Origin of the sequence: Brevibacterium sp. FAM 27836 (assembly GCF_051351055.1) — a bacterium.
Taxonomy (GTDB): Bacteria; Actinomycetota; Actinomycetes; order Actinomycetales; family Brevibacteriaceae; genus Brevibacterium.
In genome coordinates, this window is the sequence record NZ_CP195711.1 from 2748514 (window position 1) to 2806184 (window position 57671).

52 protein-coding genes and 1 pseudogene (2 of these 53 only partly in view) are annotated in these 57671 nt (G+C 62.6%); 29 read left to right on the forward strand and 24 right to left on the reverse strand.

The window, feature by feature from the left end; all coding sequences use genetic code 11:
• Both ACSE4D_RS12335 and ftsW read right to left on the reverse strand, forming a co-directional pair.
• Positions 1-422, reverse strand: the 5' portion of a protein-coding gene (locus ACSE4D_RS12335; protein ID WP_135538982.1) for a hypothetical protein. 97 nt of this gene lie to the left of the window's left edge; the window shows 422 of its 519 coding nt (coding positions 1-422); its start codon is at positions 420-422; its stop codon lies off the left edge, out of view.
• Between the two features lie 78 nt (positions 423-500).
• Positions 501-1676: a putative lipid II flippase FtsW gene (ftsW, locus tag ACSE4D_RS12340; RefSeq protein ID WP_426937166.1), complete on the reverse strand. Its 1176-nt coding sequence runs from the start codon at positions 1674-1676 to the stop codon at positions 501-503.
• Positions 1677-1910: 234 nt separating this feature from the next.
• On the opposite strand from ftsW, the gene ACSE4D_RS12345 reads away from it, so the two are divergent.
• The 3 genes from ACSE4D_RS12345 (at position 1911) to ACSE4D_RS12355 (ending at position 4744) form a co-directional block, all read left to right on the forward strand.
• A complete protein-coding gene (locus ACSE4D_RS12345) occupies positions 1911-2477 on the forward strand; it encodes a MogA/MoaB family molybdenum cofactor biosynthesis protein (RefSeq protein WP_240689699.1) in 567 nt (188 codons plus the stop codon).
• Between the two features lie 4 nt (positions 2478-2481).
• A complete protein-coding gene (fdhD, locus tag ACSE4D_RS12350) occupies positions 2482-3363 on the forward strand; it encodes a formate dehydrogenase accessory sulfurtransferase FdhD (RefSeq protein WP_135538979.1) in 882 nt (293 codons plus the stop codon).
• Between the two features lie 97 nt (positions 3364-3460).
• Positions 3461-4744: an MFS transporter gene (locus ACSE4D_RS12355; RefSeq protein WP_135538977.1), complete on the forward strand. Its 1284-nt coding sequence runs from the start codon at positions 3461-3463 to the stop codon at positions 4742-4744.
• Between the two features lie 34 nt (positions 4745-4778).
• On the opposite strand, the gene ACSE4D_RS12360 is transcribed toward ACSE4D_RS12355, so the two are convergent.
• Positions 4779-5846 (reverse strand): enoyl-CoA hydratase-related protein, encoded by a 1068-nt coding sequence (locus tag ACSE4D_RS12360; RefSeq protein ID WP_135538975.1) that lies wholly within the window; start codon positions 5844-5846, stop codon positions 4779-4781.
• On the opposite strand from ACSE4D_RS12360, the gene ACSE4D_RS12365 reads away from it, so the two are divergent.
• Positions 5814-6191 carry an IclR family transcriptional regulator gene (locus tag ACSE4D_RS12365; RefSeq protein WP_167854389.1) on the forward strand — a complete coding sequence of 126 codons (378 nt, stop codon included), beginning with the start codon at positions 5814-5816 and terminating at the stop codon, positions 6189-6191. The genes ACSE4D_RS12360 and ACSE4D_RS12365 overlap by 33 nt on opposite strands.
• Positions 6192-6287: 96 nt before the next feature.
• On the opposite strand, the gene ACSE4D_RS12370 is transcribed toward ACSE4D_RS12365, so the two are convergent.
• The 5 genes from ACSE4D_RS12370 to ACSE4D_RS12390 all read right to left on the reverse strand — a co-directional run bounded on the left by ACSE4D_RS12370 (position 6288) and on the right by ACSE4D_RS12390 (position 11147).
• Positions 6288-7445, reverse strand: coding sequence for a hypothetical protein (locus ACSE4D_RS12370; protein ID WP_436326016.1), 1158 nt, complete (start codon positions 7443-7445; stop codon positions 6288-6290).
• A 3-nt stretch (positions 7446-7448) separates the two neighbouring features.
• Positions 7449-8405 carry a cytochrome c biogenesis CcdA family protein gene (locus ACSE4D_RS12375; RefSeq protein WP_436326017.1) on the reverse strand — a complete coding sequence of 319 codons (957 nt, stop codon included), beginning with the start codon at positions 8403-8405 and terminating at the stop codon, positions 7449-7451.
• Positions 8405-9151: a DsbA family protein gene (locus ACSE4D_RS12380; RefSeq protein ID WP_436326018.1), complete on the reverse strand. Its 747-nt coding sequence runs from the start codon at positions 9149-9151 to the stop codon at positions 8405-8407. The genes ACSE4D_RS12375 and ACSE4D_RS12380 overlap by 1 nt, the downstream gene beginning before the upstream one ends.
• A gap of 79 nt (positions 9152-9230) precedes the next feature.
• Positions 9231-10424: a hypothetical protein gene (locus ACSE4D_RS12385; RefSeq protein ID WP_426937168.1), complete on the reverse strand. Its 1194-nt coding sequence runs from the start codon at positions 10422-10424 to the stop codon at positions 9231-9233.
• Positions 10425-10427: 3 nt separating this feature from the next.
• Entirely contained in the window at positions 10428-11147 is a 720-nt protein-coding gene (locus ACSE4D_RS12390) for a DsbA family protein (protein ID WP_426937169.1), read from the reverse strand.
• Between the two features lie 117 nt (positions 11148-11264).
• On the opposite strand from ACSE4D_RS12390, the gene ACSE4D_RS12395 reads away from it, so the two are divergent.
• Genes ACSE4D_RS12395 through ACSE4D_RS12405 form a run of 3 tightly spaced genes read left to right on the forward strand, consistent with a single transcriptional unit; the run spans position 11265 to position 13191 of the window.
• Positions 11265-11825 carry a hypothetical protein gene (locus tag ACSE4D_RS12395; RefSeq protein WP_425120119.1) on the forward strand — a complete coding sequence of 187 codons (561 nt, stop codon included), beginning with the start codon at positions 11265-11267 and terminating at the stop codon, positions 11823-11825.
• Positions 11822-12211, forward strand: coding sequence for a BlaI/MecI/CopY family transcriptional regulator (locus tag ACSE4D_RS12400; RefSeq protein WP_425120120.1), 390 nt, complete (start codon positions 11822-11824; stop codon positions 12209-12211). The genes ACSE4D_RS12395 and ACSE4D_RS12400 overlap by 4 nt, the downstream gene beginning before the upstream one ends.
• The gene (locus tag ACSE4D_RS12405; protein WP_426937171.1) at positions 12208-13191 is read left to right on the forward strand and encodes a M56 family metallopeptidase; all 984 of its coding nucleotides are present in this window, start codon (positions 12208-12210) and stop codon (positions 13189-13191) included. The genes ACSE4D_RS12400 and ACSE4D_RS12405 overlap by 4 nt, the downstream gene beginning before the upstream one ends.
• Positions 13192-13241: 50 nt before the next feature.
• On the opposite strand, the gene ACSE4D_RS12410 is transcribed toward ACSE4D_RS12405, so the two are convergent.
• Positions 13242-13676, reverse strand: a complete 435-nt coding sequence (locus ACSE4D_RS12410; RefSeq protein ID WP_167854387.1) for a hypothetical protein — start codon at positions 13674-13676, stop codon at positions 13242-13244.
• Between the two features lie 79 nt (positions 13677-13755).
• On the opposite strand from ACSE4D_RS12410, the gene ACSE4D_RS12415 reads away from it, so the two are divergent.
• Together ACSE4D_RS12415 and ACSE4D_RS12420 are read left to right on the forward strand one after the other, a co-directional pair.
• Positions 13756-14115, forward strand: a complete 360-nt coding sequence (locus ACSE4D_RS12415; protein WP_135538955.1) for a hypothetical protein — start codon at positions 13756-13758, stop codon at positions 14113-14115.
• A gap of 103 nt (positions 14116-14218) precedes the next feature.
• Positions 14219-14629, forward strand: a complete 411-nt coding sequence (locus ACSE4D_RS12420; RefSeq protein ID WP_135538953.1) for a hypothetical protein — start codon at positions 14219-14221, stop codon at positions 14627-14629.
• Positions 14630-14888: 259 nt separating this feature from the next.
• Here the strand turns inward: ACSE4D_RS12420 and ACSE4D_RS12425 are convergent, their stop codons facing one another.
• Positions 14889-15737 (reverse strand): hypothetical protein, encoded by an 849-nt coding sequence (locus ACSE4D_RS12425; RefSeq protein WP_240689720.1) that lies wholly within the window; start codon positions 15735-15737, stop codon positions 14889-14891.
• 46 nt (positions 15738-15783) lie between these two features.
• Here ACSE4D_RS12425 and ACSE4D_RS12430 point away from each other — a divergent pair, with 46 nt between their 5' ends.
• Complete coding sequence (locus tag ACSE4D_RS12430; RefSeq protein WP_240689697.1) at positions 15784-17040, forward strand: phospholipase D-like domain-containing protein; 1257 nt, start codon at positions 15784-15786, stop codon at positions 17038-17040.
• Between the two features lie 41 nt (positions 17041-17081).
• Here the strand turns inward: ACSE4D_RS12430 and ACSE4D_RS12435 are convergent.
• Positions 17082-17705 (reverse strand): annotated as a pseudogene (locus tag ACSE4D_RS12435) (Ku protein); the annotation flags it as partial.
• 196 nt (positions 17706-17901) lie between these two features.
• Complete coding sequence (locus tag ACSE4D_RS12440) at positions 17902-19332, reverse strand: MFS transporter (protein ID WP_205683328.1); 1431 nt, start codon at positions 19330-19332, stop codon at positions 17902-17904.
• Positions 19333-19548: 216 nt separating this feature from the next.
• On the opposite strand from ACSE4D_RS12440, the gene ACSE4D_RS12445 reads away from it, so the two are divergent.
• From ACSE4D_RS12445 to ACSE4D_RS12455, 3 genes are all read left to right on the forward strand, one after another.
• Positions 19549-22017, forward strand: coding sequence for an ATP-dependent DNA ligase (locus tag ACSE4D_RS12445; protein ID WP_436326019.1), 2469 nt, complete (start codon positions 19549-19551; stop codon positions 22015-22017).
• Positions 22018-22118: 101 nt separating this feature from the next.
• On the forward strand, positions 22119-22535 hold the full coding sequence (locus ACSE4D_RS12450; protein ID WP_135538951.1) for a ChaB family protein: 417 nt from the start codon (positions 22119-22121) through the stop codon (positions 22533-22535).
• Positions 22536-22596: 61 nt separating this feature from the next.
• Entirely contained in the window at positions 22597-23019 is a 423-nt protein-coding gene (locus ACSE4D_RS12455) for an organic hydroperoxide resistance protein (protein ID WP_135538949.1), read from the forward strand.
• Between the two features lie 18 nt (positions 23020-23037).
• Here ACSE4D_RS12455 and ACSE4D_RS12460 read toward each other — a convergent pair whose 3' ends face one another.
• The 7 genes from ACSE4D_RS12460 to ACSE4D_RS12490 all read right to left on the reverse strand — a co-directional run bounded on the left by ACSE4D_RS12460 (position 23038) and on the right by ACSE4D_RS12490 (position 28130).
• Positions 23038-23250: a TrkA C-terminal domain-containing protein gene (locus ACSE4D_RS12460; protein ID WP_240689693.1), complete on the reverse strand. Its 213-nt coding sequence runs from the start codon at positions 23248-23250 to the stop codon at positions 23038-23040.
• Between the two features lie 329 nt (positions 23251-23579).
• On the reverse strand, positions 23580-24089 hold the full coding sequence (locus ACSE4D_RS12465) for a flavin reductase family protein (protein WP_425120129.1): 510 nt from the start codon (positions 24087-24089) through the stop codon (positions 23580-23582).
• On the reverse strand, positions 24086-24865 hold the full coding sequence (locus ACSE4D_RS12470; RefSeq protein ID WP_425120130.1) for a dihydrofolate reductase family protein: 780 nt from the start codon (positions 24863-24865) through the stop codon (positions 24086-24088). Before ACSE4D_RS12470 ends, ACSE4D_RS12465 begins: the two co-directional genes overlap by 4 nt.
• A gap of 13 nt (positions 24866-24878) precedes the next feature.
• Positions 24879-25760 (reverse strand): glycerophosphodiester phosphodiesterase, encoded by an 882-nt coding sequence (locus ACSE4D_RS12475; RefSeq protein ID WP_436326020.1) that lies wholly within the window; start codon positions 25758-25760, stop codon positions 24879-24881.
• 167 nt (positions 25761-25927) lie between these two features.
• Positions 25928-26425 carry a hypothetical protein gene (locus ACSE4D_RS12480; RefSeq protein ID WP_436326021.1) on the reverse strand — a complete coding sequence of 166 codons (498 nt, stop codon included), beginning with the start codon at positions 26423-26425 and terminating at the stop codon, positions 25928-25930.
• Positions 26422-26943, reverse strand: coding sequence for a hypothetical protein (locus tag ACSE4D_RS12485; protein ID WP_436326022.1), 522 nt, complete (start codon positions 26941-26943; stop codon positions 26422-26424). The genes ACSE4D_RS12480 and ACSE4D_RS12485 overlap by 4 nt, the downstream gene beginning before the upstream one ends.
• 158 nt (positions 26944-27101) lie before the next feature.
• Entirely contained in the window at positions 27102-28130 is a 1029-nt protein-coding gene (locus tag ACSE4D_RS12490; protein ID WP_436326023.1) for a helix-turn-helix transcriptional regulator, read from the reverse strand.
• Positions 28131-28258: 128 nt separating this feature from the next.
• Between ACSE4D_RS12490 and ACSE4D_RS12495 the strand changes: the two genes are divergently transcribed.
• Complete coding sequence (locus ACSE4D_RS12495; RefSeq protein ID WP_436326024.1) at positions 28259-29506, forward strand: hypothetical protein; 1248 nt, start codon at positions 28259-28261, stop codon at positions 29504-29506.
• Between the two features lie 82 nt (positions 29507-29588).
• Entirely contained in the window at positions 29589-30467 is an 879-nt protein-coding gene (locus ACSE4D_RS12500) for a CPBP family intramembrane glutamic endopeptidase (protein ID WP_436326025.1), read from the forward strand.
• 12 nt (positions 30468-30479) lie between these two features.
• Here the strand turns inward: ACSE4D_RS12500 and ACSE4D_RS12505 are convergent, their stop codons facing one another.
• Positions 30480-31085 carry a TetR/AcrR family transcriptional regulator gene (locus tag ACSE4D_RS12505; RefSeq protein ID WP_436326026.1) on the reverse strand — a complete coding sequence of 202 codons (606 nt, stop codon included), beginning with the start codon at positions 31083-31085 and terminating at the stop codon, positions 30480-30482.
• 69 nt (positions 31086-31154) lie between these two features.
• On the opposite strand from ACSE4D_RS12505, the gene ACSE4D_RS12510 reads away from it, so the two are divergent.
• The 3 genes from ACSE4D_RS12510 to ACSE4D_RS12520 all read left to right on the forward strand — a co-directional run bounded on the left by ACSE4D_RS12510 (position 31155) and on the right by ACSE4D_RS12520 (position 34584).
• A complete protein-coding gene (locus ACSE4D_RS12510) occupies positions 31155-32567 on the forward strand; it encodes an MDR family MFS transporter (RefSeq protein ID WP_135538930.1) in 1413 nt (470 codons plus the stop codon).
• 125 nt (positions 32568-32692) lie between these two features.
• Positions 32693-33733 carry an ATP-binding cassette domain-containing protein gene (locus tag ACSE4D_RS12515; RefSeq protein ID WP_436326027.1) on the forward strand — a complete coding sequence of 347 codons (1041 nt, stop codon included), beginning with the start codon at positions 32693-32695 and terminating at the stop codon, positions 33731-33733.
• Positions 33730-34584 carry an ABC transporter permease gene (locus ACSE4D_RS12520; RefSeq protein ID WP_135538899.1) on the forward strand — a complete coding sequence of 285 codons (855 nt, stop codon included), beginning with the start codon at positions 33730-33732 and terminating at the stop codon, positions 34582-34584. The genes ACSE4D_RS12515 and ACSE4D_RS12520 overlap by 4 nt, the downstream gene beginning before the upstream one ends.
• Here ACSE4D_RS12520 and ACSE4D_RS12525 read toward each other — a convergent pair.
• Positions 34532-37663 (reverse strand): ATP-binding protein, encoded by a 3132-nt coding sequence (locus ACSE4D_RS12525; RefSeq protein WP_436326028.1) that lies wholly within the window; start codon positions 37661-37663, stop codon positions 34532-34534. The genes ACSE4D_RS12520 and ACSE4D_RS12525 overlap by 53 nt on opposite strands.
• Positions 37664-37799: 136 nt before the next feature.
• Here ACSE4D_RS12525 and ACSE4D_RS12530 point away from each other — a divergent pair, with 136 nt between their 5' ends.
• The 7 genes from ACSE4D_RS12530 (at position 37800) to ACSE4D_RS12560 (ending at position 48344) form a co-directional block, all read left to right on the forward strand.
• On the forward strand, positions 37800-39068 hold the full coding sequence (locus tag ACSE4D_RS12530) for a CDP-glycerol glycerophosphotransferase family protein (protein WP_135538894.1): 1269 nt from the start codon (positions 37800-37802) through the stop codon (positions 39066-39068).
• 103 nt (positions 39069-39171) lie between these two features.
• Positions 39172-39561 (forward strand): glycerol-3-phosphate cytidylyltransferase, encoded by a 390-nt coding sequence (tagD, locus tag ACSE4D_RS12535; RefSeq protein ID WP_135538892.1) that lies wholly within the window; start codon positions 39172-39174, stop codon positions 39559-39561.
• 65 nt (positions 39562-39626) lie between these two features.
• A complete protein-coding gene (locus tag ACSE4D_RS12540) occupies positions 39627-40457 on the forward strand; it encodes a CDP-alcohol phosphatidyltransferase family protein (RefSeq protein ID WP_135538888.1) in 831 nt (276 codons plus the stop codon).
• Positions 40454-41377 (forward strand): glycosyltransferase family 2 protein, encoded by a 924-nt coding sequence (locus ACSE4D_RS12545; RefSeq protein WP_436326029.1) that lies wholly within the window; start codon positions 40454-40456, stop codon positions 41375-41377. Before ACSE4D_RS12540 ends, ACSE4D_RS12545 begins: the two co-directional genes overlap by 4 nt.
• A 143-nt stretch (positions 41378-41520) precedes the next feature.
• Complete coding sequence (locus ACSE4D_RS12550) at positions 41521-43641, forward strand: acyltransferase family protein (RefSeq protein WP_436327135.1); 2121 nt, start codon at positions 41521-41523, stop codon at positions 43639-43641.
• Positions 43642-43803: 162 nt separating this feature from the next.
• Positions 43804-46401 (forward strand): hypothetical protein, encoded by a 2598-nt coding sequence (locus ACSE4D_RS12555; protein ID WP_436326030.1) that lies wholly within the window; start codon positions 43804-43806, stop codon positions 46399-46401.
• Between the two features lie 53 nt (positions 46402-46454).
• On the forward strand, positions 46455-48344 hold the full coding sequence (locus ACSE4D_RS12560) for a glycosyltransferase (RefSeq protein WP_436326031.1): 1890 nt from the start codon (positions 46455-46457) through the stop codon (positions 48342-48344).
• Positions 48345-48362: 18 nt separating this feature from the next.
• Here the strand turns inward: ACSE4D_RS12560 and ACSE4D_RS12565 are convergent, their stop codons facing one another.
• Positions 48363-49643: a CDP-glycerol glycerophosphotransferase family protein gene (locus ACSE4D_RS12565; RefSeq protein ID WP_436326032.1), complete on the reverse strand. Its 1281-nt coding sequence runs from the start codon at positions 49641-49643 to the stop codon at positions 48363-48365.
• Between the two features lie 156 nt (positions 49644-49799).
• On the opposite strand from ACSE4D_RS12565, the gene ACSE4D_RS12570 reads away from it, so the two are divergent.
• The 4 genes from ACSE4D_RS12570 to ACSE4D_RS12585 all read left to right on the forward strand — a co-directional run bounded on the left by ACSE4D_RS12570 (position 49800) and on the right by ACSE4D_RS12585 (position 54557).
• Complete coding sequence (locus ACSE4D_RS12570; protein WP_436326033.1) at positions 49800-50870, forward strand: acyltransferase family protein; 1071 nt, start codon at positions 49800-49802, stop codon at positions 50868-50870.
• Between the two features lie 189 nt (positions 50871-51059).
• Positions 51060-52793, forward strand: a complete 1734-nt coding sequence (locus ACSE4D_RS12575) for a CDP-glycerol glycerophosphotransferase family protein (protein WP_436326034.1) — start codon at positions 51060-51062, stop codon at positions 52791-52793.
• Positions 52775-53497, forward strand: a complete 723-nt coding sequence (locus ACSE4D_RS12580; protein WP_425120149.1) for an IspD/TarI family cytidylyltransferase — start codon at positions 52775-52777, stop codon at positions 53495-53497. Before ACSE4D_RS12575 ends, ACSE4D_RS12580 begins: the two co-directional genes overlap by 19 nt.
• Positions 53487-54557 (forward strand): NAD-dependent epimerase/dehydratase family protein, encoded by a 1071-nt coding sequence (locus tag ACSE4D_RS12585; RefSeq protein WP_425120150.1) that lies wholly within the window; start codon positions 53487-53489, stop codon positions 54555-54557. The genes ACSE4D_RS12580 and ACSE4D_RS12585 overlap by 11 nt, the downstream gene beginning before the upstream one ends.
• Positions 54558-54716: 159 nt before the next feature.
• On the opposite strand, the gene ACSE4D_RS12590 is transcribed toward ACSE4D_RS12585, so the two are convergent.
• Together ACSE4D_RS12590 and ACSE4D_RS12595 are read right to left on the reverse strand one after the other, a co-directional pair.
• A complete protein-coding gene (locus ACSE4D_RS12590; RefSeq protein WP_425120151.1) occupies positions 54717-56195 on the reverse strand; it encodes a glycerophosphodiester phosphodiesterase family protein in 1479 nt (492 codons plus the stop codon).
• A gap of 533 nt (positions 56196-56728) precedes the next feature.
• A protein-coding gene (locus ACSE4D_RS12595) for a glycosyltransferase (RefSeq protein WP_436326035.1) crosses the window boundary here: on the reverse strand, positions 56729-57671 show its 3' end. It continues 989 nt past the right edge of the window; 943 of the gene's 1932 nt are visible here — the last part of the coding sequence; its start codon lies beyond the right edge, outside the window; its stop codon occupies positions 56729-56731.

The following is a 57671-nucleotide window of genomic DNA, read 5'->3' on the forward strand; positions in this document are numbered from 1 at the left end:
ACGGCGGCGCTGAGGAAGCTCAATGCGACGTCGAGGATCCCTGCCTCGGTGAGTGAGGGCTTGCGCTGGAAACCAGGAGTCGTCAGCAGCATCGAGCCGATGACGACCGCCCCGGTGGCACAGGCGATCAGCCCAGCGGGACCGAGCTTCTCGAGCGCTGCCACGGCCAGGAGCACGATGACGGCGAGGAATACGAGCACGGCCGCGACATCGAAGCTGTGACCGGTCCGCGCGACTTCCTGCCAGAGGTTGCCATATCGAACCGAGCTGTCGGGCTCGGATGCGTAATAGGCGAAGAAGGTCAGCGCGAAGGTCACGACGCTCAAAGGTGCATAGAAGCGGGCACAGCCGCCATCGAGGCGGTGCTTCCACGAGTCGATATCGGCGCCCCGGCCAGTGGTGATCGCATTCGGAGTCGCCATCGGGTCCTCTCTCACGTGTACGGCTCTTCGAACACCATCGTCCGCATCCGGCAGTGAGAGGGCAACGGTGGACGAGACTCACGTTGATGTCCGCGAAACCCGGCGCTCGCCTCGGCGGTGGTCGGTCTTGCTCACATCGGTCGTCGAACCGTGTGCAGGCGGGCGTTCCGCACCCGGGTCAGAGGCGCGAGCGAAGGCCAGCACGATGCCGACGCCGGTCAGCGTGGCCACCAGCGATGATCCGCCATAGGACACCAGCGGCAGGGGCACTCCGATGACCGGCAGCAGGGTCGTCACCACTCCCATATTGATGAGAGCCTGCCCGACGATCCAGGCGAGGACGCACGCACCCAGGATCTTCGTCAGCCTGTTCCGACTCATCAGTGAGGCGCGTATGAGCCCCACGGCGATGAGACCGAACAGAGCCACGACTGCCAGTGTTCCGAAGAGTCCGATCTCCTCGCCGATGATGGCGAAGATGTAGTCGTTGTGGGCCTCGGCCAGCCAGAACCACTTCTCGCGGCTGGCTCCGAGACCGACTCCCGTCCATCCTCCGGAGGCGAGAGCGAACAGGCCGTGGTTGGACTGCCAGTGCTGGCCCAGGGCGTCGGCCTCGCTCTGGGCGTCGCTGGCGAACATCGCACGCACTCGCGCCATCCGATACGGGCTCGAGATGACCAGGAGCGTGACGCCCGCTGCGATGACCCCGAAGGCGATGGCGAAGTACCGCTTCGGCACTCCGGACACGAACAGCGCTGCCAATGCCATGAGCATGAGCACCAGGGTCGTGCCGAGATCGCCTCCGAGGAGGATGAACCCGGCCGCGACGATGACGGGAGTGAGGGTGAGCAGGAGCTTGCGGGGGCGGTAGTGCTGGGAGGTCAGATGCGCCAGAGCCACGGCGAACCAGACCGCGAGGATGGGTTTGAACAGCTCCGAAGGCTGTGCCTGCAGGCTTCCGATCCGCAGCCAGTTCGTGCTTCCGTTGACCGTGGTGCCCAACCCCGGCACCAGTGGCAGCGCGAGGAGCAGCAGACCGCCGCCCATGAGAGGCCAGGCGATCCGCTGCCAGACCCGGACGGGAGTGAGCGCGGCCAGGACCATCATTGTCAGTCCGGCCACTGCGAAGACCCCCTGCCGTGCGAAAACGGAGAAGGACGAGGCGCTCGAGCCGTCATAGGAGGTGATCGATGTTGCGGACAGCACCATGAGCAGGCCGAGACCGACCAGGCACAGGCAGGATACGACCAGCATCGTCGTTCCCGGCAGGAGGCGGGGAGGTCTCCTGAACTTCTCGCGCAGAGAGCGCCCCTTCGCCGATGACTCGGAGTGTGCCGAGCCCATGCTACTTTCCCGACTCACCATGAATCCTCACTGATCTCGTCCCGCTGTGACCGACCACCATTTCAGGAGTCCGCCCACGCTGCAAGTCCAGCTGTAGTCAGGTTCGGCCGGACTGTGCAGGAGTGTGGGACGTACGATGGAGACGTGAGCACTGCAACGAACGTGACCGACTCCGCCGCCGATGGTCAGGGCGATGCCCTCCTGGGCGCCGGACGGTCCGCCGCCGTCATCATCGCCTCCACCTCGGCGGCCAGGGGAGAGGCCGCCGACACCACGGGCCCGATCCTCGTCGACTGGCTGCGCTGCCGCGGATACGAGACCCCCGATGCCGTCGTCGTCCGCGACGGCGAACCCGTCGGTCAGGCGCTGCGCGCGCTCCTCGTCGACACCCCGGAGGGTGAACGTCCCCGCGTCATCGTCACCAGCGGCGGCACCGGGCTCGCCCCCGACGATCGCACCCCGGAGTTCACCGCCGAACTTCTCGAGCGCCAATCGCCGGGGCTCATCTATGCGATGTGGCGCAAGGGCCTGGAATCGACCTCCACGGCGGTGATGAGTCGCGGCGTCGCGGGTGTGCGCGGTCGCAGCTTCGTCATCAATTTCCCCGGTTCGAAGGGCGGGGTCAAGGACGGCATCACGGTCATCGACGACCTCCTCGAGCACATCCAGACGTCGGTCGAGGACACCACCGATCACGGACCGAGGGTCTGAAGCCATGCAGATGCGCAAGGCCGTCCGCGCCCGAGTCCACAAGTTCGACGCCACCGGCGAGATCTCCGCGGGACCTGATTCCCTGGCAGGAGAGGAGCCGTTGGAGATCCAGCTCAACGGTGAGCAGTACACCGTGACCATGCGCACCGCCGGGAACGATGTCGAGCTCATCTCCGGATACCTGCTCTCCGAGGCGGTCGTGACCGCGATGGATGACATCGAGGAGATCAACTTCTCTGCCGGAATCGCCCCCGACGGAACCCGGAACTACAACGTCGCCCGCGTGCGACTGCGACCGGGGGTGTGGAACCCCGAGTCGGCCCCGGCCCGCAATGTCTACACCTCCTCCTCGTGCGGAATCTGCGGAACCGCAGCCGCCGATGCGGTCACGAAGACCTCGGCGTTCCCGCTCATCCCCGCCTCCTGCCATCTCGAAGACGAGGAAGACTATGAGTTCCCGCGGCTGATCTCGGCCGCCCGGATCGGTGAGCTTCCCGACCGGCTGCGCGAGACCCAGGAGATCTTCGACAAGACCGGGGGAGTCCACGCCGCAGCACTCTTCGCTGTCGGTGAAGATCCCCGAGAAGAACCCGAACTGCTCGTCGGACGTGAAGACGTCGGTCGGCACAACGCCGTGGACAAGGTCATCGGCTGGGCCATGGCCAACCGGGGTCTGCCGCTGCGATCGACCGTTCTGCAGGTCTCGGCCAGGGCGTCGTTCGAACTCGTGCAGAAATGTGCGATGGCCGGCATTCCGATGATGTCGGCGGTCAGCGCCCCCTCGGCGATGGCCGTCGAATACGGCCGCGAGGTCGGCGTGACCGTCATCGGATTCAACCGCAGGGGCAGGTTCAACGTGTATTCGTATCCCGAGCGCGTGGACTGATCTGACCGGCTCTGCCTCCTACCGGATACCATGCTCATTTGGAGCAAGACGAACAGAACAGCGATGGGAAGCTTCGGATGAGCGGCAGAGGTCGGCGATGACCGGCAGTGACCGGAAAGCCCCGGGAATTGGGCTGCTCACCGTCCTCCTCGGTGCCGTGGCCGCCGGGCCCATCCTGCTCTACGGCCTCAGCGCCACCAGCGATTCGATCATTGCCGAGCTCGGCATCTCCGAAGCCCAATTCGGTCTCCTGGCCACCACTTGCTTTGGCACCGCGGCCATCGGCAACGCGACCTTGGGCAGGCTCGCCGACCGGCACTCCGACCTCTCGCTCATGGCGTTCATCTTCGTCCTCGCCACGCTCGCTCTGCTGCTGGTGGCCGTGCCCGACGGGTTCTGGATGCTGCTCCTCGCCGCAGGCCTGTCCGGCATCGCCCAATCCTTCCCCAACGGGGTGACCAACCGGATCCTCCTCGAGCGCGTCCCCGTCGCCAAGCGGATCGGCTGGGTCGGCATCAAACAGTCCGGAGTCCAGGTCAGCCAACTCGTTGCGAGCCTCGTGTTTCCCGTGCTTGCGATCGGCGTCGGCTGGCGCGGCGCCGCCCTGACCGTCGCGATCATTCCACTCATCCTGCTTGCGATGACCTGGCGATCCCTGCGCACCACCCCGCTGCTGCCCGCCCCGAGCTCACAGGTCGGCACCGCAGACGCGCCCGCAGAGGCGGCACCGAGCACCCCAACCCCAGCCACACCCGCCGAGGCGGCCGACCGCAGCCGTGCACCGTCCCCTGCGGGACCGGCCCGACACCCGGCAATGGTGTGGGCGCTGGCCGCCTTCGGGCTCATCAACGGCATCGGCGTGCAGGCGACGAATGTGTACATGCCCCTGTTCGCCGTGCGGGAGATGGGCTTCTCCCTCGTCCTCGGCGGCGCTACCGCGGCTCTGGCCGGAGTCATCGGCGTCATCGCCCGCGTCACCTGGGCCAGACGCATGGCCAAGGGCGCCTCGGGGGCGCATCTTCTGCTCGTCCTCGCCCTCATCGCCCTGGCCGGAGCGATCCTCTTCTTCACCGCCGACGCCGCCGGCTCGCCGTTGCTGGTGTGGCTGGCCGTGGCCTTCCACGGCATCTCCGCACTCGGGGTCTCCGTGGTGCTCATGGCCGCGCTCATGCGCGTCATCCCCGCGGGCTCGATGGCTTCGGCCAGCGGCATGGTCACGGCCGGAATGTTCTTCGGCTTCGCCATCGGCCCGCTGGGAATGGGCGTGGTCGTCGGTTCGCCGGGCGGGTTCCCGCTCGGCTGGGTCGCCGTCGGAGCGTCCTATCTGCTGTGCGTGCTGCTCGCCCTCGTGCTCATCCGCGCGGCGCGCACGACACACTGAACCGAGGGTGCATCCCAGTGCCGAGCACAGGTAGTCAGCGACCCTGCCAGACAGGACCGCGCTTCTCTGCGAAGGCCAGCGAACCTTCGCAGAAATCGGCCGAGCTCAGCATCGTCTGGTAGCCCTCGAGCTGGCCCGAGCGCATGAGAGCGAAGCCCTCCTCGACGTCGAGCGTCTGGGTGGCCAAGACCACTTCCTTGATCGCCCGCAGTGCCAGAGGCGCCCCGCAACTGATTTCCTCGGCGAGTTCGAGTGCGCTGCTGACGACCTCGGAAGGCTCGACGGTCCGGTTCGTCAAGCCCCACCGTTCGGCTTCTGCCGCGCCCATCCGGCGTCCGGTCATGAGCATCTCCAGAGCCACTGCCGTGGGCAGGAGTTTGGGCAGGCGCAGCACCCCGCCGGAGTCGGCGATCATGCCCAGCCGCACTTCGGTCAGCGCGAACTCGGCTGCCGAGGACGCAACGATGAGGTCGGCGGCCAGGGCGAGTTCGAAGCCACCGCCCAAGGCCAAGCCGTTGACGGCGGCGATGATCGGCTTCGTCCGGGTGAAGTACTCGGTGAGTCCGGCGAAGCCGCCGGGGCCGTGATCGGCATCGACTGCTTCACCCCCGGCCGCGGCCTTGAGGTCCCAGCCGGCGCTGAAGAAGCGCGTGCCACGGCCGGTGAGCACCGCCACCCGCAGCTGAGGGTCGGCCTCGAACTTCGAGAACGCCGCGTAGAGGGCCTTGCTGGTTGCGACGTCCACGGCGTTGGCCTTCGGCCGGTCGAGGGTGATCAGAGCCGTCGTGCCGATGGTCTCGACAGTGGTTGGGGCCTGTCGAAGGATGAGCGGATTGACCTCGAGCTCGGAGACCGTGCTGTCGGCCAGGGCCCAGTTGACGATCACGCTGATCGCCTCGACAGCGGCATCGACATCGGCGCGTGGTCGGCCGCGGGCCCCGTCGAGCACTGGCCACAGCTTGAGGGAGTGCAGGGCCGTGCGGATCCCCTCGGGGCGGACCGGCAGCAGAAGGGTCACGAAGTCGCGGATGACTTCGATGAAGGTGCCGCCGACTCCCAGCCTGATACCGTGCGGTGGATCGGGCGCAGGGTCTCGCTGCATGCGACCTCGGCAGGCAAGGCGATGCTGGCGTGGCTTCCCGAGAGTGATACGCGCGCCGTTCTTGCCGCGCCGCTCACCGGTCACACCGAGTCCACGCACACGCGTACTGAGGAACTGGAAGCCGAGCTCGCTGATATCCGAACTGCAGGCTACAGCGTCGCCGCCGGAGAGCTGGAGCATGGCGTGCACGGTGTCTCGGCTGCGATCCGGGCAAAGCAGCACAGCCCCATCGGGGTCATCAGCATCTGGGGACCGCAGGAGAGGATCCCCGACGAGAGATTCGCAGAACTCGGTGCGCTCGTCGCCGCAGCGGCCCGCCAAGCCGTCGGGAGACCGGGCGACTGAGAACGGGGCGCCCTGCGTTTCAGCGGGACGAGACTCTGAGAAGATCCTTGACCGGTCCTGTCGGCACCCTCTGACCGAACCTGTCCAGGCGCCTCCTCAGGACTCTTCGGGATCCTCGACGACGCGGTCCGTGGCCAGCAGTGTCCGATCGCCGGCCTGCAGCGTGCCCAGCCCCTCTTCGGTGAACGCCACCGGAACCGCGACCACACCCGAGCCTTCGGCCGGATAGCCGCGGGCAAGACTGCCCGTCGTGGCGTTGTGGACCCGCAGTGTGCCTTCTTCGCGCAGATAGATCAGGCCCCCGACGGCTGCCTCGAGCTCGACGGTCTTCGGCACAGAGACCGGCAGTTCGTTCTTACCCGTGTCATCGATGACCGTCAGCCCCTGCGCTCCGAGGGTGACGATGGCCCCGGTGTTCGCGTCTGCAGCCACCCCGCGGGCATCGTCATCGAGCAGTTCACCGGTCTTCCGGTCGAGCACCGGCCCGACACCGTCGCCGGCGTCGAGGTGGATGACTTTCTCACCCGAGTCTGCCCCGGGCGCGGCACGCAGCTCATCGGCGTTCCAGCCGTTGTCCGGAAGTGACAGCTCCCAGGACTCCTCACCGGTGGCACGCAGCTTCTCACCGTCGATGCTCAGTATCGTTCCCCGATATTCGCCGAGGTGGCGCACATCCGTGGATCCGTCCTGCACCGCCTCGCCGGTGGCCGGGTCGAGGGCGAGAGCGTCAGTGGGTGCGGCATCCTCGGCGGCGAAGACCGTGCCGGGCCCGCGCATCGGGCCGGGCACGTCCACGGGCCCCCATTTCTGCTTGCCGGTCTCGAGATCGAAGGCGCTGGCGGTGACATCCTCGTCACAGTCCGTCGACGAGTCGGAATCAGTGAGCACGGCCAGGGGATCGCCGTCGCCATCGACGCTGACGGTGAAGCCGGTGCACCCGCTCGGGCGCTTCGCCTGCCACAGCATCGAGCCGTGGACGTCGAATGCGGAGAACTCGAGGTTCTCGTCGCCGGTGCTCGCGGAGAGGAAGACCTCACCGTGGTGGGCCGGCGGCAGGTCCCACCCGGGCTCGACGAGTTCGAGGGGTTCGATGATGAGCGGCAGCTGCAGATCGGAGGCGTCGACGGCATCGAGATCGGTCGTGACCTGCTCCGGTGCCCGGTCGAAGTCGTCGGGGGCCGAGGAACAGCCCGCGAGGGCGAAAACACCGATGAGCGGTCCGGCGAGGGCGAAGAGGAGTCTGCGGCTGCGCATGGTTCAGTGCTTCGCCCCCGGTGACTGAGACGGCTTCGCTGACGCCTCGGCTGAGGCGTCCGAGTCATTCTGGTCGGCGGCCGCACCGTCCTTGTCCGAGGACGCTTCGCGCTGATCCGCGGCAGCGGCGCGGCGGGCGCGTCGACGCTCGTGGCGGAACCACAGGACGATCGCGAGCACCGCCAGCACGCAGACGACGATGATGTCGGTCGTGGTCGAGGACCAGGAGCTCACCCACTCCTGAGCATGGGCCAACGTGGTCGTCGGCACCAGCGACGGTGCCGAGACCAAGCCGTTCGTCGCCCAGAACACAATGCCGATGACGATCATCAGTATCCCGGTGACCATCGAGACGACCGGGATCCTGCGGCCGAAGAGCGTCACCGAACCCCCGCGGAGGACCGAACGCGTCCGGGTGCCCACGCGGGTCCACAGAGCCGCGATGATGAACAGCGGCACGACCATCCCAGCCCCATAGACGGCGAGCATGATGCCGCCGAGGGCGAGACTGCCCTTGGTCGCCGCCAGGGTGAGCACCGCGCCGAGGATGGGGCCGGCGCAGACGCCGGCGATCCCGCTCGTGGCGCCGAGGAGGAAGGTCTTCGTCCAGCCCGTCGCCTGCGCAGAGCGCTGCCGGGCGGCATCGGCGCCCGGCAGCACCTTCGCCGGATCGAATCCGAATCCGAAGAACTGGACGATGCCCAAGACGATGAGGATCACCGAGGCGACGAGGACGATCGCGCCGCGATGGGAGGTGAACAGTGCCCCGAGCGTGCCGGCGCCGATGCCCAAGGGGATGAGGACGAGCAGCATGCCCACGTAGAAGATGAGGCCGTGGAGCACCAGCCGAGACCCCGCCCCGACGGTGGATCCGAAGAACGCCGGCAGCAGGAGTGCGGCGCAGGGACTGAGCAGAGCGAGGATTCCGCCGATGAAGGCGCTGATCAGGCTGATGTCCATCAGTGCTGTCCTTTCTTTGCCGATTCAACGGCATCGACGAAGACGTCCGTGGGCTGGGCACCGACATAGGGCTGGCCGTCGAGGATGAAGGTCGGGGTGGAGAACGCGCCGAGGTCGGTGCCCATCTCGGCGTTGTCCTGCACGGCCTGAGCTGTCTCCTCGGAGTTCATGTCCGTGGTGAATCGGGAGGTGTCGAGTCCGATGTCCTCGGCCGCCTCGGTGAGGGCCTCGGGGGTGAGCTCATCGGGTGAGCGCGGATTGCCGTCGGCGAACAGTGCATCGTGGAATTCCCAGTGCTTGTTCTGGAGGGCAGCGGCGTAGGCGGCCTTCGCGGCCTGTTCGGACGCGGAGCCGAACACATTGACTTCTCGCCACTCGATGCGCAGATCGCCGGAGTCGACGTAGTCGAGCATCGTCGGCAGCGTGTCCTGCGACCAGGAGGCGCAGTACGGACACTGATAGTCGGAGAAGACGACGAGCTTGACCGGTGCATCGACAGGGCCATCGGACATCGGATCGGATTCGTCAGCGGAGCCGTCCTCGCCGAGGTCGGACTGTTCGGGATCGGCGACTTCCGTGACCACGGCTTCCGGAGCAGGGCCGGCGTTGTCCGCCGTGGGCGATGTCCCGTCGTCCTCGCCCCGGTCGATGACGAGGATCATGAGCACGAGCGCAGCGGCTGAGGCGACCACCGCGGCGGGGATCCACCAGCGGTACTGCGTGCGCGGCGCCGCGTGCTTGGCCATGCTCTCACTCCTTGATTACTAAGATGCTTAGTAAACTATAGATCATCGGTCTTCCGGGTCGAAAATTCCGCTGCCGCGATCACTGCTTCTTCGGCGACAGCAGGGGGCTGTCGGGATCGCCGAAGAGGCGGGCGCCGGTTTCGGCGATATGGTGCGCAGCGCCGAAACGTCGGGTGGCCGGATCGTCCTCGGCCCCATCGATGGTCTGGCCGTCACTTGCCGATCTCGTCTCGGTTCCGTTCGGACCGTTCCCGGCCCCGGCTGCAGTGACGATCCGACCGTCGCCGACGGCCGAGAGCTCGGCGTCGTCGGCCAGCGGTGCGTCCCAGCGCTTCGTGCCGTCGAGGTCGAAGCCGTGCAGCTGCGAATCGCTTGTGACGAGGGTGCGGCTGCCCGCATCGTAGCTGGCGCTGTCGATGTTGCTGGCGACAGCGGCGCCAGAGCGCAGGTCGATCAGGGTGCGCTGCCGGTCGCCGGCGCTGCCGAGGAGTGCGTGGGATCCGCCGATCGCTTCCCATGGCGTCTCGCGGGCCTCGCCGGCTGAGACCCCCAGGTCCGCGGCGTCGCGGATCCACAGGCGGTGGCCCCCGAGGTCCTGGCCGATGAGCATCTCACCGTCGGCGAGGATGAGATGACTGCCCAGCAGCGTGATCACCCGGGGTGAGTCCTCGGCCTCGGCAGCCAGCCTCTTCCCTGTGGCGGGATCGAGGGCCACGCGGGGGCCGCCCTTGCCGATGAAGTCCTGCGGTGCGCCGGCGAAAACGAGCCCGCTGCCGAGCAGGGGCCCGGGCGCCTCGACGGGGCCCCAGAGCTTTCTGCCCGTGTGGAGGTCGAAGCCTGAGGCCGTCGTCGCCAGTGAGCTGTTCGATCCAGACTGCTGGTCCATGAGGACGGCCACGGGGCCGGCCTCGGATTCGCTGACGAAGAAGCCGGAGCAGACTCGCGGCCGCAGCGCCGTCCAGAGGATCGTCCCCGCGGAATCGACGGCGCGGAACTCGAGGTCCGAGTCCTTCTCGTGCAGCGACAGGAACACGCCGTCGGCCTCCTGTGCCGCCATGTCCCAGCCGGGGTCGACGACGCCCGTCTCGCTGTCTCCGGCGCGGGCGGTGCCGGGGTCGTCCGGCTCGGCCGGATCGAGTGTCTCGGCCGGTGAGTGAACCGGCCTGGGGTCGGTCGATGCGCTGTTCTCATCGAGACCCGTGCAGGCCGTCAGTGAGGCCAGGGTGAGCAGGCAGGCGGGCAGGATCATCGCGCGGGCTGCGGGGCGGGTCATGATTCAGTCCTCGGCCCGGGCGAGCGCCTCATCGACCGCGTCGATGAATTCCTGAGTGGGCTGGGCGCCGAGCAGCGGTTTGCCTCCGATGACGAAGGCTGGGGTGCTCGAGACGCCGATCGACTGCCCTTCCTCGGAGACGGCTTCGAACTCCTCGTGGGCCTGAGTCGAATTCATGTCGCGCTTGAACTGCAGAGGATCGAGTCCGAGCTCCTCGCCGAGGCTGACGAGTGAGTCATCGTCGAGCTGGGATTTCGGGCGGTGCTCGCCGCCTTCGAATAGGGCGTTGTGGTAGTCCCAGTACTCATCCTGCATGCCTGCGGCGAAGACGGCACGAGCGGCCCGCTCGGACTCCTCGCCGAAGACCGCGAGGTCGCGCATTTCGATCCGGAGGTCACCGGAGTCGACATAGTCCAGCATCGCCGGCAGGGTGTCCTCGTTCCATGTTGCACAGTAGGGGCACTGGTAGTCCGAGTACATGACGAGAGTGGCCGGGGCATCGACGTCGCCGACCGCGTTCGTCTCTTCGGAATCCCTGTGCTCGACGAAGGACAGATCGACGTCCTCCTCGGCGGAATCGTTCTGCGAACTCGTACTCTGCCCCTGGGTATCGGCATCGGAGCCTCCCTGGTTGACGATGACGATGCCGATGACGACAGTGGCGAGGATGATGACGGTCAGAGGGACGAGCCAGAACATGGGGCCGCGTTCGGTGCGGAGCACAAAAGCCTCCTGGGGTGAGGGCGTCGGGTGTGATCGAGTCGACCAATTTACTATGGACCATAGTATACTAATGTGCATAGTAGACTCATGTCGTCACCATGTCAGAGAGGGGATCTCATGTTTGTCGACGCGCTCAGAGACGCCTACCGGGGCCTCCTGCTCTGGGACCGCAGGCGCATCGGTGTGGCCGCGGCCACGGCCGCGGGGTCCGCTGTGATCATCGGGTTCGCGACGGTGCTCATCCCCAATGCCCTCTTCGCCCGCGACATCCCGCCCGTGTGGTGGGACTACCCGGTGTGGATCCTCACGGCGCTGCTGCTCGGAATGCTCATCGCCAGCTATGTGCGCAGCCCGGGATCCGCATCCGAGGGGCGGTCGAGCGACCCGGACTCCGCTTACGAGGGAGGGGCACGCGGCCCGGAGGTCGCTTCCGAGGGGCGGTCGGGTGTCCTCGGCGGCGTGGGCGGAATGCTCGGATGGTTCGCCGTCGGATGCCCGGTGTGCAACAAGATCGCACTGCTGGCCCTGGGCTACACCGGCGCCTTGACCTACTTCGCACCGCTCCAACCCCTCCTGGCCGCAGTCTCGGTCATCCTTCTGCTGGCAGCCGTGATCATCCGTCTCAAGGGCCAGTACTCGTGCCCGCTTCCCACGTCCGAAAGGAGTACCCGCTCATGACTGACACCGACGACCGGGGTGCGAGCTCCTCGCCGATTCGCCTCGGCGCTCTCGAGAAGCAGGTGATGGGACTGCTGTGGGACCACGAACCGCTCACGGTTCGGCAGATCATCGAGCTCTCGGAGGCCGAGCCCGCCTACACCACCATCGCAACCGTGCTGACCAACCTCGAACGTAAGGGACTCGTCAGCCGCGAGCGTCGCGGCCGTTCGGTTCTCCACGCTCCGGTCGTCAGTCGTGAGCAGCACACTGCGCGGATGATGCGGGCGGCCCTGGTCGACGGCGGAGACCGAGCGGCCTCGATCCTCCACTTCGTCGAGGGCATCGATGCCGCCGACATCCGACTGCTGCGCGACTACCTCGAGGCGAAGGATGTCGCCGAATGAGCATGCTGATCAGCGGTGCGTGCGTCGCCGCGCTCGCCTTCGTCCTCGCCTGGGCCGGCCCTGCTCTCGTCCGCGCGGCCGCGCCGGTGCTCATGCGCGTGCCGCGCGTGGCGGTGTTCGCCCTCCTGTCCCTGCCGCTGCTGTCCTGGGCCGTGGTGACCGCGCTCAGCCTCATGGCGGCATGGCTGCTCAAGGGCCCCGATGTGCTGCCGATGCCCATCGGCGACGTGTGCCAGCGCTGCCTCATCGCGGCGAACCCCTTCGGCGGTGCTCAGATCGACACGCTCGTCCCCGTCGTCCTCTTCCTCCTTCTGCCTCTGGTCGTCTCCCTCGGATTCCTCATCCGTGGTGGTCTTCTGGCCAGGCGGCGGCATCGTGAGAACGCTGAAACGGCACGCCTCCTCAGCCGCGAGGCCGTGGACGTCGAGGTGGCCGGCCGGACCGTCAAGGCTGTGAGCGGTCGTCGTCTTCTGGCGTTCTCGCTGCCCCGCAGGTACGGGGGAGTGGTGCTGTCTGAGGACCTGTTTTCGGCACTGGAGCCAGGCGAGCTGAAGGCGGTGCTCGAGCACGAGAGGGCTCATGTCGACCAAGGCCACCATGCCGTCATGGCTGTTGTGGAGGCGTTCGTGCGGCCGCTGCGGTTCATCCCGCTCTTCGCCGAGGTCGCCGCCTCGGTCCCTCTCTACCTCGAGATCGCGGCCGACGACCGTGCACGGAAAGTCGCAGGGACACCCGCGCTTGCCAGTGCTCTTCTCAAGATCGGACACCAGGTGGGGGAGAGCGGCCACCTCGGCGGCTCATATGCGCTGAATATCGCCGGACCCGACCGGGTCCGGCAGCTCGTCGCGCCCGTCAGGGTGTCCCCGGGGCTGTTGCCGACTGCGGCTCTGAGCAGTGCTCTGGCCGCCTTCTGCGTCCTGTTCTCCTCGGTCATCGCCACCTACGTCGGGGTCCTGCTCACTGGCTGCACCCTGCCCTGAAGGCAGTCCTGGGGCGAGGGCAAGCCGGATTCTGTCTTCCGTCCGTACTCTCACAGGCGCAGCTCGTGTCCGACGCTGCGGGCATATCCTTCCTTGACGAGGTCGAGGTGGGTCCACGAATCCAGGTAAGCGACCTCCGGCAGGGTTCGCAGAGACTCAACAGTCGCGAGCACTTCGCTCGAGACCTGGCCATGGACGGTGGCGATGAAGTCGAAGCTGCCGTGGGTGCGGGCGGCGAAGTGGATAGCTGGTGTGGCAAGAATCAGCTCTCGGACTGCGTTGACGTCCCCGCGGGCGGAGATCCCGAGACCGATGGAGAACCGGCTGCGCGAGATGCCGCCGGGCTGGATAGCTGAGATGCGGATGACACCTGCATCGAGAGGTTTCGTCACCCGCTCTCTGGCCGACGCGAAATCGGAATTCGCCCGCAGGGTCGACGCTGAGCCGATGCCGCCCCTCTTGGCGGAGGACTTCGAGGCGCCCATCGATCTGCCCTGGCCCGATTACACGTGGAATGGTGCTCGGGGCTGGTGAGACGACGTTCAGTAACACATAATAGAACTTATGTCCGAATACGAGGTGCCGGCATGGATTGTGCGTTACCAGAACTTCAAGACGCTGTGCTCATATGTCTGCGGCGAGTACATCCGCTTCTACCTCACCACCGGATGCGACCAGATCAGCTACACGCATTCGCAGATCACCGAGGGACTGCCGACCTATTCGTGCCGTCTCGAAGCCGTCGACGAGGCGGTCCTCCTGCTGCCGCTCGACGACTGGCTCGAACGCATGGATGAGGTCCAGTCCGTGGTGCGAACCTGGCTGGGAGAGCACTCGGATCTGCGCGGGTGCCGACCGGAGAAGTCCCACTATCAGGGCGACCCGTACTGGTTCCGTCGGTGGCAGGACGCCAACCCCTGGTGATGAGCGGTCGGGTCATACACCCGTTTCCTCACCGGCGCCGGGATCGGCGGCGAATACGCGGCCGTGAATTCGGCAATCGACGAACTCATCCCGGCCCGCGTGCGTGGACGTATCGACCTCATCATCAACGGTTCCTGTTGGGCAGAAGGACGGAGCCGAGCGCATCGTCGGCGACATCGAAGACGGCGTCGAGGTGGAGACCTCCCAGGCCCTGCCGGCACCGGAGAAGACCATCACCGTGCGACAGCGGAAGACGATCTCCTTCGTCGAGATCATGAAGGTCGCGTTCACGATCTACCCCAAACGGTCGATCCTCTGCCTCATCCTCTTTGTCGGACAGGCGTTCCTCTGCAACGGAATCACCTTCAACCTCGTCACGCTCTTCCACGGGTTTTACGGTGTGGCAATGGCCAACGTGCCGATCTTCATCTACCTGTGGTCGCTGAGCGATTTCGCCGGCCCCGTCACACTTGACCGGCATCTATGCGCCGTGGCCCTCGGCGTCCTCAGGTGATGTTCCGACCGGGGTCTCTGCCAACGAGGTCAACGGGATCATCGATTTCGTCCACCGCATGGAACCTGTCGGCGAGGTGGAACTCTACCGCGCGATCGGGGCTCGCCGATGGGGGCGGGACGCTTCCGTGCGGCCGTGCGCGAAGCGATCAGGCAGGGAGCTGTCTGGCACAATCGACGCGGCAGGCTCGAGCGCCGAGGTGACGAGACATAGGCCGGGCTCGGGCTCAACGGGTGATCGGAGACTCAGCTCGCGCGCATCAGCCCGATTCTCGTGCTCTGCGTGCCGAGGCGACGTCGTCGACGATGACGACGATGTGGCGCAGGCTCGTGATGAGTGAGCCGTAGAACGGCCAGGCGATCTGCGGAAGCGTCAGATCCTTCGAGCTATCGGTCGGCAGCTGCTCGAGGCGGTCGAAGATCGGTTGGACCTCGGCATCGGGATCGGCGATGGACCGTCCGGCATCGGCGGCGGCCCGTCGGCCCAGTCTGCTGGAACGCAGCGCTGTGGGGGGATTGATGCGTCGGCTCTCGCGGGCGAATCGCACGGTCTGCCATGCGGATTCGAGCTCCTGGGTCATGGCTTCTGTGCGTTCGAACCACTGCTGGGCAGCATCTGCGTCCCATGCGCGATGGAACTGGTCCGGCATGTCGATGAGCACGTCTCCCATCTGCCGGTTCACGCTGTCGATGTAGCGTGCCGCCTGCCGATCCTGCAGGAGCGGGACCACGAGGAGATTGACCACGAGGCCGACGGCCACACCGAGACCGAGTTCGAGCAATCGGTTGCCGAGCAGCGGCTGCTGAGAATCGAATCCGGAACCGAGGACGAAGATCGTCGTCTGCACACCTCGCGACAACGACCTGTAGACGGTGGCATGGACTGTCAGCAGCGCGGTCCACGGCGCAAGGAAAGCCATCTGGCTGTCCAGGACGGAGTCCGAGAGCCACCACGCCGCGGTCGCGGCGATCACACCCTTGGCGAACTGCAGCAGGTCGGTGGCGAATTCCGGCCAGAATAGTTCAGCTCCGGCAGAGGCGTAAGAGGGTGTGGCCGTCGCGTGTCGGGTCGACGGCTGCCTCGTCGGACTCGGGGGAGTGAGCAGCATCTTCACCTGATGGAGGTTGACGGGGTGGAGGCGATAGAGTGAACGAGTGTCTCCTGTGAGAAATTCGGCCCTCCGCCATGTCAGCGGACTGCAGCGAATCATCCCCTGGGCGATTGCCGGCGTGGCCAGCGCGGTGCCGGCGACCGTCGTTGCTTCGATGGCCGTCGATCTCATCCAGCAACGAGGACGGAAGTCGCGCATCGCTCCGCGACCGGGAACCTTCAGCTCGACGGTCGAACAGTCCGAACTCAACATCTACACTGACGGTTCCACCCTCTACGATGACATGCTCGATGCGATCGGCTCCGCCCGAGAGTCGATCCTCATGGAGACATTCATCTGGAAGAACGACGAGGTGGGGCAGAGGTTCATCGACGCGTTCAACGCCGCCTCCGCACGCGGGGTGGAAGTCCACCTCATCTACGACGGCTTCGCGAACCTGTCGGTCCCGAGTTCGTTCTACCATCAGCTCTCCGAATCCATTCATGTACTGCGCCTGCCGACGGTGGCACGGCGGTTCTGGCGCGGACCGATGCGCCACTCGGGATTCAACCATTCGAAGATCCTCGTCATCGACGATGATGTGGCATTCGTCGGCGGATTCAACATCGGAGCTCTCTACGCCCGTCACTGGCGTGACACCCACCTGCGATCGGTCGGTCCCGGGGCCTGGGGTCTGCGGCAGACGATCACGCAGGTCTGGAACGAATTCCACGACGCGGACGAACAGATCCCCTGGGTTCCTCCTGCGGCCTGGGAATCGAAGCTTCGGGTCTCGGCGAATCTTCCGATCCACCTCGTCTATCCGATTCGGAACATGTACCTCAACGCCTTCGCCCGGGCCCGGACGCGGATCTGGCTGACAACTCCGTACTTCATCCCCGACCAGCAGCTGTTGGCTGCCCTCATCGAAGCCGCCGGTCGGGGAGTGGACGTACGGGTGATGGTTCCGCAGGAGTCCAACCACATCCTCGGTGACTGGCTCTCACGAGGGTTCTTCGAGCAGATGATCAACTCCGAGGTCACGGTCCTGCTCTACACCGCGAGCATGATCCATTCGAAGGTCGCCACCGTCGACGGCGAATGGTCGACGGTGGGTACGGCCAACATCGACCGACTGTCGCTGACCTTCAACTACGAGACCAATGTCGAAGTCATCGACAGCGCATTCGCCGCTGAAATGGAGAAGGTGTTCGAAAGCGACTCCGCACACTGTGTCGAACTCGGCTCCGAGTGGCTCAACCGCCACCGGCTGACCAAGCTCGCCGAACGTGTGCTCGTGCCGATGCGCCCCTGGCTGTGATGCGGGCTCATCCGTTCCCCTGATCCTGGTCTTCGGCAGGTTCAGCCTGTGCGCTTCTTCGTCTGCTTCTGCGAACGGATGCTGTGCACGGATTTGCACAGCGCTTCCATCAGGTCGATGACGTCGCCGGACGGCGCTTCATCCTCCTCGTCCTCGGGGAAGGCCTCCTCGAGGTCGAGCGTCTCACCCTGGTCAGAGATCTGGGCGCGGGAATTGACACCCTTGAAATCGACGTCACGGATCTCATCGGCCCAGCGCAGCGTCAGGAGCATGAGCAGCTTTCCGCACACCCGCAGGATCGCCAGTCGGGTCCGGGTGCGCAGTGTGATCTTGACGATCGCTGTCCGGTCCGTGTCCTCGAGCGTTTTGCGCAGGAGCAGATAGGCCTTGGGCGTCTTCGATGTCGGTTCGAGGAAGTACGACTGCTCCAACATGATCGGGTCGATCTGATCACTGGGGACGAACTGCAGCACGTCGAGGTCGTCGCTGTCATCGGCGGGCAGCGCCTCGAAATCCTCGTCCGTGAGGATGACGCGATGATCGCCGTCATCGTAGGCCTTGACGAAGTTCTCGTAGTCGGTGACCTTGCCGCACTCCTGACAGCGGAGCTGATTGCGGATGCGTCCGCCATCCTTTTCATGCACCTGGTGCATCCGCACATCGTGGCTTTCGGTCGCCGATTACAGCTTCACCGGCATATTGACGGGGCCGAACGCAATCGACCCGGCCCAAATCGCTCTCATCCCTCCATTGAAACGCAGGCCCCGAAGCTTGGCCAGCCCCTGTCGCCCGGGGACTTCTACGAGGAGAAGGCCTCGGCTGCTGCCTGGCAATGGATGGAACACAGCATTGCAGGTGTGATCACATGGTCGCCTTCTCCTCGCCGACACCGTTGTCGTTGAACCCGATGAGCTCATAGCCCATCTCGGCGAGCTCCTCGTCTTCGGAGCCCGGGGGCGTGTCACCATTGATGGGCCGCCCGGCTGTCTCATTGAAGAAGTGGATGCCGATGAGACCGATGATACCGGCCGCGACCAGGTAGAAGGCTGGGAAAAGGTCGAATCCCGTCTGCTTGATGACGAAGGTGTTCACCGCCGCCGTCGTGCCGCCGAAGATCGCCGTCGAGATGTTGTAGCCGATGGCGAATCCGGAGAAGCGCACCTGCGTGGGGAAGATCGCCGGCAGTGTCGCGGAGACGCAGGATTGGAGCATCACCTGGAGCAGGGCGATGATGCCCAACCCGAGGATCTGCCAGCCGGGGCCCTCAGCGTGCATGAGCATGAAGGCGGGAACGGAGAGGAGGATGAAACCGATCGCCGAGGTGTACAGCACCGGTTTGCGGCCGATGGAGTCCGTCAGCCGCCCCAGCGGGGTGATGACGACCATCATCGCCGCGAGCAGGCCGATGAGCATGAAGTTGCTCTCGACCTCCGAATGCCCCAGCGTATCGGCCAGATAGGTCGGCATATAGGTCAGCACCATGTACTGGCCGATGTTGAGCAGGACGACGAACGCCATGAGCATCGTGATCTGCTTCGAATATCCGCGGAACAGATCCCGGAAGGGCTTCCTCGTCGTCTTCTGCCGCGACGTCGCCTCGGAGAAGGCCTCGGGCTCATCGAGTTTCATCCGCAGCCACAGAGCGATTGCGCCCAGCGGCAGGGTGAGCAGGAAGGGCAGACGCCACCAGCCGGCGTCCATGCCGTCGCTGCCGACGAGGACGAGGAGGATGGTGCAGACCAGAGCCGCCGAGGCGGTCCCGGCCACGGTGCCGAGTTCGAGGAAGGAACCGCAGAAGCCACGTCTTCTATCCGGTGACGATTCCGCCATGTAGACCGCGGCACCGCCGTACTCCCCGCCGGTGGAGAAGCCCTGGACCATCCGGCACAGGAGCAGCAGGATCGGGGCGAAGGCGCCCAGAGTGGCATAGGTGGGCAGGATGCCGATCAGTGTGGTCGGGATCGTCATCATGATGATGGTCAGGACCATGACGTGCTGGCGCCCGATCTTGTCGCCCAAGGGGCCGAGGACGAAACCGCCGAGCGGCCGGAAGACGAAGGAGAGGGCGAGGAAGGCGAAGGTGAGGGCCACGCCCCATTCTCCGGGGAAGAACGCATTGGCGATGTAGACCGAGACATAGGAGTAGACGCCGTAGTCGAACCATTCGACGGCGTTGCCCAGCGCCGAGCCTCCGATGGCGCGCTTGAGTGTGCGCTTGTCCTCCGGCGGCATCTTGCTCATGTCGATGCCGTCCGGCGTGGGGATCTTCTCGTCCGATGAGGATTCGCTCATGATTCTCAACCTCCCGACTGTCTGCGGGTGTGATCGAGCGGTGGTCTCACACCCGTTTCCGTGTCGCTCAACTGAGCCGGACCAACTCGGCCCGGATGCCTGCCCGAGGCAGGGTGGGCGCTTGCGCTCGGGACATTACCACGTCCGGGCAGCGTTGTGGTGCCCCCTCGTGCGCTGCGCCGAAGTCGAGTACCCTGCAGTCCACAGGAGGTGCCCATGCCACGTCAGGAGCAGAAGGTCACCGTCGACGGCCATCGGCTGACGCTGACCAACCTCGACAAGACCCTCTACCCGGAGACGGGGACGACCAAGGGCGAAGTCCTCGACTACTTCGCCAGGGTCGCCGAGCCGTTCATCCGTCATGCTCGGGATCGCATCGCTACGCGCAAACGCTGGGTCGACGGCGTCGGCACGGCCGAGGAGCCGGGACAGGTGTTCTTCGAGAAGGATCTGCCCGACTCCGCCCCGTCGTGGATCCCCTCGCGCGCGATCCGCCATTCCACCGGATCCAAGCGGTACCCGCTGGTCAACGACCTGGCGACGCTGACGTATCTGGCCCAAATGGCTTCACTCGAGATCCATGTGCCGCAGTGGACGGTGCGAAGCGGGGCGAAGGATCCCGGCACCATCTCCTCGGACAGCAGGCACCCCGATCGGATGGTCTTCGACCTCGACCCCGGACCGGGACGGGGCTTGGCCGACTGTGTCGAAGTCGCCCAGCTCGTCCGCGAGCTGCTCGACGGAATGGGCCTCGACGTATTCCCCGTCACCAGCGGCTCGAAAGGTGTCCACCTCTACGCTCCGCTGGACGAGACCGCGACGTCCCAGGAGATCTCCGATGTCGCCCACGAACTTGCCCGCAGCCTGGAAGCCGACCACAAGGACCTCATCGTCTCGGCGATGAAGAAGACCCTGCGGCAGAACAGAGTGCTCATCGACTGGTCGCAGAACTCGGCGGCGAAGACCACCGTCGCCCCCTACTCCCTGCGCGGTCGACTCGCTCCGACGGTCGCCGCGCCCCGCACCTGGCCCGAATTCGATGATCCGACGACTGTCGAACAGCTGCGTTTCGAAGAGGTCCTCGACCGTCTCGACAACGACGGAGACCTGCTCGAGCCCCTCACCGAGGCGACCGGCGGCAGTGTCGAAGCACCGCAGGAACCCGAGCGCGATCGATTGGAGATCTATCGGAGCAAACGAGATCCGAAGCACACGAGCGAACCTATCCCCGACAGGCACGGTACGAGCGGACGCGACCTCAGCTTCGTCATCCAGGAACACCATGCCAGCAGCCTGCACTGGGACTTCCGGCTCGAACACGAAGGGGTGCTCGTCTCCTGGGCGCTGCCGAAGGGCCCGCCGACCGATCCGAAGCACAACCGTCTGGCCGTGCAGACCGAGGACCATCCGCTCGAGTACGCCGACTTCGAAGGACGGATCCCCAAGGGCCAATACGGCGCCGGCGAGGTCTCGATCTGGGACGCCGGGACCTGTGAGGTCGAGAAGTGGGAGGACGGGCATGAGATCATCGCCGTCCTCCACGGCCGGAAGGACGGCGGGCTCGGGGGAGTGCGCCGCTTCGCCCTGTTCAACACCGCTGAGCATGGTCCGAACAAGGACCCCGAAAAAAACTGGATGATCCACCTCATCACCGGGAGAGAGTCGAAGTCCGACCAGACTTCGAAGTCTGCGACCGGCCAGGACGGAGGGCCGCGAGCATCGGACATCCAGCCGATGCTCGCTCGCATCGGAGACCTCGGCTCGGTACGACGAGAAGCCGAGGACTGGGCGTTCGAAATGAAATGGGACGGGATCCGTGCCCTCGCGACGGTGAGAGCAGCCAGCGGAGACTCTCCCGGAGGAGTCGTCCTCACCAGCCGCAACGGGAAGGACATGACTCAGACCTATCCCGAATTGGCGGAACTGGCGGACTGCGTCGACTCCGACTGCGTCCTCGACGGAGAGATCGTCGCCCTCGGGCCCGGCAGCCGCCCCGACTTCGGGCGTCTCCAGCGGCGCATGGGGCTGAGCCGCACGGCCGACGTCGAGCGCGAGCGTCGGAGGACGCCCGTGCACCTCATGGTCTTCGACGTGCTCGAGGCAGGAGAGGACTCCCTCCTGCGCGTGCCCTATGTCGATCGGCGGCAGCGGCTGGGGGGCCACGTGTCCGAGGGCGAGAGCATCCATGTCCCGGAAGCCTTCGAGGGAAGCATTGACGAAGCGATGGAGTCCAGCAAGCAGCTCGGACTCGAAGGCGTCATGGCCAAGCGGAGAGACAGCGTCTACCTCTCGGGTCGACGCACGCAGACGTGGGTGAAGCTCAAGCACTCCATGACCCGAGACGTGATCATCGTGGGCTGGCGCACCGGCACCGGAGAGCGCTCGCCGACCTTCGCCTCCCTCCTGCTGGCAGCCTATGACGGAAACGATCTCGTCTATCTGGGCCGCGTCGGCTCCGGCTTCGACGAACACGGGCTGCGCTCGCTGCGCCGCAGCCTCGACCGGTTGTCACGGAAGACACCGCCGCTCGAGGTTCCGGACGCCGAATCACGTGATGCTCACTGGGTCCGGCCCGCCTTGGTCGGTGAAGTCCGCTACGCAGGAGAGACCGATGCAGGACGGTTGCGCCACCCCATCTGGCGGGGCCTGCGCGATGACGTCGACCCGGGTGACGTCCGTATCTGAACGGGGATCGCTGCCGACTCTGCGCCCCCTTACATGAACACGGGAACTGCGTTAGTGTCAGTGGCACCATGACCTCGACACCTTGAGGAGAAGTGGTCATCATGCCGAAAACCACCAGTTCGGGAACCCCGAAGAAGTCGGAGCTGCCCGCAACACTGAAACGGTCGAGCCAGAAGGCTCAGCGCACGTTCGCCAAGGCCTACGACTCGGCGATGGATGAGTATCACGATGAGGAACGGGCCCACCGAGTCGCCTACGATGCGCTCAAACACACCTTTGAGAAGGTCGGCGACCGGTGGGAGGCCAAACCTGCGCCCGGGCCTTCCGATTCCCAGAGCAAGGGCGGGAAGAACACCAACCGTCAGACAGCCGGCGGTGTCGATGCGAATGCCTCGAAGGAGCACCTCTATGCAGAGGCGAAGCGACTCGGCATCTCTGGCCGCTCGACCATGACCAAGGACGAACTCGTCGAAGCGCTCGAACGCGAAAGCAGCCGGAAGACGAAGAACAGGTCCTGAACAGCCCAGCACGAAAGCACACGGCTGAATCAATTTCAGCCCGGACGAGAAGGAGAAGAAGTTGAACACACCTGAGAGCATCGCCTACACCGCGAAGGCCCAGATCACCGGTGGCCGAGACGGACACGGAGCCACCGACGACAAGATGGTCGACGTCGATCTGCGCACGCCGAAGGAGCAGGGAGGACCGGGCGGCGGAACCAACCCCGAACAGCTCTTCGCCGTCGGCTACGGAGCCTGCTTCCAGGGCGCACTCGGCCTGGCCGGAAAGGAACAGGGCATCGACACCTCGAAGTCGGTGGTCAACTCGCAGGTGGGAATCGGCAAGGAGGGTGAGAGCTTCGGACTGTCGGTCAGGCTCGAGGTCTCCATTCCCGATGTCGATCACGAGACCGCACAGAAGCTCGTCGACCGCACCCACGAACTCTGCCCGTACTCCAAGGCCACCCGCGGCAATATCCCGGTCGAAGTCGTCGCCGTCTGAGAGCAGTGGTTCGGGACTTCAGTCCTCCTCGTCGTCCTCTTCGTCGAGGGTGCTGAAGTCCTCCACCTCTCGGGGGCTTCCCGCGATGAGGATCTCATCGTTGGCGTAGAGAGTGACATCCTGATCGGCGATGTCCCAGCTCTCCTCGCCGTCCCGCCTGAACGCCACCACGCTGACTCCGTATTCGCGCTTGATGTCGAATGAAGCCAGTGGCGGATCCGAGATGCGCACCGGTCGCAGTGAAAAGAGTAGACAGCAGCGAGATACCGCCGGGAGTGGTTGTCGCGGCGGGCAGCATCAGCAGGCCTGTTCCGATGAGCAGGCGGCCAGATTGGTCACGACCACACGGTCGATGGCATTGCGATGAGGATTATGGACAGACGGCATGCTGTCGACTCCGAATGACTTCCGCCATTGTCACCATGGCTCGACAGTACTGCTGTTCGCCAAGGTCACAAAGGGTCGTCTTTGGTGCAGCCTCATGAATCGGCGCACGTTCCAGAGTGAGAGCCGACTGCTGAACGAGGCTGTGCCGTCTGGGCCAAGGCGGGCGCCGACGGCTAGGGATGCACGGCACGTTCCTCGCTGGAATGACCGGGGGAGAGGTCACCGACCTGCGAGGCACGCAACGGCTCGAAGGACCCGGCCGACTCCGCCCAGAGCACCCGGCAGGTGTTGGCCACATGGTCACCTCCGTCGTCGAGCATGGCGAGGCGTTCGACGACGATGCGGTTCGGCAGATCCGTCAGCAGGGGCACCCCCTCCTCGGCGGTGGTGTGGTCGAGGTCGGTGAACTTGTTCGTGTCCTCGCCCGTCTGCGACCCGAAGTGGCGGGCCAATTCGAGGTCAGCGGAGGTGAGGAAATGGACGGCGAAGCGAGTCGACCGCAGGCTGACCCGGTAGGTGTGGTTGGCCTTCGACAGCCAGAAGCAGTACTGCTCCGGTGAGATGCTCGATTGGGTGTGGAATCCGACCAGGCACCCGGCCGGTTCTCCCTCCGCCGAGGTGGTGACCACGATCAGCGCAGAGTCGACCGAGGCCATGAGGTCGTCGATTCCCGTCTCACTCATTTCGGGCTCCTCTCAGTGTCTGCCGGGGTCTTCGCCGCGGCCGCCTCGTAGCGGAGGAAGAGCGTGCTGTCCTCGATCATCGTGGACTTGAGGTCGAAGTCGGCGATGCCCGCTCCCGACGGTGCGATGCTCACCGGCAGCGGATCGCCGCCCATGAGCGGGGAGATCGACAGGCACAGCTCATCGAGACGGTCGGCGGCGACGAGTTCGCCGAGCCACCTGGGCCCGCCCTCGCAGAGGACGACACGATGGCCGAGCCCGGCCAGAGCCTGCAGGGCCGCTGCCGGCTCGACCCGGTCTTCGCCGGCGATGATCACCGTCGCCGCCTTCTCGGCGGCTGCCAGGCGTTCAGGATCCGCCTTCGAACAGGTGATGACGAGCGTCCTGGCATGGTCAGGGGCGGCGGCGAAGACCGATGACGACCAGTCGAGGCCGAGGCTGCGGCTGACCACGGCCACCGGCGGCATCGCGGACTGGCCGCCTCGGCGCCGCTGCTCCTGAGCGTCCTGACTCAGCCGTATCGGCGCGTATCCTTCGTTGCGCACCGTCTGCGCACCGACCATGACGACATCGGCGATCTGGCGCATCCGTCGGAACAGTTCCTGATCGGGTGCCGTCGACAGGGCGCCGACGCGGCCGTGGATGGCGGCGGTGCCGTCGAGGCCGGCGACCATGTGCCCGGTCACCCAGCATTCGTGCCGCGGCTGAGACCGGTCGACCTCGAGGTAGGGCGTCAGCGGGTCCGGGATCGGTGCACTGCGTTCGAGAGGCTCCATCCGTGCAGTCTACTCATGTGCTCCAGGCATCGTCGGTGAAGAATCCGTCGATCCAGCCGGGCAGTCGGTGCCCGTCCTTCGCGGTATCGAGGGTATAGGGGGCGACGTGGAAGCCGGCCTTGTCGAGTGTGCGCATGGTGTTCGTCGGCATCTTCGCGCTCGGTCCCACCCATTCGATGCCGGCTTCGGCGATCTCCTGAGGTGATTCCTTCGGCGGGGTGGCGCCCATGAGGTAGAGCGAGGTGTACCCGCGTTCGGCGATCGTCTTCGCCGCTTCGAAGTCGAAGGACTGGACGATGAGGGAGTCGGCCAGTCCGCGTTCGTCGAATTCGTCGAGGACCTGATCGACCTCCGCCGAGGTGGCCCCGGGCTTGATCTCGGGCACCATGACGACCTCGCCGCCCATCTCGTCGAGGAGTTCGTCGAGAGTGACCGTCGCGGCCTCTTCTCCGCCGGTGGGGTGCTTGATCGTCGCCGAGTCCCATTCCTCCCGGCTGAGATCCCGAATGGGTCCGCTGACACCGTTGAGAGTGCGGTCGGCGGTGTCATCGTGGATGAGGACCGGGGTGCCGTCCTCGAGGAACTGGACATCCATCTCCGGGAGGAATCCGTCCTTCGCCGAGGCGGTGAATCCTTCCATCGATTCCTCGGGGTAGACGTCGGCTCCGCCGCGGTGGGAGATCGTGGTGGGGAAGGCGACGTCGGCGACCCTGTCAGGGGCTGCGAAGTCGTGGTCACCGGGTGAACCGAGTCCCGGTGTATCGTCGCTCGAGCCGAGGGAGGCGGCCGAGGCGGGGGCAAGGCCGGCACCGAAGGTGGCGGAGGCGGTGAGCACTGCAGTGGCGAAGATCGTCACGGGACGGAAACGGGTAGATGTCGCTCTCTGTGGTGTCATGCCGGTGACGCTACGGAGAGCAGGCGACCTTGCGGCGAAGACGCCGTGAACGCCGCCGGCCGGTCAGGCGAACGGGCAGAGAACGGTCGGGCCGGAGGCGAGAGACGAGGGCGCTTCGAGCCGTAGGTGTCGGTTCGTGCCGCCGACGGACTCGGAAGCCGACGTCGTCAGCTCAAGCGCTGCTGGAATTCGAGGTCGAGGGCGAACAGGTGGAAGGCGTGGATGACGGCGACCGATGCGATGAGGAAGCTCAGCACGATATCGACGAAGCCGAAAATCGTGAGCGCCGGTGGATTGACATAGCCCGGCGACTGCAGGAGCGTGCACCCGATGATGATCGAGCCGGTGAGGATGCCGATGAGCCCGGTCGTCGAAGCCCTTCCAACCGAGGCTGGGACCAGCAATCCGGCGGTGAGGAGCAGCACGACCAGGGCGAAGACATCGGTGTCGTGGCCGGTGAGGAGGACCTCCTGCCACAGATTTCCGTAGGTCGTCGTGCTTTCGGCCCCCTGAGAGTAGTAGGGGAAGAACGACATGAGCATGACCAGCAGCGACATCGGACCGTAGAAGCGGGCGTAGGCGCGGTTCACCCTGCGTATGCGGGTGGTCAGCTGCTCGGCGTGGAAGGTCGCGGTGGGTGCGGCAGATGAACGGTCGCTGCTCATCGGGGAACGCTGTCGAGTTTGAGACGGTCTGTGTGGGGCGCGACCGCGATCACGGTGAAGGCGGTGGTCATCCGTTCTGTGCGGTCTCCGCCGATGGTGATGACCTGAGCTCGATAGTTCCCGGCGTACCGGTTCGGGTCCGATGCGGAGACTCCCATGACGTCAAAGGTCACCGATCCGTTCTGACCGACCCGCTTCGTCTGTTGGAAGTCGTCGATCTCGCGGGGAGCGGCATCGACGTCGAGTCGCACCTCCTCGTCCGGATACAGGCCCTCGACGGAGATGCGCACCGAGTTCTTTCCGGTGACGAACGCCTCGCTGGCGATCTGGCGCGGACGGATATCGAGGGACTGGGCGGATTCGGGGCCGAGGGGATCGGTGCTCTTCGGGACCGCCTCGGCGGGGATGGATCCTGCTATGAGGGGGACGGCTGCCAGGACGATGAAAGCGTGTCGGAACAGCACGAGCATCGATGTTCTCCATTCGGGGGACAAGCCTGTTTTCTTCGATTTCTTCATCAGACGATTAGTCGAGATCATGTTCATCTGTGATTGAAAGGCGTCCAGAAAAGTTACAGTCGGGGATTATCTGGGCACAATGAATGGACACGACTCACCGGTCATGCCCGCCAAATTCCGCACAATCGCACAATGCGCTCACTGCGCGATTGAACCTTTCACCCAGAGATGTCCGAGGGCCGATCCGGTTGACCGACGGCCTTGTTCTGCTCAGCTGCTCGTCCCAACCGGTCCGCCAGCGTCTGCAGACTGTCGCGGAGCTCGGAACTGTCGACGACAGCGAAATCGACCTCCAACCTTGCCAGGGCCAACGCCATGGTGGTCGGGTCCTGTCCGCCGATGGTCACGAGCGAACGATCGTCGTCAACGGGTTCGACCGTGCCTTCTGCAGGCATGATCATCGACTTCACTTCGGCGGCCGGTGCCATGACGATGACCGTGGCAGAGTGTCGCCAACGGGGCCCGATGGAGTGCCGTTCGACATAGTCGCCGATATCACGGGCGGGCAGAGGGCGCGGTTCGAAGCGGAGCCCGCTGGGAGTCTTCGGCGAAATGCGTTCGGCGTGGAAGACCCGCCAATCATTGGTCGTGGGGTCGAAGGCGAGAAGATACCAGCGGTGTTGGCGGTTGACGAGCCGATAGGGTTCGACCTCGAGATGGAGCTCCTCGGTCGGTTGACTTCCGGGGGCGTCCTCGGGGAGGTAGCGGAAACGCAGTCGCTCGTGTCGGTGGCAGTGATCGATGAGGCTGACGATGAGACCGGGCTCAACGATCGGCATCGGCTGGTTCCCTGTGACCGGAACGGTGAAGTGGGCCAGCGAGTGCACCCTGGTGCGGACCGTGGCGGGCAGGATGTGTTCGAGCTTGGCCAATGCTCGTGCCGAAGTCTCCTCCATACCGCCGATGATGCAGCTCAGCCCCGAGTGGAGGCCGACAGCGACGGCCACCGCCTCATCGGAGTCGAGCGGCAGAGGCGGAATGGCCGAATTGAACGGGGAAAGCCGGTAGCCGCCCTCGTTGCCGCGGGTGCCGTCGATGACGTAGCCGATGTCGCGCAGCGCACCGATATCGTTCCGAACGGTCCGAGGACTCACCTCCAGACGATCGGCCAGTTCCGTGCCCGACCAGGTCCTGGGCACCATCAGCAATGACAATAATCCGAGCAACCGTGCTGCGGTCTGTGACATTTCCGCTGTCTTCCGACGATTAGGAAGACCTCCTGCCTAATCACAGAATAGCATCGTGCGAATTGAGTTGGGGTTGATCGAAAACTACGATGCGACCCCCCCCAGAATTCGGAGGAACAAAGACGTTCATGAGCAAACAACAGGATAATCACGACATCGTCGGCAATTCGAATGCGGATTCGCAGATCCTGGTCCGTGACTTTCTGGGCCTCTATTCCGAGGCGCGGAAGAAGGACAAGGGGCGCATCCTCGACGAGATCATGACTCTCACCGGATGGTCGCGTGATCACGCTCGGCGGCGACTGGCGCAGCTCGCGGCCGGGGTGGTGAGTGACAACACGGCTGCGGTCGGATCCGATGCCCAGGGCCCGGCTGGGGGAGAACCGAGCACGCGGTGCTGCCGGTATTCGACCGAGTCACGGGCCCTGCTCGTCAAGGTGTGGGAATGGTCGGGATATCAGAGCGGAAAGTATCTGGCCGCGGTGATGCCTCAGCTCCTTGACGCGGCCGAACGGCACGGTGCGCTGATGCCCGGCCGCGGCGGCTACAGCAGTCGAGTCCGTGACGAGCTGCTGACGGTCAGTCCGGCCTCCATCGACCGGTACCTGCGCACCGCGCGATCAGCTGACTATCGGGATCGTCGCGTGTCGACGAAACGGTTCACCAGCCCCACCGAGGAGTTTCTCGATTTCGCCTCAGGGCCGAACGCGTCCGAGCCCGGCTTCTTCCTCGCCGACACTATCGCTCACGCGGGGCCGACCCTTCCGCACAACTGCATCTTCACGATCAACGCCACCTGTCTGCACACGGGATGGGTATTCACCCGCAGCCTCGAAAACAACGATGCAGCCGCCGTCGTGGAGCTGCTCGAGTGGTCGCTCGACGAGGTTCAGGGAATCCCCTTCTGGGTCAACGCGATCGAGTTGGACAATGCCGACGAAGCGGTCCACGAGGCGACCGGGCGATGGGCCCGGAAACTCGACATCCATTTCAGCCCGGTGCTCAAAGACCACCAACGGGACCGGCTTCCCGAAGCGTCCCGCCATCAGCACCTCGTGCACGAGTACGGCGGCATCCGTCGGTACGACTCGGGTGCAGCCAGACATGCGCTCAATGAACTGTGGCGGGCCGTCGACGACCGACTCAACTACTTCACCCCCACGCGCAAGCCGATCGGGTGGGAGAAGGATGAGCACGGATGGCGCCGGCGCATCTATGACGAACCGAGAACACCGTTCCTACGTCTTCGCACCGCCGGGGTGATGTCACCGAACCAAGAGGACGAACTCATCGAGTACGCGGCCGGACTCGATCCTGCCAGACTCTCCGAGGAGATCGTGTTCTGGCAGAAACGCCTCCAGGAGCTCGCCACATGACAGCGACTGTCTATTCCCGAGAACCATGACGACGCGGGCTTTGACGGGGTGGAGTGGGCAGGGGCAAGGACGCACCGGGGGCGTGGAGAGTGAGTCGATCCTGAGAGAGTACGACCGGCCCGTCCTGTTCTACGTGCTGGCGACGGCGTTTCCGTGGGGCTTCTGGTCTCTTGCGGCCCTCCTCAGCCGGTTGCCGCACCAGAACGAACCCGTACTCATCGGAACTCTGCTCCTGTCCGTTGCCGGCCTGTTGTCTCCGCTCGCCGTCGTCTTCCTTCTCATCCGCCCACGGCCGGCGCTTGTGGCTGATGTCGTCAATCGCCTGCATCGGCCGAAGGGTCGCGGGTGGTTCTGCGTCGTCTGTGCTGTGGCCCTGCCGTTTCTCAGCCTCATGGCTGCTCAGGGTCTGTCTCTGCTCTTCGGGCATGGGGCCGAACAGTTCCAGCTGCGCACCGGGTTCAGCTTCTCATCAGGACTTATGCCGGTCTGGGTGACCTTGCTCGGCGCGGCTGTGGTCGAGGAGCTCGCCTGGCACAGCTACGGGACCGATACGCTGGTGCGAAAGATGCGAGTCTTCTCCGCATCGCTGCTGTTCACGCTCATCTGGGCTCTCTGGCATGTGCCGCTGTCATTCATCGACGGCTACTATCAGAATGAGGTCGTGAAGTCAGGGCTGCTCTACACGCTCAACTTCCCGGCCTCGATGGTGGCTTTCGTTGTGCTGATGAATTGGCTTTATTTCCGCAGCGGGCGCAGCATCATCGTCCCCATCGTCTTCCATGCCGCAGCCAATGTCTCCGCCGAACTCTTCATGACCGACCCCGATTCGAAGGTGCTGCAGACCGGTCTGCTGCTGGTGCTGTCGACCGTGATCGTCATCAGTGATCGGGCACTGTTCTTCGGTGTGCCACGGCGGAGGGCCGAGCGGAATCGAAGCGCTGGAAGCGAGGCCCGGCGCTGACGGGGTCACTCGTCATCTGCGTGTGACGAGCGGCAGGAACACCTCATCAACTATCGCTTCCAATACACCATCCGGCACCTCCTTGAGCGTCATGATCAGTTCTTGTCGATAGAGGTCGAACGGCACCGCGATCATGCGCGGCGTCAACGATTCGAGGTCGACCTCGCCTCTCTCAGCCGCGCGTTCGATGACCACGTCCATGGCGCTGCCGCGGCGGGAAAGAAACGAATTGCGCAGGTCGGCGAAGCTACCGCCCGTCTCTTCGAAGTACCCTCCCAGCCGCATCATCATCTGGATTCCCATGCGTGCACGCGAACGGTTCGTGTGCCTGAGCAGTTCGAGTGTGTCTCCCCGCAGAGTACCCGTATCCGGATCCGGCAGTTCCTCGCTCGAACCGGCTCTGGCCGCGGCTGCGTTGATCAGCTCGACCTTGCCCGGCCAGCGGCGGTAGAAGACCGCCCTGCTGGTCTGCGCCCGTTCAGCGCATCCCTCGAGGGTGAAGTCGTCGAACCCCTTCTCGGCAAATTCCTGCCATGCGGCATCCAGAAGGGCGGCCTCGAGCTCGGCGCCGCGTCGTCGGCGCGGCGGTGGGCTATCGGGTGACTCATTAAGAGACATTGCGTATCCTAAAATCTCGCTCTACCATTTAGATACAGATTGTATCTAAAATTCTTCGGGAGTTCCGCGATGACCACTACTCAGACTGCCTCTGCCAGAGTCGACCCACACGTCTGGTGGACAGCCGGCGCGGTGCTCGTCGGTGCGCTGGCCGTGCTCTTCGACACGACGATCGCCGCCGTGGGCCTTGGCACCTTGGCCCGCGAACTCCATGCCGGATTTGCGACCATCCAATGGGTGACCACCGGGTACCTTCTCGCACTCGGCATCGCCGTTCCGGTGACGGGGTGGGCGCAGAGGAGCCTCGGCGGCAAACGTCTGTGGATCATCGCACTGTCCGTGTTCCTGGTGGGCTCGGTTCTGTCCAGTCTCGCCTGGAGTGCCGGCAGTCTCATCGCCTTCCGCGTGATCCAGGGCTTGGGCGGGGGAATCATGCTGCCGCTCATGGCCACCATCGTCATGCAGGCGGCACACGGGAGGAACATCGGGAAGGTCATGTCTGTGGTGAGCCTTCCGGCGGTTCTCGGCCCGATCCTCGGGCCCGTCGTCGGCGGCGCGATTCTCCAGCACCTGCATTGGTCGTGGATGTTCTGGGTGAATGTGCCCTTCTGCGTCATCGGGATCGCGCTCGCGATCATCATCCTGCCCAGAGACCAGCCGTTCCGACGTGTCCCCTTCGACGGCCTCGGCTTCGTTCTGCTGGCTCCAGGGCTCGCCGGGCTCCTGTGGGCGCTGTCGAATTCCGGCGAGCCCGGTGGCTTCGCCAGAGTCGATGTTCTCCTTCCCCTGATCGCCGGCGTGGTGCTCGTGGTCCTCTTCGCCGTTCACACGCTGAAAACGAAGGAGCAGCCGCTCGTCGATATCCGTCTGCTGAAGAGCCGGCCGCTGGCCTCGGCATCGCTGCTGCTCTTCCTTTCGGGTACAGCGCTCTACGGTGCCATGATCCTTCTGCCGCTGTTCATTCAGCAGGTGCACGGCTCCAGCGTGCTCGAGGCGGGAATGCTGCTCATCCCGCAGGGCATCGGCACTCTGGCCAGCCGGTCGATCGCCGGCCGCCTCTCGGACGCGATGGGTCCGCGCTGGCTCGTCGTCATCGGCTTCGTCATCGTCGTACTCGGAACACTGCCGTTCGCCTTCGTCGGCACCGGCACGAGTCGATGGCTGATCATGCTCTCACTCCTCGTCCGCGGAGCCGGTCTCGGCGTGGTCACCGTTCCGCTCATGGCATTGGGATTCCGCGGACTCGACCGCGCCCAGATGCCCGATGCCAGCATCATCACCAGAATCGCCAGTCAGCTCGGCGGAGCCTTCGGGGCTGGACTGCTCGCGGTTGTCCTTGCCGCTTCCACCCACGGCGCCTCGACAATCGGCGAGCTCGCGCTCGGCTTTGATCAGGCGTTCTGGTGGGCAACGGGGCTCGCCGCGCTCGGCGCGGTGCTGTCCGTGTCGCTGCCGCGGAGGAATCCCGAAGAAGCCGAGTGACTCCACTCCTGCTTCGAGTCACTGTCGCCGGAGCTCACCGCGGTTTCAGCCCGGCCCGAACTGTTGAAACCACCGTGCTCCATCCGTGAAACCACGATGAAACCGCAGTGGCGAACACTGGCGGCATGAACGAAACACGCACAGCGTCCACCGGACGCGCACAGGACCGATCAACTATTCCGGCGGTGTCGATCCGAGGACTGCGCAAATCCTTCGGAGACTTCACCGCCGTTGACGGAATCGACCTCGACATCCGCCCCGGGGAGGTCTTCGGACTGCTCGGACCCAACGGTGCCGGGAAGACGACGACGATCAATATGCTCTCGACCCTGCTGACGATCGGCGGGGGAGTGGCGGAGATCTTCGGAGTCGATGTCGCCCGCAACCCGCATCGAGTGCGCCAGCGCATCGGAGTCACCGGCCAGTACGCCTCGGTCGACGAGAAGCTCACCGGCCGCGAGAATCTCCGACTCATCGCCCGGCTGCAGGGGCTGTCCCGCAGCGCGGCACAGTCGATCGCGGCCGAACTCCTCGATGAGTTCGGCTTGGAGAAGGCCGCCGACAAACCGCTGTCGACGTTCTCAGGTGGGATGCGTCGACGACTGGACCTGGCAGTGAGCCTGATCAGCCGTCCGCCGCTGATCTTCCTCGACGAACCGACCACCGGCCTCGACCCGCGGACCCGGAACCAGATGTGGGAGACCATCCGCGGCCTCGTCGCCTCCGGAGTCACCGTGCTGCTGACGACGCAGTACCTCGAGGAGGCCGACCAACTGGCCGATCGGATCGCCGTCATCGACCACGGAACGATCGTCGCTCAGGGCACGCCAGCCGAGCTCAAAGCCTCGATCGGCGGATCCAGCCTCCACGTGGGCCTTGACGCGGAATCGTCGACCGACGAGATCGACCGCGCGCTGAGGATCACCGCCGACGTCGTCGGTGAGGCCGCTGTCCATTCCTCAGGTGCCGGCGAGATCACCGTCTCCCTGCAGCAGGCCGGGGAGGCCGCCTCCGTCCTCGTCGCCCTGCGGGAGGCCTCCATCGACGTCGCTTCGATCAAGGTCGCCGAACCCAGCCTCGACGATGTCTTCCTCACCATCACAGGAGACACGGCATCGACCGACCGTCCGGCCCAGCCCCAGACCACAGAAGGAGTCCCAGCATGAGAACCGCCCCCGCTGAACGATCCGTTTCCGAATCGACCACGACAATCGACCGAACCCACACAGACACCGCTTCCCTGCCCAGTCGGCCGGGTCTTGCCGAGACATGGAACCAGACCATGGGCTTCGCCTCGCGCGCACTCAAGCACATGCGCCGTGAGCCCGAGCAGTTCTCCGACGTGCTCATCCAACCGGTCCTGTTCACTGCGATGTTCGGCTTCATCTTCGGCGGCGCCATCAGCGGCGACGTCGCGAACTATCTGCCGATCATGGTCCCCGGCATCCTCGCGATGACCTGTCTGACCGCTTGCATGGCCACCGGAGTGCAGCTGCGAGAGGACATGGACTCCGGCATCTTCGACAGGTTCAAGACCCTGCCCGTGGCTCGCATCGCGCCGTTGGCCGGGCCGATGGTCGCGGATCTGCTGCGCTACGGGATCGCCGCGACCGTGACCTTCCTCGCCGGCATCGCGATGGGCTATCGACCCGAAGGCGGCCTCATCGGTGTCGTTTCGGCCATCGTGCTCGTCATCGTCACCGGGTGGTCCCTGTCCTGGGCGTTCGCCTACATCGGCACGATCGTGCGCTCGGCCCAAGGGGTGCAGGGCATTTCGATGATGATCCTCTTCCCACTGACCTTTCTGTCCAATGCCTTCGTCCCCGTCGAATCCATGCCCGGCTGGCTGCAGTGGTTTGTGGGCATCAACCCGATCTCCCACGTCGTGTCCGGGGTGCGGGACCTGGCGAACTCGGCGACCTTCTCCGCCGAGGCAGGTTGGGCCCTGCTCGGCTGCGCCGTCGTCATCGCGATCTTCGCGCCGCTGACCGTGAAGTCGTACCAACGGAGCGCCTGAGCGCGAGAGCGTCGGTGTGATACCGCGCGATCACCTCGGCGAAGTCGAGCGAATCTATCTCCGTCGTGATCTCGTCCAACCGAGCGATCTGCGCCGAGGTGAGCTCCTTGGTCAGCCTCGTCCAGTCGAGTGAGGGAAAGACCCGATTGAAGGTGAACCGGGCGGCCAGCGCCGCAAATCGGGTCACCTGCTCACCATCGATGCCGTGCACGCACTGCCCGCGCTGCCGGAGCCAGACAGCGACGGCGTAGGCGACTGTGCCCAGCACCGGGAAATCGTAATGCACCCGGTGCGGGTCGGTTGCGCGTTCGGCCCGATCGATCAGCGAGTCGAAAAATTCGTCCGAGGACTCGGGCTCATGCCGGGCGGTGACCACGGTTGAGACCGCGCCGATGAGCAGAGTCCACGGGTCGAGCCCGTCACTGTCCGGCACTCCCGGGAGCGCGGGACGGGTACGTCCGGTGCGCCGGACCACAGCGAGCAGTTCGATGCCGGCCGCGACGTCTCCGCGCAGCAGTGCGAGTTCGGCACGACCGAGGAGGAGCATGTAGCGGTTGCCGAACGGCTCGTTCTGTTCCTCGGCCTCGGCGAGGGCCGTGAGTTCCGCCTCGGCACGCTCGAGCTCACCGAGACCGAGATCGGCGAAGGCCAGCCAGGATCGGCATTCGATGCTGTCGCCGAACTGCGCAAGCGTCGGCAGGGCGGCCATAGCGTGCTCGCGGGCTTCGGCGAAGTCACCGTGCTGAAGATGCAGCTGGGCCAGGGACTCGTGGTACCGCGTGGGCAGCCACGGTGGGTCATCGGCCTGGAAATCTGCGAAGGCGCTGTCGAGCAGGGCGATGGCTTCGGTCAACTCCCCGGCGTTCTCCTGGATTCCGGACAGATAAGGGGACGCGACCAAACGGGTGAGGCGATCAGCGGATTCGGTGAGCTCGCGCAGCTCGGCAGCGGCAGGCGAGGTATGGCTCGTATCCGGTGCCCTGACGATGACGAGCCCGAGTCGAGCCATCGCACGGACGAAGGGATCGGCGGACTCGGGCCCGAGTTCTTCGAGCAGCTGAGAGGTCGCCGGGAGCTCGTGCCAGCGCGGAAGCATCCCCCAGGTCGTGGTCTGAACGGCGAGCACCCTGCGGGTGTGCTCGGCCAGGTATCGCGGCATCGTCCAGTCGCTGAGGAAGCGTTCGAGGAGCTGGAAATGCTCGATGATGCGGATATGCTCACCACCGACCATCCAGTAGGGCAGCAACGCTGCGAGCATGACGATGGACCTGTCGTCACGGCAGTCGAGGAGGTGCCTGAGCACAGGGGTGAGGTTGTGTTCCTCGGCTCGCAGCCTGCCCACTGCCTGCAGCTGCCGGGGGCCGAGGATGTCATCGACGAGGCTCTGACAGGTATCCACCGCCCACTGTTCGACGGCATTCTCGATCTGCTCGGCCTCTGCCGATTCGCCCCGGCGGAGGTGGCCGTATTCACGGATGGTCTCGAGCATTCGGAAACGGACTCTGCCGTCACGTTCGATGACGGTGAGCAGAGACTGGTCGACGAGGTCCTCGATCGTCCGCATGGCCGTGGCCCCGAGAATGTCCTCGACGCAGTCTGCACCGAAGGCATCGGGCAGGAGGGCCATCGTCATCAGCGCTGTCTTCGCGTCATCGTCGAGCAGCTGCCAGGACCAGTCGATGACCGCCTGCAGGGTCTGATGCCGCTCAGGCGCCGTTCTGTCACCTCCGCGCAGAAGGACGAACCGATTGGTGAGGTTGTCGAGGATCGATTCGGGAGTGAGTGTGCGAGTCTTCGCGGCCGCGAGTTCGATGGCCAACGGCAGCCCGTCGAGGTGGCCGACGAGGGAGGCGACCGTGTCACTGTCGATCGTCACTGTCGGTCGTGCCGCACGGGCACGTTGGATGAAGAGCTCCTCGGCCTCGCTCGGCGACAGCTGCCCGAGCATGTAGACGTGTTCTGCCGTGAGACGCAGGGGAGTGCGACTGGTGGTGAGGACCCGCAGGTCGGCCACAGCGGCGAGGAGGTCGTTGACGATGGCGGCTACTCCGTCGATGAGATGCTCGCAGTTGTCGAGGACGAGCAGGTTCGGTCCCGTGCCCAACGCTGTGATGACCCGGCGGCGCAGATTCGGGCCCGAGGAATTGCGATCAAGGTGGTTGACGGTCTCTCGGACGCGGAGGCCGTCGGCGATCGCGTTGAGGATCTCATCGGCGTGGCTGATGGCAGCGAGCTCGATGACATGGACGCGCGGGAGGGAGCTGAGCTGAGCGAGCTCCTGCGCCAGACGTGTCTTGCCCAGTCCGCCCGGACCGACGATCGAGATCAAGCGCGCCGTCGACAGCAGCCCGGACAGCTCTTCGATGTCTCGGTGCCGGCCGAGGAGGCTCGCAGCGGAATGACGGAGACCGGAACGCATGGGTCGGTCGAGGGCCAGCAGCTCCTCGTGGACTCTGCGCAGGACGTGTCCTGGACGCGTGCCGAGCGCCTCGATCATCAGGTCGCGGAGCGTATCGAATCGTTCAAGGGCAGCCGAGGGCCCTTTGACCGCGGCGAGAGAGCGAAGATGCTCGGCGGCGAGTTCCTCATCGAGCGGATCGGCCTGGGTCAGTGCCTCGAGTTCGGGGAGAGCTTCACGGCGTCGTCCCTGACGGGAACGCGCGATGGCGATGATCCTCCTTGCCCGCTCATCGTTGCCGAGAGCCGCGGCCGTCTCCGCGGATTCTAGTGCCCGGTCCGTCGCTCCGTTCGCCAGTGCTTCCTCGGCACCGGAGAGGAGCGAGGCCAGTGCCCAGATGTCGACATCCTCGTCGGCCAGGTTGAGCCGGTAACCGGAATCGGTGCGGGCGATCGCCTCTGCCGAAGCCAGGGTGCGCGCACGGGAGACGAGGATCTGCAGAGCCTTGGTCGGATGTGCCGGCGGTGAATCGGGCCAGATCGCTGTGATCAGACTCGAGCTCGACAGCCCGCGGGGACCGGCATCGGCGAGAAGACGCAGCAGGGACCTGATGCGCTCGCCCGTGACGGGGATACCGTCCCAGGCGACGTCCTCGATGAGTCTGAGCCGGGGGTTCTTCACCTGTCCAGTCTAAGTTGTGCTGCATCGCAAATGGGTGCCCGTGCTCCCCGCGGACATGGGACTGCGGGTGACGTAATCAAGCTCGAGTGGAGGACGAATTCAGGATGAGCACAGACAGACATGCACAATAGGATCCATGAGTCTTCTTCCGGCAGATCTGCCGCATACCGCGGTTCGTGGTGCCAACTTCGCGCAGACAGCGGCGAAACTCGTCGCGCAGAGACTGCGTGAGCGGGTTCGCGAATCGCGGCTCTCGGACGAGTTCGACCCCCAGGATCACGACGAATTCGTAGCGGCGGCCTACTTCGCAGGAGACCTGAGCTCGGTATATCAGCTGGAACAGTGGCTGTGGCCCTTCGAACAGTTGGAAGCTCGTCTCAAAGACAACGGTCACAGCAGTCGCCCTTTCGGAATCATCGTCCGCAACGCGCCGGTCGCCGAGTACCTGCAAGGCGTCACAGACTTCCCGGTGCGGTTCTCGCGTTTGACCACCGGCCTGGACAAGTTCATGCAGTCGCCGAGCCTTCGGGCTGTTTTCTATGTCAATCAGGCGACGAGCAACTTCCAGGCGCTTCGCTATCCGGAGCCAGCTCACATTCACCTCAGCCACGGTGAGAGTGAGAAGATCTCGATGATCTCCAACCAGCTCAAGGGCTATGATTTCGTCTTCACGGCAGGACAGGCCGCTCGACAGCGCATCGAGCAGACTCTCTATGGGCTCAGTGACGATCGTATGTATGACGTCGGACGGCCGCAGTTGGATCGGCCGCGCTCCATTCCTCGAGAATGGGAAGAGTTCAAGACCGCCCAACCCGATGCGAAAACGGTGTTCTACGCTCCCACGTGGGAGGGCGACTCACCCTCGATGTCGTACGGGACCATCGCGTTCAACGGAGAGGCCATCGTCACCGCACTGCTCGAAGCGGGGTATCGAGTGATCTTCCGACCGCATCCACGCACCGGAGTCATGCGACACGATTTCGAGAAGGCACTGGAAACAGTCAAAGAGATCGTGGAATCGGATCCGAGAGGCTACCTGGACCAGAGCCCAGACGTGTCGTGGCAACTCGAGGAAGCTGACGTCGCTGTCGTCGAAATGACGTCCGTGGCCTTCGACTGGCTGTCATCAGGAAAGCCCCTGGTCATGGTCCAACCGCACGAACCCGAAGCCGAAGTCCTCGACGGCGGTCTCTTGGACCACTGCCCGACGGTGGAGCCCGGGGGACAGGACGACGTCGTCGACCTCATCGATCTGGCCGTGTCCCGGGACGGCTCGGTCGCCGTTCTGGCAGAGTTCTACCTCGGCGACACCGCACCGGGTGCACAGACCGCGCGCTTCATCCGTTCGAGCGAGCGGGTGATCGAGCTGAGGACTGAGGAGCACCGGCAGAAGGTCGGTCAGTGAAGCGCATTACAGTTTCTTAACTTGAAGTAACAGAATGGTAAAGTAGCGCGGGACCATTTCCGCGGCTCACGAGTTGGGCTTTGAACACTGGATGGATTCAGCAATGAAACGAGTCATCACGTACGGAACTTTCGACCTGCTCCATTACGGGCATATTCGACTGCTCCAAAGGTGCAAGGAGCAGGGCGACTACTTGGTGGTTGCCCTGTCGAGCGACGAATTCAACGCTGGCAAGGGCAAGAAGTCGTACTTCTCCTATGAAGAGCGCAAGCACATGCTCGAAGCCATCCGCTACGTCGACCTCGTCATTCCCGAGGACAACTGGGAACAGAAGTCGACCGACGTCGAAAAATTCCATATCGACACTTTCGTGATGGGCGACGACTGGGAAGGCGAATTCGACTTCCTCAAGGACAAGTGCGAGGTCGTCTATCTGCCGCGCACGCCTGAGATCTCGACGACGCGCATCAAGAGCGAGCTGGGTAAGTCCTGACCGAGATGGCGCGGTCTTCGCGCTATCGTGGCTGGACACCATCTAAGGATCAGAGAGGAACGGACGTGCCCGAACAGTCTCCGGCGAAACATCCGACTCTGTCGGAGCTTCGGGCCAAGGCGCAGCCGGTGGAAGTCCGCAGCCGCAAGAACGCCGAACACTGGACCGCTCAGCTCTACCTCCGTCACATCTCGATCTATTTCACGATGCTGCTCGTCCGCACGAAGATCAGTGCCAACGGCGTCACCGGTCTGATGATTCTCGCCGGCTGGTGCATCGCCGGCAGTCTCCTGATCCCGGGGATCTGGGGCGCAGTCCTTGCTGTGTTCTTCTCTCAGGTCCAGATGTACATCGACTGCTGCGACGGTGAGGTCGCGCGGTGGAGGGGAACCAGCGGAGCCAAAGGTGTGTTCCTCGACAAAGTCGGTCATTACACGACCGAAGGCCTCGTCGCGGTTGCCCTGGGTCTCAGAGCCGTGGGGGAGTGGAGCAACCTCGTCGACGATCCCGCAGGCTCCTACCCGCTTCTGCTGGCCGGAACGGTCCTGGCCGCACTGGTCCTTCTCAACAAGGCACTCAACGACATGGTCCATGTGTCGAGGGCGTTCAACGGCCTCGGCAAACTCGCCGATTCCAAAGAAGCCACCGCGCTCAACCCCGGCCTGGTCTCCACCCTCAAACGCATCGCTCGCTTCGTGCCGTTCCACCGCATCTTCCACTCCGTCGAGATGTCGCTGATGGCACTCGTCTCAAGCATCGTCACCGTGTTCGCAGTGTCGGCGGGAGCCGATCCGCTGTTCGGAGAACGCTGGCTCGTACTCATCATGGCTCCATTGTGCATGCTCTCCGTGATCGGACACTTCCTGTCGATTATGGCGTCGAGGCGACTGTCATGAACGATTCCTCGCGCATCCTTTCTCAGCGGGCCGAAGAGAACCGCCGCTACACATTCGGCGTCGTCGTATTGAGCCAGGGCAAACGGTTGGACGACCTCAACCGTGGGTTCGAGTCTCTTCTCGCACAGAAGGGCGTGGACCTCGACATCGTCTGTGTGGGCAACGGCTGGGAACCCGAGGGCATCCCCGAGGGGGTCAAGAAACTGGCACTGCCGGTGAACCTCGGAATACCGGCAGGTCGCAATGCCGGAGTTCCCCACGTCTCCGGTGAATTCCTGTTCTTCCTCGACGATGACGCCTGGCTGCCTGATGACACTTCGCTGATGCGCATGGCCCAGCTGATGCGCACCAAACCGAGAATCGGACTGGTCCAGCCCCGCGTCGAAGAGCCCGGCGGACCGAACTCACCGAAACGCTGGATCCCCCGGCTGAAGAAGGGCGCGGCCGACCATTCGTCGAACGTGTTCTCAGTCTGGGAAGGCGCGGTCTGCATGCAGAGACGTGCCTTCGACGAATGCGGCGGATGGCCGGGACCGTTCTGGTACGCCCACGAGGGCATCGAACTCGCGTGGCGAGTCTGGGATGCCGGCTATATCGTCTGGTACATGGGGGACCTTACCGTCGCGCACCCTGTGATCGACCCCAGACGCCACGACGAGTACTTCTATATGAACGCGAGGAACCGCGTCTGGTTGGCACGACGCAACCTGCCGTGGCCATTCAGCTGGGCTTATGTCTGTTCGTGGACCGTGAATCAGTGCATCAAATGGGCGAACAAGCCGCACCAGCTCAAAGCGTGGATGGAAGGATGGCGTGCCGGTTGGCGACTCGACCCCTGGGCCGATGACGAAGACCGACGCAAGCTGTCCGGACGCGGCGTGCTGCGCATGTCCCGGCACGGTCGACCGCCGATCGTATGATCATGCACGGTCCCAGCCGCCGGTAGATGCGGATTCTGCGCATCGCGTTTGCCACCGGTCGTCGTGAATCGCGAAACAGAGAAAAGACAGGGACCGCAGTCGGGTCCTGTCCATCCGACTGAGAAACCAAGTGGAGCCGATTGATGCAGCCGACAGCCCCCGTCGCGGAAAACTCCCCCACAAGGAACACCGCGCCGAAGCCGACCGGGTTTCGCGCTGATATTCAGGGGCTGCGTGCGCTGGCTGTGGGAATGGTTCTTCTCTACCACCTGTGGCCGGCCCACTTTCGCGGCGGTTTCGCCGGAGTTGACGTCTTCTTCGTCATCTCGGGATTCCTCATCACCAGCCACCTCATCAAAACCCCACCGCGAAATTGGGCCGATGTGGCCAAGTTCTGGGCACGACGGATCCGACGACTTCTGCCGGCCTCACTTCTCGTGCTCTTCCTCGTCGGGATCGCCACGTTCCTTGTCGCACCGCAGTCGATTTGGGCCGACACCGGCCGGCAGATCCTCTCCGCAGGTCTCTACGTCGTCAATTGGGACTTCGCCATCTCCAGCGTCGATTATCTGGCGGCCGACAACGCTCCCTCACCCGTGCAGCACTTCTGGTCGCTGTCCGTCGAAGAACAGTTCTACTTCGTCTGGCCGATGATCATCGGGTTGGCCTTCCTCATCGGCACGAAGCTCGGGCGATCCAAATTGGCCGTCGGCCTCACTGTCGTCGCGATCTTCCTCGCCTCGTTCGTCTTCTCCGTGTGGTACACGACGTCAGAGCCGGCCATGGCCTACTTCGTCACCCCCACGCGGATGTGGGAATTGGCAGCGGGCGGTCTGGTCGCGGTCTTCGTTCTCTACGTCCGTCCCGAGCGTCTGCCCTTCAGTTCGCTGCTCGGGTGGATCGGACTCGCCGGGATCGTCGCAGGAGCTTTTCTCATCCGCGCAGACATGCCGTTCCCCGGCTATGTCGCGCTCGTTCCGGTCGTATCGACCGCCCTGGTCATCCTTGCAGATTCGCGTGGCCGTGCTTCTGTGCTGCCGATCCTGTCATTGCGGCCGATTCGGTTCCTCGGTGACATCTCGTATTCCGTCTATCTCTGGCATTGGCCTCTCATCGTCCTCGTGCCCTATCTCTCGGCCAAGCTGGGCCGATCAGAGAGCCTCGGGGTGATCGACAACATCGCGATCATCCTCGTGTCGATCCTCGCCGCATGGGCGTCGACGACCTGGGTGGAGAACAGGTTTCGAAAAACAGCCCTTCTGAGCAGTTCGAGAAAGACCTTTGCCTTCGCCGGACTTGCTATGGCGCTGGTCGCCGCCCTCGGCCTGAGCCAGATGGTCGTTGCCGACAAAATCGTCGAGCAGAACGAAGACAAGCTCCAATCTGAGCTGGCCGACCCGGACTCCTGCCTCGGCGCCGCGGTTCTCCTGCCTGATGCGAAAGACAATCCGCACTGCGACGACAAGGACACGCTGCAGATGGAACCGGCAGCCGCGAAGAAGGACAAGTCAAAAGCCTATGCCGACGGCTGCTGGGCAAGCGCACCATATGCGGACAGACCTGAATGCACATACGGCGATGGGTCGAAACATGTGGCCCTTGTCGGGAACTCCCACGCCGGCCATTGGCTGCCGACTCTGGAACGGTTGGCCGACGAGAACGATCTGACGATCACAACGTTCCTGGCATCCAACTGCAGTCTGTCGACACTGCCACAGGAACTGTCGACCGAGGAAGACACGAAGGGCTGCCAGGACTACTCAGACTGGGTTGTCGAGCGCACCACCGAAGGCGGATTCGATGCCGTCGTCACATCCGAACGGCAGTCGACTCCGCTCCAGGGAATGGGCTGGGACGAGACTGAAGAGAAGGCTCCAGAAGGCCACCGCCCCATTCTGCAGAGCTGGGTCGACGCGAAGTTGGATGTTGTGGTCATCCGAGACACTCCCTACCCGGGAGGAGCGGATATCAACGTGCCGGATTGCGTCGCCAAGCATGAGGACAATCCCGAGGAATGTTCGGGGACTCCGGAAGAGTGGCATTGGATGGATCCGCTTGCTGCCTCGGCGAAGACCATCGATTCAAAGCGGATGTCGATCATCTATCCGCAGGATTGGCTCTGCCCGGAAGGACGATGTGAGCCGGTCATCGGGGGCGTCATCACCTACTTCGATACTGCCCACATCACCGCGACCTACGCACAGACTCTCGCACCTCAGCTTGATGCGAGTCTGCACCGGACCGGCCTCAGCACGTTCGACTGAGCAGATGAGAGTTCTATTCATCGAACTGACAGTCAAGTCGGTTAGCGTCATCCCCAACGGCTCCAAGCCAATCACCGAACATCGAAATCTCTGCAAAGGACGTGACGAGTGAGCACTAGAGGAAGAGCTGCTGACCGATACATCGGCAAGGGAAGAGAGCTGGTGAAGCCCGTGGTTCACGGGATCGCACGGCGGGCCCTGCCTGTGGTCGAAAGGGCATCGGGAACCAAATACGTGCGTGAACGCGCTGCCGGAGGAACAGGGAAATCCGGTGGAGCTTCGAAGAAGGCTGCCGCAACGACCGCTCGTGCCTACCGACAGCTCGCGATCGGGCTCAAAGGCAAGACCTCCGAAGAGACCGACGGGTGGAAGACTGCTCCTTCTGGACAGGAAGTCGCTGCCAAATCACGTCAGCTGGCGCGGCTGAAAGCCCACTCGACGCTGTCCGAATCGCTTGCCCACGGCTCGTCCCTCAACGCCGCGGCAGTCGACGCGGGCCGCGCTCTCCTCGCCGAAGGACTGCAAGGCGAAGCAGTGTCCATCGGGTTGAATCTGCGCAGCAAGCCGGAGTCCGAGGAAGCCGGCCGCACGCTTCTGGGCATGGCCTACCAACGCTCTTCCGATCCGGAAGTCGCTTGGGCTCAATTCGCGGGCGTGACAGACCGAGACCTCATCGTCTCAGCCGCCGAAGAATACTATCCGACATCCATCGACGCCCTCGGCGAAGACGCCCTGACGCTGCTCGACCGTTCTGACGAAGCCGGAGAAACAGACCGCTGGAGTGACAGAGCCGTGCTGCGCACTGCCGAATCGGCGTTCTGCATCAACGCATTCGACCATGTGCGCACTCTGGTCGAATCCAGGATCGACCGCGATTCCGATGCCGTCGAGTCTGCTGTTCACTATGAACTCACGCGGCTACTTGACTGGCTGCCCGGAGGCAGGCATCTGGAGCCGCTGCCCACGACCGAGGGCAGACGCAACTTCGGTGTGCTCAGCTATGACCAGCCGGGGATCCGCTCTCGCAACATCGGGGACTACATTCAGACGATTGCGTCGATCGGTCACCTGCTCCGCTACGAAAACCTTCAGTTCTCCGGGGACGAAGGTCTGACCGACCTCTTCGCAAAGCTTCGTGAAGAGGTCAAGGACGAACGAAAATATGCGGGCCCCCCGGCCGAGCTCAACCTCGTTGAGGTCTATCGAGACGGCAACGTCTATCAGGACATTCCCGACGACACCTGGTACATCGCCTTCGGATGGTACATGCACGACATCTTCGGAAAGTCGTTCAATATCCCCTTCCATCCGAATCTTCGGCCGATTCTGCTGTCGGTCTTCGTGCGCTATCCGGAAATGCTCACGCCCGACGCCATCGCCTATCTGAAGAAGTACGGTCCGGTCGGATGTCGCGATTGGCAGTCTGTCGCGGTGCTCCGTGCAGTCGGCGTCCCCGCCTTCTTCTCCGGATGCCTGACAACCACGGTCGACACACTCTTCCCCGCACCTGCCGCCGACCGCCGCGCAGGCACTCTGCGAGTGGACTGGATGAAGGACAACAAAGGACCGAAGAAGAAGCAGACCGTCACAGCAATTCGTGACAAGTCATTCCCTGAGAATCTCGAACTGGCGCGCAATTGGGTCGCGGACTATGCGTACAAATACAAGCACGTCCTCACCTCCCGGCTGCACGCCAATCTCCCTGCCCGTTCAGTCGGTGCCGACGTCGACTTCGAGCCCAAAAACAAATCAGATTCCCGCTTCGGCGGTCTCATCGGCATCGATGATGTCGAATTCGACGCCATTCGCGCCGGCATCCTCGACAAACTCTCAGTGCTGATCCCCCTGATCGCCACGGGCGCTTCAGAGCACGAAATCTACTCGAAGTGGGTCGAAATCACCGCTGACGATATGGCCGCAGCCGATGAATATCTGGCGACAGCCGAGCTTCCGGTCGCAGATCCTGCGACCGTCGCCGCGGCAGTGGAGGGACTTGAGCATCCCGCTCCCGAACCGCAGGTGACCGATGTCTTCATGACCGTGGAGAAGGGCGAGACGCCACTGATCGCGAGGGCGGCTGCCGCCATTGATGCTCACACCTCGGCAGACTACCGAGTGTGGCTGCGCGCCGGTGTGGTCACTGCTGCTCAGGCAGACGAGATTCAGTCACTTCTGTCGAAAGGTACGATCGAGGTCCTTCCGACGGTGACGATCGCCGGCCAGGAGAACGATCCCGACCTCGTGCAGGCCATTCTGCCGGCGCTGTTCCCCAACCATGAACGTCTTATTGTTGTGCCGGCCGCCTCGGAGGTCTCGGCGGACATCGCTGAACTCTCGACCGTCGATCTCGGTGATTCGCTGGCTGCGGCGAAGCACGACGTCAGGAAGCACCGTTCGAGCGGACTCACCGTGATGAGGAGAATCGCAAGCGCCTTCGGCGACGACCATGACGGGGCCCTCGACTTCGTCTTTGCCAGTCATGCAGGCATGAGCGAGGACTTCACCCCGTTCGATTCACAAGTTGCCGTGCTCAACTTGGAAGGTCTGCGCAACGACGGCATCGTCGAGAGAGTGATCGGGCTCGTGACAGACCACGGAATCAGCTATGCCGATGCGATGCCGGTGATTGTCGGCGGCCGATACTCGGAGCTCGACAGTGAGTGGAATATCCGGGCCCAGTGGGAGGCTGCAGACACCCCGAAACTCGTCAATTGGCGGCGTCAGGATCGTCATTTCGGGCAGATGGCTCTGTCTCGTTGAGTCCCGCCCCTGAAATCGCTGCCGGCAGTCGTCGCGGAGGAAAGGTACCACTAGTGAGCCTGAGTGTTCGAAAGACATCTGGCACTGCCGACGTCGGCGGCGCCGCATCCAAACCCTATCCGCCGTTCGGGACCGACGCGGTCCATGTCTACAACGTGCTGTGGGGGATTCCCGAGTCGATGGGCGGCATGACAACCGCGGCCCTTCGCCGGATACGGAGCTTTCAGACATACGGGAACTCTCTGTCGCAGACCATTCTGACTTTCGACCCGCGGATGGACACCGATGAGATCCGCAATCGGTTGATCTCTCAAGGAAAGATGCGAGACGACGTCGAGCTCGTGAACATCTGGCAGGAGCTGCGACAAAGGACCGAATCTCAGCTGTCGACGCTTGTGGGACAACCGCCGAATGCTCCGCTGCCCGCAGAAGACGGTGAACTCGAGAACATCACCGCCTACTATGACGCTTTCCGCAATCCCGCCACGGGAAAGATCATTCGTCGCAACTATCTCAGGAGCGACGGAAGTCTGCTGCTTGCAGATGTTCAGGACCCGAAATTGGGCCGACGATTCGTCCTGCATTCCGCGAGCGGTGAGCCGATGGCCGAGTGGCGGCGACCACGAGACTTCTATAATGCCTGGATCTCGTCGATTGTCACCGAAGATCCTGCTGTTGTCATCGTCGATGACAAGAAGGTCAGCGAGTTCATCCACGAGATTCCCGACCGTGGCTTCGGACTCATCCTCTTCCTCCACGGGACGCATCTTCGTCATCCGTGGAACGGCAACCATGGACAGATTCTCCCTCGGCGTATGGATACCGTGCGCAATCTCGACCGTTTCGATGCTGTCGGTGTCCAAACCGAACAACAGGCCGAAGCGATCAGAGCCATTGGACTCCCAGACGCCAACCTGAGGCTGCTCACGGGGGAGTTGCCGTCTGGGTCGGTGCTGTCTGAACTGCCGGTCCATCGTGAACCGAACGACGCTGTGATGATCGCCAACCTCCTCCAGCTCAAACGAGTGGACCATTCGATTCGCGCAATCGCGAAGTTGCGGGACCGGGGCATCAGCGTCTCATTGACTGTGCTCGGCGATGGCCCGGAGCGGCAGAATCTGGAACAGCTCGTCGAGGAACTCGACCTCGGTGACAGTGTCAATCTGCCAGGTTATGTGCACGACGTCCCCGACCGCTTGCAGTCCGCGTCATTCTCCATGCTGACAAGTACGAGTGAAGGTCTTCCACTGTCGATCATGGAAGCGATGGGCGCCGGATGCGTTCCCATCGTCTATGACATCACGTACGGGCCGAGGGACCTGATCGATCACGGTCACAATGGCTTCATCACACCGTGGAGCGATGTCGATGCGCTCGCTGACCAGATTGAGCAGTTCTTGTCGTTAGACGCCGCCCAGGTTGAGAGCATGCGGAGGGCGGCGATGAAGACTGTCGAACGCTATCTCCCGGAAGCCGGATACCGGCGGTGGCAGAGAACTCTTGAGAAGCTACGACTTACCCAGCTGCCCGGCACCCAAGACGGTGAGTCTGTTCCACCGATCGAGTCAAGCAGGCTCCGGACGGCGTCGACGCCTCGTGGAAGTCGGCTTGAGGTAGAAGTCGATGAGGTGCATCGGCCGATTGCCAAGGACCTGCAGTTGGTTGTCGCGCGACGCGACCTCAGCACATTCTTCATCTGCAGCGAGCCGGAGATCTCGACCCGACGGTTCGGGCGCCGACTGGCGCTCTCCTTCGAAGTGGACCACGAAAAATTCTCTGAATCTGCCGGTGAGACCTTCGATGTCTACCTGCGACGACCCCACGATCTGTGGACGTCGAAGCGGAGAATCAGCACCCCGAGGAGGTTTCGTCCAGAACGCGTCGGCGCTTGGGAATGGTACCCGACTAAACACGGGAATCTGTCCGTCCGGCCCCGATCATGACTGGGCCGAGCTCAGTGCCTACTCGTCGCTGGACTCGGCGTTGATGCTCTCGGAGTGGAAGCTCTCCAGCTCGACCGTGCGATCGGCGATGAGCTTGGACACCGCCTCGGTGAACAGATCGGTCGAAGTCCCCTTTTCGCCTTCGCCGAAGTAGAACTGCCTCAGTTCGCGTCGAGCCTCTGCCGTGGTGTCCTCTGCGAGCATCTCAGTGAGCATCGTCTCGATGCCTCTGATCGTCGACACGTTGATGACGGGGGTCGCACGACTGATTGGTGCTTCGGCGTTGAGCTTGCAGATGTCGTTTCGACGATCGGTCAGTGCGAGCGGCTTGTCTGGATGCAGATAGAGGAAGTCGAGCCCGACGCTGGAGATATCAGTGATCAGCAGATCGACGGTGTCGAACATGGCGAGGATGTCGCCCTGCATGAGCACTTGGTGCTGCAGAGGCTCATCAGCAATGGATGCGTTCGCAGCTTCAATGAGTGCGAGAATTCGAGCATTCGCCTCGGCCATCACAGGATCGTTTGACGCTTCGACTCTGGGGTGGGGTTTGTAGATCACGCGAGAATTGGGGATCTGAAGAGCGGCCTCGATGATCTGGGGACCGAAGAGGTCGACCGAGGAGTAGTTGTTGGAGTCGTTCTCTCCTTCCCACGTGGGCGCGTACATGATGGTGCACGCCGGTGAGGGATCGAGTTCGAGGGGCCTCTCGATATCCAACTGCGGCCGGCCGATCTTGACCAGCGCGGACTCGTCGAAATCGATGAGAGCTCTGCGGTGCCGCTCGATCGCTGCATCACCTGCGACGAAGACTTTGTCGTAGGATTTGGCCTGGTTCGAGACCATGCTCAGTTTGTCGGATTCACCGTGATTGACGTGCACGTGAACCATCGGGGCGAAGCCCAGTGATTGGAAGTTCGTCATTCCATTGTTCACGTACAGGGCAAGCTTGAAATCGTTGGCGTGATAGAAAGTGTGCAGGGGATCGAAGCGCCGCTTGAACACCATAGGCAAGTGAGTCATCTCCCGTGCCTGCAGAAGGGCTGAACCTTTTCGCAGAACAAGGACGACTCTGTGCTTCTTGTGCAGTTCTTCCAGTACCGGGAGCCACTGCTCGAGCTGGTAGAACTTGGAGCTGCGGTCTCCGAAGTAGACGACCACTTCGCCGGTGACGTAGCTGCCGTCGAACTCGTCTTCGAGGCGGTTCCACCGTTCGGTGCCTCTGATCCACTTGCTTGTTGCCTTCCATGCCGACGATCGCACGGCCCAGAGAGCTGTATTGCGGAGCAGACTCTTCACAGTGTCCCTTTCGAGATGGACTTAGGTTCTTCTGCAGTTCGAGAAGCAGTTCTGCGTCCAATAGTACGGGCAACCAGTTTGACGGATGCTGGACGGACTCAGTCGTACCTTCCAAGACTGACTGGAGCCGCATCCTCGGCTGGTAAGACGTTCCAAATGTCACGATTCGCGGACAAGATCGATCATCTGTCGGTATTATCGCCGACGATGCAAACGCGTGACTACAGGCTGGACAAGGCCAAAGGCATTCTCATCTTCCTTGTGGTGCTTGGGCACCTGCTTGAAGGGGTCTCCGGCTGGGATATGGGATACAGCCGTGGCCTGCTGACAGCAATCTATTCATTCCACATGCCGGCATTCGTCCTTCTGGCGGGTATGACGGCAAAGTCTGATCGACTGGGAGAACGCACTCTTACGTTCGCTGTGCTCGCCGTGGCGACTCAGCCCATCTACCTCTACTGGTCAGAGTTATTCGGAGTCGAGCCCGACCTTGAGATTACCGAACCGTATTGGATCACGTGGTTCCTTCTCGCAATGGTTTGGTGGACGCTTGCGCTACCGCTTGTCGAGCGGTTTCCTACTCCGATGCTGTGCCTTTCCCTTGCTGTCGGAATCTTCGGCGGAATCCTGCCGGCTCTCGACTACGAACTTTCCATCGGCAGGACCATGACCTTCTTCCCGTTCTTTGTGCTCGGGAAGCTCTATGGAATACGGATGTTGAACTGGGCGGCACAATTGAAGGCGTGGGAGAAAGGGGGACTGACTGTCTTGGCAGCATTGACGATAGCGGTTCTCTACCTGAACGACCTCGACAAGAAATGGTTCTACGGTGCGCGGGGATTCGAGTTCCTGGACTCGGCGATTCCCTACGGTGTGGGAGTCAGGGTCTGTATCGCTACCAGCGCGATATTGACGATTGCAGTGTTGTTCGCCTGGTCCGAACATCTGCCAAAATTTCTTGTTGCAACGGGCCAACGTAGCCTGGCGATCTACATCATTCACGGACTCCTCGTTCGGGCATTTGAGGGCAGTCTCAATTTGATGGTCGACAAAACGAGCGGCTCCGTGACGATCGCGCTTTGTATAGTCGTCGCCGCGGCGATCACGCTGTTACTCTCATGGTCGCCGTTGAATCGAGCGATTCGCTGGTTCAGCTCCACCCTTGCGAAACTTATGATCCAAGGCGCGTCGGTCGTTGTGCCTACGGATCGCCAGGGCCGACATTGAGGTGGTGATTGCACAATTGGACCGATTCTCCGCCCCGCGGCAGTCCGCGGCGACAGTCAAGAAGCCGAGGCTGTTAGGCTATTGCCGTTGCGAACGGTTGAACGTGATGAGTCTAGAAGGTGAAGCCCGCAAGGGTAAGGGGAGCGTGTGTCCGAAGAATTAACGATAGTCGACATCACTTGGGAGCGAGTGAATCTGCGCTTCCTCGTCAACTTTTCAGGTGGGGCGGTTGACTCCTTTTACCTCACGTCGAATGCGAATCCCGGCCAGACGTTGCTCCCGGTACAATTCAAACCGGTCGAAGGAGACCGATATGAGCTGACAATCAACGTCACCCAATTCAACCGCCGTGCGCAGGTGCCGAACGGTACGTACTTCCTGGTGGCCCTGCGCCGGGGACGGCTCCACCCCGCGAACTTCCCACTTGCTCGTGTCGGCGAATTGGATGACTGCTCGCGTGCATTCGTCTACAACAAGAACCGATCGGCTTACACTGTCACCTTCGGCGTTTCGGACGACGACAACGCGCCATTCTTCCTGATGCGTACCTATGCTTTCGGCCGATCGGCAGGAAAGCCTTCTTCTCGAGTCGCCAAGATCAAGTCGAAGATGCGCAAGAAGTGGACCAACACGAAGCGCAAAGCACTTCGTGAGGTCTATCAAGTCGCCTCCAGGAGGAGGCCCGCTGCAGGCAACAACATTCTGTTTGCTTCCGAGGCAAGACCCAATATGCAGGGTAACCTCAAGGCGGTTCATGACAGGATGATCGAGCGGGGCCTCGACAAGGAGTTCAACTTCGGATACTCGTTCCGCACCGGTCGGACTAGTTCTCGACAGAACGCCCTCAACCTCGCGTGGCAGATGGGCAAGGCGAACACTATACTGATCGACGACTATTTTGCCGTACTCAAAGACTTGGGCGACCGAAATCAACAGAAGATTATTCAGCTGTGGCACGCCGGAAGCGGTTTCAAGTCGGTTGGATACAGCCGTTTCGGGCAGTATGGATCGCCGAATCTTCGAAATGCGCATCGACTGTATTCATATGCAATCTGTGGATCACAGCATCTGCGGGATGTCTACAGCGAAGCCTTCGGCATCGAACGAGATTCGGTGTTTGCTACCGGACTGCCACGAATCGACGGATTTCTCAGAGAAGGCCGCGCCGAAGAGGTTCGTACCGATTTCGAGACTCAATTTCCGACTACAAGAGGAAAGCGCAAGATCCTCTGGGCACCGACTTTCCGCGGTCGAGGATCGGGCGACGCTCACTACGACTACGACATCATCGACTTCCAGAGACTGTACGCAGCTTGTGGCGACGACACTGTCGTACTTTTCCGCCAACATCATTTCATCCCGGACCCGGCACCTATCCCGCCGGAGTACGGCGACCGTTTGATTGATGTCGAATCGTGCCCGGACACGAATGATCTGCTGCTGATCTCGGACGTGCTGATCACCGACTATTCCTCGGTAATCTATGAGTATTCGTTACTCGAACGTCCGATGATCTTTTTCGCCTATGACCTGGAGAACTATTCAGCGACAAGGGGCATGCACAGAGAATACGAAGAGGCCGCACCCGGAAGCATCGCAACAACCTTCGACGAACTCATTGAGCTCATCCAACGGCCCGCCCTGAGCGTGGAGAAGACAAAGGAGTTCGTACGTGAGAACTTCGACTACGTCGACACCAACAACTCAGACCGCGTCATCGACACGCTTGTGCTCTCGACTCCCGAAGTAGAACCCTCTGTTGGGAGTGAAATCAGCTTCGAAGAGTTGATCGCGCAGGATGAAGCGCACGCACAGGGCGCATCGCAATACGAAGAAGAACCGGCGAACTCCGGTGACGACGAGTCCAACACAGACAACGCCGAAGAAGAAGATGAGGAAGCCGAATGGCAAACATCGCGCTAGTGTTCGCAGGCGGAGTTGGGGCCAGAATGGCCAACAGCTCCAGGCCGAAACAGTTCTTGGAAATCCACGGACGCCCAATCATCGTCCATACCTTGGATGTGTTTCAGCAGCATCCCGATATCGACGCGATCGCTGTCGCCATACTCCCGGAGTTCCGGGAGTATCTTGAACGACTCGTCAAGCGGTATGAGCTGACGAAAGTGCAATGGATCGTGGATGGAGGCTCGACGGGGCAGGAATCGCGCCACAACGCGCTGAAAGTCATTTCGGAAAGCAATGATCCAGACAGCCTCGTACTCGTCCACGATGGCGTCCGCCCGCTGATCGACGCAGATCTGCTGACTCGCAACATCGAGACCGCTTTGGAGTTCGGGTCCGCAGTCACGTGCACGAAGATGACAGAGACAGTTGTCGTCGAAGAAGGCGAGGGAATCAAAGATGTCATCCCGCGCGATCCGTTGTGGACGGCACAAGCCCCTCAGACATTCCGTCTCAAAGATGCTCTATCGAGCTACGATCGTGCAGTAGCTGAAGGCGAACACGACTCGATTGACACCTGCACGCTCATGCACGGCTACGGGTACGACATCCGCAGAGTGGAAGGGCCGCGCACCAATATCAAGATCACGACCGCTTCCGACTACTATATCTGCCGTACCTTCCTGACGCTGATTGAGGATCGGGAGGCATTCGGTGGCGAATGATGTTGTGCTGTTTGACTCGCCGGTATTCCTCGAGGACACCAGAGCCATTGCTCAAATGGACCTGCCCTGGGACAGCTACCGGGGGCAGAACATCCTTGTGACTGGTGCCTCGGGGATGATCCCGATGTACATCGTCGGTGCTCTTCTCGCCGCAAACGACGTACATGATCTCGGGTTGCGTGTGACCGGGACGGTGCGCAATCCCGCAAAAGCGGAAAAGCGGTTCGGAAGTGCTCTCGAGCGAAGTGATTTCACGCTACTCAAGAGCGACGTGATTGATCCGCAAGAGTTTGCGGAACCGTTCGATACTGTCTTCCACGGCGCTTCACCCGCACGACCGTCATTGCACAAGAGCTCTCCTGTCACGACGCTCAAAGCAAATACATTGGGCACATTGAACCTGCTGGATGCTCAGGTGGCCGCCGGCGGTGGGTCGTTCGTCCTGTTGTCCTCCTCAGAGGTATACGGCGCCGTGGATGCAGACCGGCTCATTTCCGAAGAGTCGACGGGTAAGCTCCAACACTTCGCTCCCAGGGCAAGCTATTCGGAAGGCAAACGGGTCGCGGAGACCGCGTTGGCTGCTTACTCGGCAGAGTTCGGTATCAAGGCCCTCAGCCTTCGATTCGGCCACATCTTCGGCCCAGGAATGGCACTTGATGATGGTCGCGTTCAAGCAGACTTTCTGTCCGACGTGGTCAATGGCAGAGACATCAGAATGATGAGCGCCGGTGCCGCGATGCGCACTTACACATATGTCGGTGATGCTGTCGCAGGGCTGTTCTTCGCCCATCTCCTGGGCGAAGAAGCCGTTTATAACGTAGCCGATCCGGATGGGAATGTCACCATTCGAGAGCTTGCACAGATATATGTTAATGCGCGACCGGAGGCTGGACTCAGCCTGGCCTTTGACAATCAGGATGACAGCGGAGCGTTTTCGCCTGTGGCAGCCCTGGGCCTCGCAGCTCATAAGTTGGAAGGGCTGGGCTGGAAACCAACTAACAGTCTTGCCGAGGGGGTTTCAAGAACGATACGTTCATTTGAAGACGGGCCGCTGATTTAGGTCGTACTTATGCTACTTTTCTGCCCATCTGCTGAAATTCAGCTTCCTTCGGCGACGTTTCGCAAGCTACCAGATGACCACGTGTTCTGTAAGTTCGTTTAGGTAGTCCGGTCCACTACTATTATGTAGCGGACCATTGCAGGGAGTTCAGTCGCGGGGCTACCTTCGAACTATTGGCAACATCTTGTCCAGGAGCCGGACGAGGCGCGAAGCTGGTTCCCAGGCAGCAACCATCACGACTTTTGCTCCGTCAACTGTCTGGATTATGGGCAAAGTATCGTGGTCATGGAACAGATATCGCTCTGTCGCCGGGGCGGTAAGCGTCTCCTTCTTGTTTCGGAACGTGCCGTCGGTGCAGTACCAACGAGGTTTGCCGTCTATCCTCACTCGCATTCGCCATCCCACAAAACGCTTGCCCTTCAAGGCAAACCTAGGTGGGTGCAGCTGTTGAAACCCGTCGTTCTTCCACCGTTTGTCGTCGCGCATCTCAAACGCTCCGCTCTTCAACTTGTGAAGGGTCCGGTGAGGATCACTTCCGGGGTCTTTCGTGGAAAAGCTCGCAACGGCGTTTGGGGAACCGCTGTGATAGAAGACGTAGAATTCCTTTTGGCCCTCGCTACCACTAGCTTCTTGCAAGAGTTCAGGGGTCACAAAATCCGTGCAGATCGTATCGATCCCGGAACGGAGAAGAGCATCGGCTAGGGGAGCATCCTTCTCAACCGTGTAGCCAAGAATATAGAGCCCAGCTGCCTTAATCTGTTTGATGATGCTTTGTGTTACAAGACCCCAGCGAAGCGCGAGCGCGCAAATACCGGTATCTAGGCAATAGGTAATTGCACTATCGAGCCGTTCCATCTTCATTCCCAGCAGGTATTGGTAGTGTTGGAACTGGTAGACAGAGTCGATATCTTTGTGCATTTGCGCGGAGTGAACCTGAATGAGCAACCTACTGAGCGCTTCGTCATCGTGTTGGAAATCATTTAGCAGCGACTCAATACGCTTCTTGGCATCCTCGCCGACTACTCGGTGGAAATCGATTTCAAAAGTGAATTGGGGATGGTGTCTGACGATCTCATACAGTTGCCGCCCATCCATGACCGGTTCGCCGGAAACGGTCAAACTCATGACTCTTTCGTAAGTCATCTCAGCGATGTTTTCGAGCTTCTGAGTGTCCGAAGTTGTGATCCGCGGACTCGACGCGATCAATCGCTCGTCGAGGGTGTAAGAGAGGTCGACTTCAAAGTATGTATGTTCATTCTCGAGCGAATGTTCGAAAGCTGCGCGAGAATTGGTGTAAGTTGTATTCCTGAAACCTCCGAGTGCGTGGGCCATGAGCCTGTTCGAAAACATTCTCGACCCGCAGTTTGCGCTATGGCCATCGGAGGATACCCATTGAGCCTCGAGCACGGTGTTGTTGCCGATTGGCATGTTCAACTCGGACATGTCTTGGTTCGGTTGAACGAGTACCTTCTCCATATCCTCGGATGTCTCTTGCCAACCGCTCCTTTGGGTCAGCCACATCCAGGTGTCGGCGACTCTCTTGCGGACATGGAAACCGACCAGCTGACCTTCTTTGTGGGAGAAACCATTGATGACCAGGTTGTCGCTTGGCTCGTCCATAATCGGTTGAAGAGCCACGTACTTTCTACTCCCAGATCCAGAGCTCGAATAGAAGCCTTGGATACCTCTGGCAGCGAACTCTTTCGCATAGTTATGAGAGGTAGCCCCATTCCCCTCGTAGACGATATATCCGGAAGTCGGCCATTTCGACGGCATGTTGTCAGCGTCATGCGATTTTGCTCCGACACTCTCCGGGGCACATCCGAACCCAGGTTCTGCTTCATTCCTGTCGTCTTCGATCGGTCGCAAAATTTCCTCGCGTTTTGAGTCTCAACTAGTGCTGGTCCGGTACAGATGTGTTCATTTCGGGAGCAAATGGACACAGATGTCAATCCGTATAACTCGCCAGTGAGTACGGAGGCGTCGATTGTTTCATACAGAAGTCGTTATCGCAACCTGTGCTTGTTCTGAGTCAGCCGCACAGCGCATGTCGATAGCATCGAACTCCGTCTGTATATTGGTATTATAGATCGACGAGCAGAGAATAGATTATAGACAAAGCTTGTGCTTTATGAATGGTTCGGTATTATGAAAGTTTAGGCGTAAAGTGGTCAGTCATCATGATTTGTTGCAGCGCGCAAGCTGAAATTACCCGGCTCTGTCCTATAGGCCTCTAGCCCTGACGGCAATCGCAACCCGGCAAAATCGATGTTGCTTGCTGGAATTCGATATTCACGCACCGATGTTCCATCGTTCATTCTCGTGAACGTATCGATTGTCTGCGGTGGTACGCGTTCCAAGAGTTCCAAAGGTATCTGGAAGCGCGCCACGATTGTTGACCGACGGCGAAACACTCCCCGCCTGTCGACGCGAAGCGTTCCGGGAACGCGTAAGCGCAAATTACTGTTCCTGCCACGAAAAGACATAAAGGCTTGTGTGGCTTCTATATCCTGTTTCCGGAGTCGGGAATCTGAAGTGAATCGGATGTCGATGGTCGATCGTCCATTCCAGGATGGGCCAGATAAAGGCTCCGCGAGGAGAGCTTCGGTCAGTTCGATGTGATGTGTAGACAGGACAGCACGACGATGTTCGGTCTTGTGTTGCCATATCGCATCGATTGCCTTGGCCCACTGGGCGGCAATGCTCGGCCCCTCAAACTCAGCAGCACGTTCCCGCGCAGCGGTTCGCATCACGCTCAGTTCAGCACGGTCCATCGTCCGCAGTCGCTCCACGTACCGGGCGATCCCGCGGATGTCGCCATAAGGAACCAGATAGCCATCGATTCCATGAGAGATGATCGAACCAGGACCGTACGGGACGTCATAAACAATCGGTATGCAGCCGCATGCCATGCTTTCGACGATTGATAGGCCGAACGCTTCCTGCCTGGTCGGCAGGATGGAGAAGGAGGCGCTTTTGAATTCCTGGTAGACGCTATCGGTGTACCCTGGGAACAATATTTGGTCGCCTATCCCCAGGTCTGCAACCCGTTGCTGTAGTCGATTCAAGTCAGAACCGGTTCCAAATACCGATAAAACCGTTGTATCCTCTGAC

Bases quoted from the DNA above. Each gene is read 5' to 3' on its own strand.
- ftsW (WP_426937166.1), bottom strand. From the start codon at position 1,676: ATGCTGGTCGTATCCTGCCTGTGCCTGGTCGGTCTCGGCCTGCTCATG.
- fdhD (WP_135538979.1), top strand. From the start codon at position 2,482: ATGCAGATGCGCAAGGCCGTCCGCGCCCGAGTCCACAAGTTCGACGCC.
- ACSE4D_RS12355 (WP_135538977.1), top strand. From the start codon at position 3,461: ATGACCGGCAGTGACCGGAAAGCCCCGGGAATTGGGCTGCTCACCGTC.
- ACSE4D_RS12360 (WP_135538975.1), bottom strand. From the start codon at position 5,846: ATGCAGCGAGACCCTGCGCCCGATCCACCGCACGGTATCAGGCTGGGA.
- ACSE4D_RS12370 (WP_436326016.1), bottom strand. From the start codon at position 7,445: ATGCGCAGCCGCAGACTCCTCTTCGCCCTCGCCGGACCGCTCATCGGT.
- ACSE4D_RS12375 (WP_436326017.1), bottom strand. From the start codon at position 8,405: ATGGACATCAGCCTGATCAGCGCCTTCATCGGCGGAATCCTCGCTCTG.
- ACSE4D_RS12380 (WP_436326018.1), bottom strand. From the start codon at position 9,151: ATGGCCAAGCACGCGGCGCCGCGCACGCAGTACCGCTGGTGGATCCCC.
- ACSE4D_RS12385 (WP_426937168.1), bottom strand. From the start codon at position 10,424: ATGACCCGCCCCGCAGCCCGCGCGATGATCCTGCCCGCCTGCCTGCTC.
- ACSE4D_RS12395 (WP_425120119.1), top strand. From the start codon at position 11,265: ATGTTTGTCGACGCGCTCAGAGACGCCTACCGGGGCCTCCTGCTCTGG.
- ACSE4D_RS12400 (WP_425120120.1), top strand. From the start codon at position 11,822: ATGACTGACACCGACGACCGGGGTGCGAGCTCCTCGCCGATTCGCCTC.
- ACSE4D_RS12405 (WP_426937171.1), top strand. From the start codon at position 12,208: ATGAGCATGCTGATCAGCGGTGCGTGCGTCGCCGCGCTCGCCTTCGTC.
- ACSE4D_RS12410 (WP_167854387.1), bottom strand. From the start codon at position 13,676: ATGGGCGCCTCGAAGTCCTCCGCCAAGAGGGGCGGCATCGGCTCAGCG.
- ACSE4D_RS12415 (WP_135538955.1), top strand. From the start codon at position 13,756: ATGTCCGAATACGAGGTGCCGGCATGGATTGTGCGTTACCAGAACTTC.
- ACSE4D_RS12425 (WP_240689720.1), bottom strand. From the start codon at position 15,737: ATGCTGCTCACTCCCCCGAGTCCGACGAGGCAGCCGTCGACCCGACAC.
- ACSE4D_RS12440 (WP_205683328.1), bottom strand. From the start codon at position 19,332: ATGAGCGAATCCTCATCGGACGAGAAGATCCCCACGCCGGACGGCATC.
- ACSE4D_RS12445 (WP_436326019.1), top strand. From the start codon at position 19,549: ATGCCACGTCAGGAGCAGAAGGTCACCGTCGACGGCCATCGGCTGACG.
- ACSE4D_RS12450 (WP_135538951.1), top strand. From the start codon at position 22,119: ATGCCGAAAACCACCAGTTCGGGAACCCCGAAGAAGTCGGAGCTGCCC.
- ACSE4D_RS12465 (WP_425120129.1), bottom strand. From the start codon at position 24,089: ATGAGTGAGACGGGAATCGACGACCTCATGGCCTCGGTCGACTCTGCG.
- ACSE4D_RS12470 (WP_425120130.1), bottom strand. From the start codon at position 24,865: ATGGAGCCTCTCGAACGCAGTGCACCGATCCCGGACCCGCTGACGCCC.
- ACSE4D_RS12475 (WP_436326020.1), bottom strand. From the start codon at position 25,760: ATGACACCACAGAGAGCGACATCTACCCGTTTCCGTCCCGTGACGATC.
- ACSE4D_RS12480 (WP_436326021.1), bottom strand. From the start codon at position 26,425: ATGAGCAGCGACCGTTCATCTGCCGCACCCACCGCGACCTTCCACGCC.
- ACSE4D_RS12485 (WP_436326022.1), bottom strand. From the start codon at position 26,943: ATGAAGAAATCGAAGAAAACAGGCTTGTCCCCCGAATGGAGAACATCG.
- ACSE4D_RS12490 (WP_436326023.1), bottom strand. From the start codon at position 28,130: ATGTCACAGACCGCAGCACGGTTGCTCGGATTATTGTCATTGCTGATG.
- ACSE4D_RS12495 (WP_436326024.1), top strand. From the start codon at position 28,259: ATGAGCAAACAACAGGATAATCACGACATCGTCGGCAATTCGAATGCG.
- ACSE4D_RS12505 (WP_436326026.1), bottom strand. From the start codon at position 31,085: ATGTCTCTTAATGAGTCACCCGATAGCCCACCGCCGCGCCGACGACGC.
- ACSE4D_RS12510 (WP_135538930.1), top strand. From the start codon at position 31,155: ATGACCACTACTCAGACTGCCTCTGCCAGAGTCGACCCACACGTCTGG.
- ACSE4D_RS12515 (WP_436326027.1), top strand. From the start codon at position 32,693: ATGAACGAAACACGCACAGCGTCCACCGGACGCGCACAGGACCGATCA.
- ACSE4D_RS12520 (WP_135538899.1), top strand. From the start codon at position 33,730: ATGAGAACCGCCCCCGCTGAACGATCCGTTTCCGAATCGACCACGACA.
- ACSE4D_RS12530 (WP_135538894.1), top strand. From the start codon at position 37,800: ATGAGTCTTCTTCCGGCAGATCTGCCGCATACCGCGGTTCGTGGTGCC.
- tagD (WP_135538892.1), top strand. From the start codon at position 39,172: ATGAAACGAGTCATCACGTACGGAACTTTCGACCTGCTCCATTACGGG.
- ACSE4D_RS12545 (WP_436326029.1), top strand. From the start codon at position 40,454: ATGAACGATTCCTCGCGCATCCTTTCTCAGCGGGCCGAAGAGAACCGC.
- ACSE4D_RS12550 (WP_436327135.1), top strand. From the start codon at position 41,521: ATGCAGCCGACAGCCCCCGTCGCGGAAAACTCCCCCACAAGGAACACC.
- ACSE4D_RS12570 (WP_436326033.1), top strand. From the start codon at position 49,800: ATGTCACGATTCGCGGACAAGATCGATCATCTGTCGGTATTATCGCCG.
- ACSE4D_RS12580 (WP_425120149.1), top strand. From the start codon at position 52,775: ATGGCAAACATCGCGCTAGTGTTCGCAGGCGGAGTTGGGGCCAGAATG.